Origin of the sequence: Achromobacter sp. Root565 (assembly GCF_001427425.1) — a bacterium.
GTDB lineage: Bacteria > Pseudomonadota > Gammaproteobacteria > Burkholderiales > Burkholderiaceae_B > Achromobacter > Achromobacter spanius_D.
On the sequence record NZ_LMGO01000001.1, the window covers coordinates 566,913 to 623,498 of the forward strand.

At 64.8% G+C, this 56,586-nt stretch carries 51 protein-coding genes, 1 tRNA gene and 2 pseudogenes (2 of these 54 running past the window's edge); 21 read left to right on the plus strand and 33 right to left on the minus strand.

Annotated features, from left to right (window positions below; translation table 11 throughout):
- Positions 1–606: the beginning of a dihydropyrimidinase gene (hydA, locus tag ASD71_RS02500; protein ID WP_056566332.1), read on the minus strand. The gene continues 843 nt to the left of window position 1, outside the view; the window shows 606 of its 1,449 coding nt (coding positions 1–606); its start codon is at positions 604–606; its stop codon lies off the left edge, out of view.
- A gap of 318 nt (positions 607–924) precedes the next feature.
- Here hydA and ASD71_RS02505 point away from each other — a divergent pair, with 318 nt between their 5' ends.
- Complete coding sequence (locus ASD71_RS02505) at positions 925–1,605, plus strand: GntR family transcriptional regulator (RefSeq protein WP_056559472.1); 681 nt, start codon at positions 925–927, stop codon at positions 1,603–1,605.
- A gap of 76 nt (positions 1,606–1,681) precedes the next feature.
- Here the strand turns inward: ASD71_RS02505 and ASD71_RS02510 are convergent, their stop codons facing one another.
- The 3 genes from ASD71_RS02510 to htpG all read right to left on the minus strand — a co-directional run bounded on the left by ASD71_RS02510 (position 1,682) and on the right by htpG (position 5,979).
- Positions 1,682–2,881: an MFS transporter gene (locus ASD71_RS02510; protein ID WP_056559475.1), complete on the minus strand. Its 1,200-nt coding sequence runs from the start codon at positions 2,879–2,881 to the stop codon at positions 1,682–1,684.
- A gap of 192 nt (positions 2,882–3,073) precedes the next feature.
- Entirely contained in the window at positions 3,074–3,787 is a 714-nt protein-coding gene (locus ASD71_RS02515; RefSeq protein WP_235512160.1) for a HipA domain-containing protein, read from the minus strand.
- Positions 3,788–4,080: 293 nt separating this feature from the next.
- The gene (gene htpG, locus ASD71_RS02520; protein WP_056559480.1) at positions 4,081–5,979 is read right to left on the minus strand and encodes a molecular chaperone HtpG; all 1,899 of its coding nucleotides are present in this window, start codon (positions 5,977–5,979) and stop codon (positions 4,081–4,083) included.
- A gap of 206 nt (positions 5,980–6,185) precedes the next feature.
- Between htpG and ASD71_RS02525 the strand changes: the two genes are divergently transcribed.
- The 4 genes from ASD71_RS02525 (at position 6,186) to ASD71_RS02540 (ending at position 11,114) form a co-directional block, all read left to right on the plus strand.
- The gene (locus ASD71_RS02525; protein ID WP_056559483.1) at positions 6,186–7,589 is read left to right on the plus strand and encodes a uracil-xanthine permease family protein; all 1,404 of its coding nucleotides are present in this window, start codon (positions 6,186–6,188) and stop codon (positions 7,587–7,589) included.
- A 154-nt stretch (positions 7,590–7,743) separates the two neighbouring features.
- Positions 7,744–7,828, plus strand: a tRNA-Leu gene (locus tag ASD71_RS02530).
- Positions 7,829–8,091: 263 nt separating this feature from the next.
- The gene (locus ASD71_RS02535) at positions 8,092–8,811 is read left to right on the plus strand and encodes a hypothetical protein (RefSeq protein WP_156395061.1); all 720 of its coding nucleotides are present in this window, start codon (positions 8,092–8,094) and stop codon (positions 8,809–8,811) included.
- A gap of 155 nt (positions 8,812–8,966) precedes the next feature.
- On the plus strand, positions 8,967–11,114 hold the full coding sequence (locus ASD71_RS02540; protein WP_056559489.1) for a LamG-like jellyroll fold domain-containing protein: 2,148 nt from the start codon (positions 8,967–8,969) through the stop codon (positions 11,112–11,114).
- A gap of 48 nt (positions 11,115–11,162) precedes the next feature.
- On the opposite strand, the gene ASD71_RS02545 is transcribed toward ASD71_RS02540, so the two are convergent.
- The 3 genes from ASD71_RS02545 to ASD71_RS02555 form a co-directional block, all read right to left on the minus strand.
- Complete coding sequence (locus ASD71_RS02545; protein WP_082578758.1) at positions 11,163–13,586, minus strand: TonB-dependent receptor; 2,424 nt, start codon at positions 13,584–13,586, stop codon at positions 11,163–11,165.
- Between the two features lie 130 nt (positions 13,587–13,716).
- On the minus strand, positions 13,717–14,958 hold the full coding sequence (locus tag ASD71_RS02550; RefSeq protein ID WP_369818911.1) for a FecR domain-containing protein: 1,242 nt from the start codon (positions 14,956–14,958) through the stop codon (positions 13,717–13,719).
- A complete protein-coding gene (locus tag ASD71_RS02555) occupies positions 14,955–15,452 on the minus strand; it encodes an RNA polymerase sigma factor (RefSeq protein ID WP_056559495.1) in 498 nt (165 codons plus the stop codon). Before ASD71_RS02555 ends, ASD71_RS02550 begins: the two co-directional genes overlap by 4 nt.
- 263 nt (positions 15,453–15,715) lie before the next feature.
- Here ASD71_RS02555 and ASD71_RS02560 point away from each other — a divergent pair, with 263 nt between their 5' ends.
- Positions 15,716–16,345 carry an HAD family hydrolase gene (locus ASD71_RS02560; RefSeq protein WP_056559498.1) on the plus strand — a complete coding sequence of 210 codons (630 nt, stop codon included), beginning with the start codon at positions 15,716–15,718 and terminating at the stop codon, positions 16,343–16,345.
- Positions 16,346–16,376: 31 nt separating this feature from the next.
- Here ASD71_RS02560 and ASD71_RS02565 read toward each other — a convergent pair whose 3' ends face one another.
- The 3 genes from ASD71_RS02565 to ASD71_RS02575 are packed head-to-tail and all read right to left on the minus strand — an operon-like array spanning position 16,377 to position 19,961.
- Complete coding sequence (locus ASD71_RS02565) at positions 16,377–16,589, minus strand: hypothetical protein (protein ID WP_056559501.1); 213 nt, start codon at positions 16,587–16,589, stop codon at positions 16,377–16,379.
- The gene (locus ASD71_RS02570; RefSeq protein WP_056559504.1) at positions 16,586–17,755 is read right to left on the minus strand and encodes a PepSY domain-containing protein; all 1,170 of its coding nucleotides are present in this window, start codon (positions 17,753–17,755) and stop codon (positions 16,586–16,588) included. Before ASD71_RS02570 ends, ASD71_RS02565 begins: the two co-directional genes overlap by 4 nt.
- Before the next feature lie 10 nt (positions 17,756–17,765).
- Complete coding sequence (locus ASD71_RS02575; protein ID WP_056559507.1) at positions 17,766–19,961, minus strand: TonB-dependent siderophore receptor; 2,196 nt, start codon at positions 19,959–19,961, stop codon at positions 17,766–17,768.
- 36 nt (positions 19,962–19,997) lie between these two features.
- On the opposite strand from ASD71_RS02575, the gene ASD71_RS27885 reads away from it, so the two are divergent.
- Complete coding sequence (locus ASD71_RS27885) at positions 19,998–20,210, plus strand: hypothetical protein (RefSeq protein WP_156395062.1); 213 nt, start codon at positions 19,998–20,000, stop codon at positions 20,208–20,210.
- Positions 20,211–20,224: 14 nt separating this feature from the next.
- Here the strand turns inward: ASD71_RS27885 and ASD71_RS02580 are convergent, their stop codons facing one another.
- The 3 genes from ASD71_RS02580 to ASD71_RS02590 form a co-directional block, all read right to left on the minus strand.
- Complete coding sequence (locus ASD71_RS02580; protein ID WP_056559509.1) at positions 20,225–20,914, minus strand: 4-carboxy-4-hydroxy-2-oxoadipate aldolase/oxaloacetate decarboxylase; 690 nt, start codon at positions 20,912–20,914, stop codon at positions 20,225–20,227.
- Positions 20,911–21,630 (minus strand): PIG-L deacetylase family protein, encoded by a 720-nt coding sequence (locus tag ASD71_RS02585; RefSeq protein ID WP_056559512.1) that lies wholly within the window; start codon positions 21,628–21,630, stop codon positions 20,911–20,913. Before ASD71_RS02585 ends, ASD71_RS02580 begins: the two co-directional genes overlap by 4 nt.
- 67 nt (positions 21,631–21,697) lie before the next feature.
- Positions 21,698–22,702 (minus strand): tripartite tricarboxylate transporter substrate binding protein, encoded by a 1,005-nt coding sequence (locus ASD71_RS02590; protein WP_056559514.1) that lies wholly within the window; start codon positions 22,700–22,702, stop codon positions 21,698–21,700.
- Between the two features lie 110 nt (positions 22,703–22,812).
- Here ASD71_RS02590 and ASD71_RS02595 point away from each other — a divergent pair, with 110 nt between their 5' ends.
- Positions 22,813–23,706, plus strand: a complete 894-nt coding sequence (locus ASD71_RS02595) for a LysR family transcriptional regulator (protein ID WP_056559517.1) — start codon at positions 22,813–22,815, stop codon at positions 23,704–23,706.
- Between the two features lie 114 nt (positions 23,707–23,820).
- Complete coding sequence (locus ASD71_RS02600; protein WP_056559519.1) at positions 23,821–24,666, plus strand: DMT family transporter; 846 nt, start codon at positions 23,821–23,823, stop codon at positions 24,664–24,666.
- Positions 24,667–24,748: 82 nt separating this feature from the next.
- On the opposite strand, the gene ASD71_RS02605 is transcribed toward ASD71_RS02600, so the two are convergent.
- The 4 genes from ASD71_RS02605 to ASD71_RS02620 form a co-directional block, all read right to left on the minus strand.
- Entirely contained in the window at positions 24,749–26,089 is a 1,341-nt protein-coding gene (locus ASD71_RS02605; protein ID WP_082578759.1) for an autotransporter outer membrane beta-barrel domain-containing protein, read from the minus strand.
- Between the two features lie 127 nt (positions 26,090–26,216).
- Positions 26,217–26,762: a GAF domain-containing protein gene (locus ASD71_RS02610; RefSeq protein WP_056559526.1), complete on the minus strand. Its 546-nt coding sequence runs from the start codon at positions 26,760–26,762 to the stop codon at positions 26,217–26,219.
- A complete protein-coding gene (locus tag ASD71_RS02615; RefSeq protein WP_056559529.1) occupies positions 26,759–28,114 on the minus strand; it encodes an MFS transporter in 1,356 nt (451 codons plus the stop codon). Before ASD71_RS02615 ends, ASD71_RS02610 begins: the two co-directional genes overlap by 4 nt.
- Positions 28,115–28,150: 36 nt before the next feature.
- Positions 28,151–29,380 carry an amidohydrolase family protein gene (locus ASD71_RS02620; RefSeq protein WP_056559532.1) on the minus strand — a complete coding sequence of 410 codons (1,230 nt, stop codon included), beginning with the start codon at positions 29,378–29,380 and terminating at the stop codon, positions 28,151–28,153.
- 176 nt (positions 29,381–29,556) lie between these two features.
- Between ASD71_RS02620 and ASD71_RS02625 the strand changes: the two genes are divergently transcribed.
- Positions 29,557–30,540 (plus strand): LysR substrate-binding domain-containing protein, encoded by a 984-nt coding sequence (locus tag ASD71_RS02625; RefSeq protein WP_056559537.1) that lies wholly within the window; start codon positions 29,557–29,559, stop codon positions 30,538–30,540.
- A 37-nt stretch (positions 30,541–30,577) separates the two neighbouring features.
- Here the strand turns inward: ASD71_RS02625 and ASD71_RS02630 are convergent, their stop codons facing one another.
- The 3 genes from ASD71_RS02630 to ASD71_RS02640 all read right to left on the minus strand — a co-directional run bounded on the left by ASD71_RS02630 (position 30,578) and on the right by ASD71_RS02640 (position 33,613).
- Positions 30,578–32,128, minus strand: coding sequence for a hypothetical protein (locus ASD71_RS02630; RefSeq protein ID WP_056559540.1), 1,551 nt, complete (start codon positions 32,126–32,128; stop codon positions 30,578–30,580).
- Positions 32,129–32,214: 86 nt separating this feature from the next.
- Positions 32,215–32,436 (minus strand): hypothetical protein, encoded by a 222-nt coding sequence (locus ASD71_RS02635; RefSeq protein ID WP_056559545.1) that lies wholly within the window; start codon positions 32,434–32,436, stop codon positions 32,215–32,217.
- A 52-nt stretch (positions 32,437–32,488) separates the two neighbouring features.
- A complete protein-coding gene (locus ASD71_RS02640) occupies positions 32,489–33,613 on the minus strand; it encodes an FUSC family protein (protein WP_056559548.1) in 1,125 nt (374 codons plus the stop codon).
- 144 nt (positions 33,614–33,757) lie between these two features.
- On the opposite strand from ASD71_RS02640, the gene ASD71_RS02645 reads away from it, so the two are divergent.
- Positions 33,758–34,774, plus strand: coding sequence for an amino acid ABC transporter substrate-binding protein (locus ASD71_RS02645; protein ID WP_056559551.1), 1,017 nt, complete (start codon positions 33,758–33,760; stop codon positions 34,772–34,774).
- A 165-nt stretch (positions 34,775–34,939) separates the two neighbouring features.
- Positions 34,940–35,932, plus strand: coding sequence for a tripartite tricarboxylate transporter substrate binding protein (locus tag ASD71_RS02650; protein ID WP_056559554.1), 993 nt, complete (start codon positions 34,940–34,942; stop codon positions 35,930–35,932).
- Positions 35,933–36,015: 83 nt separating this feature from the next.
- Here the strand turns inward: ASD71_RS02650 and ASD71_RS02655 are convergent, their stop codons facing one another.
- From ASD71_RS02655 to ASD71_RS02690, 8 genes are all read right to left on the minus strand, one after another.
- Positions 36,016–36,993, minus strand: coding sequence for a 2-hydroxyacid dehydrogenase (locus tag ASD71_RS02655; RefSeq protein WP_056559556.1), 978 nt, complete (start codon positions 36,991–36,993; stop codon positions 36,016–36,018).
- Between the two features lie 17 nt (positions 36,994–37,010).
- Positions 37,011–37,220 carry a hypothetical protein gene (locus ASD71_RS02660; protein WP_056559560.1) on the minus strand — a complete coding sequence of 70 codons (210 nt, stop codon included), beginning with the start codon at positions 37,218–37,220 and terminating at the stop codon, positions 37,011–37,013.
- A gap of 31 nt (positions 37,221–37,251) precedes the next feature.
- Positions 37,252–37,578 carry a 2Fe-2S iron-sulfur cluster-binding protein gene (locus tag ASD71_RS02665; RefSeq protein WP_056559563.1) on the minus strand — a complete coding sequence of 109 codons (327 nt, stop codon included), beginning with the start codon at positions 37,576–37,578 and terminating at the stop codon, positions 37,252–37,254.
- Positions 37,579–37,597: 19 nt separating this feature from the next.
- Positions 37,598–38,791 (minus strand): FAD-dependent oxidoreductase, encoded by a 1,194-nt coding sequence (locus tag ASD71_RS02670; RefSeq protein WP_082578761.1) that lies wholly within the window; start codon positions 38,789–38,791, stop codon positions 37,598–37,600.
- 5 nt (positions 38,792–38,796) lie between these two features.
- On the minus strand, positions 38,797–39,789 hold the full coding sequence (locus tag ASD71_RS02675; RefSeq protein ID WP_056559569.1) for a tripartite tricarboxylate transporter substrate binding protein: 993 nt from the start codon (positions 39,787–39,789) through the stop codon (positions 38,797–38,799).
- Positions 39,790–39,894: 105 nt separating this feature from the next.
- Positions 39,895–40,464, minus strand: a complete 570-nt coding sequence (locus tag ASD71_RS02680) for a 3-phenylpropionate/cinnamic acid dioxygenase subunit beta (protein ID WP_056559572.1) — start codon at positions 40,462–40,464, stop codon at positions 39,895–39,897.
- Positions 40,461–41,819: an aromatic ring-hydroxylating dioxygenase subunit alpha gene (locus ASD71_RS02685; protein ID WP_056559575.1), complete on the minus strand. Its 1,359-nt coding sequence runs from the start codon at positions 41,817–41,819 to the stop codon at positions 40,461–40,463. Before ASD71_RS02685 ends, ASD71_RS02680 begins: the two co-directional genes overlap by 4 nt.
- A 36-nt stretch (positions 41,820–41,855) precedes the next feature.
- Positions 41,856–42,593 (minus strand): FadR/GntR family transcriptional regulator, encoded by a 738-nt coding sequence (locus ASD71_RS02690; protein ID WP_235512011.1) that lies wholly within the window; start codon positions 42,591–42,593, stop codon positions 41,856–41,858.
- A gap of 289 nt (positions 42,594–42,882) precedes the next feature.
- On the opposite strand from ASD71_RS02690, the gene ASD71_RS02695 reads away from it, so the two are divergent.
- The 4 genes from ASD71_RS02695 to ASD71_RS02710 all read left to right on the plus strand — a co-directional run bounded on the left by ASD71_RS02695 (position 42,883) and on the right by ASD71_RS02710 (position 46,395).
- Positions 42,883–43,164 carry a peptidylprolyl isomerase gene (locus ASD71_RS02695; protein WP_006385706.1) on the plus strand — a complete coding sequence of 94 codons (282 nt, stop codon included), beginning with the start codon at positions 42,883–42,885 and terminating at the stop codon, positions 43,162–43,164.
- 234 nt (positions 43,165–43,398) lie between these two features.
- Positions 43,399–44,331: a 3-keto-5-aminohexanoate cleavage protein gene (locus ASD71_RS02700; protein ID WP_056559578.1), complete on the plus strand. Its 933-nt coding sequence runs from the start codon at positions 43,399–43,401 to the stop codon at positions 44,329–44,331.
- Positions 44,332–44,363: 32 nt separating this feature from the next.
- Complete coding sequence (locus ASD71_RS02705) at positions 44,364–45,563, plus strand: ABC transporter substrate-binding protein (RefSeq protein WP_056559580.1); 1,200 nt, start codon at positions 44,364–44,366, stop codon at positions 45,561–45,563.
- A 4-nt stretch (positions 45,564–45,567) separates the two neighbouring features.
- Positions 45,568–46,395: an SDR family oxidoreductase gene (locus tag ASD71_RS02710; RefSeq protein ID WP_082578763.1), complete on the plus strand. Its 828-nt coding sequence runs from the start codon at positions 45,568–45,570 to the stop codon at positions 46,393–46,395.
- A 17-nt stretch (positions 46,396–46,412) separates the two neighbouring features.
- Here ASD71_RS02710 and ASD71_RS02715 read toward each other — a convergent pair whose 3' ends face one another.
- The gene (locus ASD71_RS02715; RefSeq protein WP_056559583.1) at positions 46,413–47,342 is read right to left on the minus strand and encodes a LysR family transcriptional regulator; all 930 of its coding nucleotides are present in this window, start codon (positions 47,340–47,342) and stop codon (positions 46,413–46,415) included.
- Positions 47,343–47,351: 9 nt separating this feature from the next.
- On the minus strand, positions 47,352–48,485 hold the full coding sequence (locus ASD71_RS02720) for a DUF1254 domain-containing protein (RefSeq protein ID WP_056559586.1): 1,134 nt from the start codon (positions 48,483–48,485) through the stop codon (positions 47,352–47,354).
- Positions 48,486–48,633: 148 nt separating this feature from the next.
- Here ASD71_RS02720 and ASD71_RS02725 point away from each other — a divergent pair, with 148 nt between their 5' ends.
- The gene (locus ASD71_RS02725) at positions 48,634–49,233 is read left to right on the plus strand and encodes a hypothetical protein (protein WP_056559590.1); all 600 of its coding nucleotides are present in this window, start codon (positions 48,634–48,636) and stop codon (positions 49,231–49,233) included.
- Positions 49,234–49,240: 7 nt separating this feature from the next.
- Here ASD71_RS02725 and ASD71_RS02730 read toward each other — a convergent pair whose 3' ends face one another.
- The gene (locus ASD71_RS02730; RefSeq protein WP_056559593.1) at positions 49,241–49,798 is read right to left on the minus strand and encodes an ureidoglycolate lyase; all 558 of its coding nucleotides are present in this window, start codon (positions 49,796–49,798) and stop codon (positions 49,241–49,243) included.
- Positions 49,795–50,028 carry an Arm DNA-binding domain-containing protein gene (locus ASD71_RS02735; protein WP_056559596.1) on the minus strand — a complete coding sequence of 78 codons (234 nt, stop codon included), beginning with the start codon at positions 50,026–50,028 and terminating at the stop codon, positions 49,795–49,797. The genes ASD71_RS02730 and ASD71_RS02735 overlap by 4 nt, the downstream gene beginning before the upstream one ends.
- A gap of 106 nt (positions 50,029–50,134) precedes the next feature.
- Between ASD71_RS02735 and ASD71_RS02740 the strand changes: the two genes are divergently transcribed.
- On the plus strand, positions 50,135–50,515 hold the full coding sequence (locus ASD71_RS02740; protein ID WP_056559599.1) for a cupin domain-containing protein: 381 nt from the start codon (positions 50,135–50,137) through the stop codon (positions 50,513–50,515).
- 14 nt (positions 50,516–50,529) lie between these two features.
- On the opposite strand, the gene ASD71_RS02745 is transcribed toward ASD71_RS02740, so the two are convergent.
- Positions 50,530–51,771: an MFS transporter gene (locus tag ASD71_RS02745; protein ID WP_056559602.1), complete on the minus strand. Its 1,242-nt coding sequence runs from the start codon at positions 51,769–51,771 to the stop codon at positions 50,530–50,532.
- A 519-nt stretch (positions 51,772–52,290) separates the two neighbouring features.
- Here ASD71_RS02745 and ASD71_RS28575 point away from each other — a divergent pair.
- From ASD71_RS28575 to ASD71_RS02755, 3 genes and pseudogenes are all read left to right on the plus strand, one after another.
- A pseudogene (locus ASD71_RS28575) lies at positions 52,291–54,246 on the plus strand (WG repeat-containing protein); the annotation flags it as partial.
- A gap of 636 nt (positions 54,247–54,882) precedes the next feature.
- A pseudogene (locus ASD71_RS28580) lies at positions 54,883–55,269 on the plus strand (WG repeat-containing protein); the annotation flags it as partial.
- A gap of 2 nt (positions 55,270–55,271) precedes the next feature.
- A protein-coding gene (locus ASD71_RS02755) for a WG repeat-containing protein (protein WP_056566342.1) crosses the window boundary here: on the plus strand, positions 55,272–56,586 show its start. Its footprint extends 1,589 nt past the window's final position; 1,315 of the gene's 2,904 nt are visible here — the first part of the coding sequence; its start codon is at positions 55,272–55,274; its stop codon lies beyond the right edge, outside the window.

Sequence of the window (56,586 nt, forward strand, 5' to 3'; positions counted from 1 at the left end):
TTCCAGTCGGCGCGTCAGCCACGCGATGCAGTCGGAGTTTTCGGCATGGATCATCGCCATGCCGCCATGCGTGCGCGCCACGTCCAGCACGTCCAGAATCTGGCCGTCGGACAGCTTGAGCGCGTCGTACGTCATGTACAGCTTGAATGAGGTGTAGCCGGCCTTGATCAGGCGCGGCAGTTCCTCGTTCAGCACTGCGGGCGCGGGGTCGGTCAGGATCAGATGGAAGGCATAGTCCACGCATGCGCGGCCTTCGGCGCGCTGGTGGTAGTCGTCGATGGCTGCCTGCACCGTGCCGCCCTTGCGCTGCGCCGCAAACGGAATCACGGTGGTCGTGCCGCCGCAGGCGGCTGAGCGCGTGCCCGTGAAAAAGTCGTCGGCCAGCTTCACGGGCGGCGCCATGGGCTGATCCAGGTGACAGTGCGCATCGACACCGCCCGGCGTCACCACGCGACCCGCCACATCGATTTCGCACAGGCCCGGCGCGAGGCCACGGCCGATCTGCACGATGCGGCCGTCGGAAATTGCCAGATCGGCGCGGCAGGTATCGCCGGCAGTCGCCAACACCGCGTCGCGCAGCACCAGATCAAAACCCTGCTTCGTCATATGCGTCAGCCCGTCTGATCCGCCCTTGTCCTGGCAGCGAAAGCGCAACCGGATGGGCATGTTGTGAGCGGATTCTAGGCCGAATACAAAAATGATTACGCTAGTGATTACCCTGAAATATACATTTCAACCTCAGATTGTTAACATTATTTTTTACAGCACCAGCCCGCAGTTCACAACGACGGCGTCCGATCGGGTATCTTCACGTTCACCCGTCAGGTTGCAGACAACGTGACGTCTACAAGCGGCAAAGAACCGCTCACCACCCCTGGCGGCCACCCCGTCCAGGCATCAACCGCGCAAATCAACAACGAGCCCATGGCATCAGACAAACGCGAAACCTCGGTCACCGGCATCTACGAACGCATCTATCGCGCCATCCTGGACAACCGGCTCAAGCCCGGAACCAAGCTGGTCGAAGAGCGCCTGGCCGAAATCTTCGAAGTCAGCCGCCCTCGCATCCGGGAGGTCCTTGCGCGCTTGGCCCACGAACAGATCGTCGAACTGTTCCCCCAACGCGGCGCGTACGTGGCCAAGCCTTCCATCGAGAAGGCGCGCGATGTTTTCGAGGCACGCAGGCTCATCGAACCGGCCGTGGTCCGGCGTCTGACGCAGAACTTGACACCCGACAAGCTGGCGCGCTTGCGCGAACATGTCGTGCTGGAACACGACGCCCGCAAGCGCGACGACAAGCGCGCCATCATCCGGCTGGCTGGCGAGTTTCATATCCTCTTGAGCGAACTGGCCGGTAACGGCGAGTTGGCGCGGACCATGCGCGAACTCTCCACGCTCACGTGCCTGGTCATCTTCCTGTACAACCTGCCCACCGCCACCAGTTGCCGGGACGACGAACATGAACTCATCACCGAGGCCATCGCCGCCCGCGATTCGCAACGCGCCGAGGAACTGACCCTGCATCACCTGGAACACATCGAACAAAGCGTGAAGCTGGAGTCGGTGGAAGAATCGGTGGACCTGGAAGACGTTTTCAAATTCTGAAAGTCACACATGCAAAAAAGCCCCGGTGGATCGATTTCCACCGGGGCTTTTCATTGCGCGGCCCGCAGGCCGGCTCTCAGCAGCCCTGCATCGCCAGCTTGCGCCGCCGCACATTGCCGGCGCGCTGCACCAGCACCAGCGCCAGTCCCGCCGTTGCGATCACCGCGCCGGCAATCGGCACCGCCGCGTAACCCATGCCCGCCGAAATCACCGCGCCCCCGGCCGCTGCGCCCACCGCATTGCCCAGGTTGAATGCGCCCACGTTCATCGACGAGGCCAATCCCGGCGCATCCGTCGCCGCACGCATCACACCCATTTGCAGAGGCGGCACCACCGCGAACGTCGCGATACCGAAGATCAAGAGCGCCACGGCCGCGCCGACCGGCGTGGACGCCAGCCACGGGAACGCCAGCAGATCCACGATGACCAGCACCAGGAAGAAAATCAACGTGCCATCGAGCGAGCGGTCGGCCATGCGCCCGCCCACGCCATTGCCCAGCGTGAAGCCCAGGCCGATCAGCACCAGCATGCCCGTCACGAACGCCGGGGATGCGCCCGTGATCTCGGCCAGCGTCGGCGCGATGTACGTGTACAGCGTGAACATCGCCCCCGCGCCCAGCACCGTGGTCAACAGCGCCAACAGCACCACGGGGCTGCGCAGCACGGCCAATTCATGACGCACATTGGGACGCCGGCCCGCCTCGCCCGCCGGCAGCGCGAACCAGAGCGACAGCATCGCGATCAGCCCCAGCACTGCCGTCGCGGCAAACGACATACGCCAGCCGATCACCTGCCCCAGCCACGTCGCGGCCGGCACGCCGCCCACGTTGGCGATGGTCAGCCCCATGAACATCGTCGCCACCGCGCTGGCCTGCTTGTGACGCGGCACCACGCTGGCGGCCACCAGCGAGCCCAGGCCAAAGAACGCGCCATGGTTCAGACTGGTCACCAGACGGGCCAGCAGCAGCGTCGTGTAGTTGGGCGACAGCGCCGACAGGATATTGCCGATGGTGAAGATCGCCATCAGCAGGATCAGCGCCTTGCGCCGCGACCACCGCGAGAACGCCAGCGTCATCAGCGGCGCGCCGATCATCACGCCAATGGCGTAAGCGCTGATCAGCATGCCCGCGCTGGGGATGGACACGTTCACCCCCTCGGCGATGACGGGCAACAGGCCCATGGGAGAAAACTCGGTCACGCCGATGCCAAACGCACCGACGGCAAGCGCCAACAACGGCGGGCCGGCCTTCACCGGCTGGGTTTCTTGGGGATTCATGCAAGTTCCTTGGGTTCGACGGCGCCGGCAGGACGTTCCTGGGGCGCGCCCGGCCTGAAATGGCCGGCGCATCGGATAGACAGGCGTGCAGTATGACCGCCGGATCCTTGCAGAAAAAGGCGTCTCGCGGGCAAACACTTTTGACTTCAGGTCATTAATCAGCGCATGTTGACCCGGCGCCCGGGCGCGCCGTCAGGTATGCAGTCCCCAGCGCTTTGCGTGCTTACGCGTGTTGGTCGTGATCCATCGCGTCAGCCGCTCCAGAAGCGTCCGTTCTGTTCCCAACCGTGCTTCGTCCCCCAAGCGAGCCTTGACCTGCGACAGCGCGTCCGGCAATGCTCCGACAAGAGATTGCGCCACGGCAGCAACATAGCGCGGGTTAAATCCCAGATCGCTCGCCATGAAATCGAGTTGTTCCTTGCCAATGGCGCCCGGTTTGTCTTCCCCGCCAATGGCAAACGCGAACCGCGCGCTCAACCCCGGGTAAATTGCCGTGCACATCAAGTCGTAGAACGGCGCAAGGACGTATTTCCCGTCGCCGTTCAGAAGCACGGAGAGGTTCTTCGCGTGGCTGTCGTTGTTGCCCACCATCAGGTTGAACAGAATCCATTGCAGGAAACGCTTTACGTCCGGACCACCGACACCCGCTGCCGCCAGCAACTTGCGGCAATCCGGCAGCGTCGGACCGCCATCCGATTCGTACTTCACGTTCGAAGGCTTGCCCGCCAACTGGCACAGATCCAGCTGATGCAGTCGCCGTAAACCGCCCAGTCCGTCCGGCAGGCGGTCGTAACGCTGAATCAGACACGCGCGCGTTTCCGGTTGATAAACGGCTGGCGCAACGCCCAACCCAAGTGCTGCCGCCAGTTGCATGACCAGCGTGGACGGCTTCAGTGGATTGATCACCTTGCACAAGCGGTATCGACGGCGAGATCGGGCGAGCGTCTGGACGTCCGATCCACACGTCGTAATATGCGAAGCGCAGGGGCTGCTCGTCGAACAGGCGCCCGACCTTCTGGCCATCCCGGTAGAGATCGAGCGCGTCTAGATTGCTCATGGCAGCCTCGCGCGCTTGGGTGCGATCTGCACCTCCAGCCCTTTATTGCCCGCCTTGGCCACAAAAATTACCGCTCGGGAGCAAAGCCGTCACAAACAAAAAGGGCGTCCTCCCGGACGCCCCTCCATTCACCCCAACGCGCTTACTTCAGCAGCAGCGCATTCAACCGCTTCACAAACGCCGCCGGGTCCGCAATCTGCGCCCCTTCTGCCAGCAACGCCTGATCCAGCAGCAGACGCGCCCACTGGTCGAACTCGCCATCTTCAGCCGCACGAATGCGGGCGAGCAGCGGATGCTCGGGGTTGATCTCCAGCACCGGCTTCACGTTCGGCGCTTCCTGGCCCGCGGCCTTCAGCATGCGCAGCAGGTGCGGGCTGAGCTCGTTCTGGCCCACAACCACGCACGCCGGCGAATCCACCAGGCGCAGCGTCACGCGCACTTCCTTGACCTGGTCTTCCAGCGTCTTTTGCAGGCGCTCGACCAGCGGCTTGAAGTCCTCAGCCACTTCGGCCTGGTGCTTCTTTTCTTCCTCGTCGGCCAGCTCCGCCAGATCGAGGCCGCCCTTGGCGACCGACACCAGCGACTTGCCGTCGAACTCGCGCAGGTACGACAGCATCCACTCGTCGACGCGATCGGACAGCAGCAGGACCTCGATGCCCTTCTTGCGGAAGATCTCAAGGTGCGGGCTGTTGCTGGCCGCGGCGAACGTGTCCGCCGTGACGTAGTAGATCTTGTCCTGGCCTTCCTTCATGCGCGACACGTAGTCGGCAAACGACACCGTCTGCGCCTGATCGCCCGAGTTCGTCGACGCAAAACGCATCAGCTTGGCGATGCGCTCAAGATTGGCGGAGTCCTCGCCCGCGCCTTCCTTCAGCACCTGGCCGAACTCCGACCAGAACGTCGCGTAGTCTTCCGGCTTGTTTTCGGCCAGGTCTTCCAGCAGCGACAGGATGCGCTTGGCCGAACCCTCGCGGATGGCGCGCACGTCGCGGCTTTCCTGCAGGATCTCGCGCGACACGTTCAGCGGCAGGTCCGCCGAATCGATCACGCCGCGCACGAAGCGCAGGTACGACGGCAGGAGCTGGTCGGCGTCGTCCATGATGAAAACGCGCTTCACGTACAGCTTCACGCCGTGGCGGCCGTCGCGGTCCCACATGTCCATCGGTGCATGCTTGGGCACATACAGCAGCTGCGTGTACTCGCTGCGGCCTTCGACGCGGTTGTGCGTCCACGCCAGCGGATCGTCGTAGTCGTGCGAGACCGTCTTGTAAAACTCGCGGTACTGCTCTTCCGTCACCTCGGACTTGTTGCGGGCCCACAGCGCATTCGCCTGGTTCACCGTTTCCAGTTCGTCGGTCTTGATTTGCTCGCCCTTCTCTTGATCCCACTCTTCCTTGGCCATGCGGATCGGCAGCGAGATGTGGTCCGAATAGCGGCGCAGAATCTCGCGCAGCTTCCAGCCGTTCAGGAGTTCGTCTTCGTCGGCACGCAGGTGCAGCGTCACGTCCGTGCCGCGGCCGGCCTTTTCAGCGGCGGCGATCGTGAACTCGCCTTGGCCGTCGGATTCCCACTGGATCGCGTCCGTGGACCCGGCGCGGCGGCTGACCACCGTCACCTTGTCCGCCACGATGAACGACGAGTAAAACCCCACGCCAAACTGGCCGATGAGCTGGGCATCCTTTTGCTTGTCGCCGGTCAGCTGCGAGAAGAATTCGCGCGTGCCCGAACGGGCGATCGTGCCCAGGTTGGCCACCGCCTCGTCGCGCGACAGGCCGATGCCGTTGTCGGAGATCGTGATGGTCCGGGCGGTCTTGTCGAAGCTGACCGTGATGGCCAGTTCGCCGTTGCCTTCCAGCAATTCCGGCTGGTCGATGGCTTCGAAGCGCAGCTTGTCGCAGGCGTCCGACGCGTTCGACACCAGCTCGCGCAGGAAGATTTCCTTGTTGCTGTACAGCGAATGGATCATCAGATGAAGCAGTTGCTTCACCTCGGCCTGGAACCCCAGGGTTTCGGACGCGGAATTCGTGGCGGTTTGGCTCATGGTTCTACGTAGCTCGGAAAATAAATTAGGGACAAATATCCGGCGGCTGGGGCAATGCCCGCGCGGCCGCCGGGAAACCCTACTGATGTGGGGGCCAAAGGGAACTTTTCAAGACCGGGTGGCGGAGAAGCAACCTGACAGGCGGCTGTCCCCGGTAAAATCCCGCACTTTTCTCACCTACCCCCTCCCCGGCCGGCCCTCCCGCCATGCAACCCGCCTCCCTGACCCAACCCGCACCCAGCAAAGCCAACCCCGGCGCGCCCGACGACGCCGACACCAGCCACGACCTGGTCTACGGCCCCGACGACCGCCCCGCGCCCCCCGTCGCCTTCGTCGCCGCCCTGCAACACCTGCTGGCCATCCTGGTCCCCATCGTCACCCCTGGCCTGCTCATCTGCCAGGCCCTGGGCGTCAGCAGCCGCGACACTACCCTGATCGTCTCCATGTCGCTGGTGATCTCCGGCATCGCCACCTACGTCCAGTGCAAGCGCTTCGGCCCCCTGGGCGCGGGGTTGCTCATCGTGCAGGGCACGAGCTTTAACTTCGTCGGCCCGCTGATCGCCGGCGGCTCGGTCATGGTCAAGCAAGGCACCCCGGTCGAAGCCGTCATGGCCGCGATCTTCGGCGTCGTCATCGCCGGGTCCTTCGTTGAAATGGGCATCAGCCGCATCCTGCCCTTCGTCAAACGCCTGATTACCCCGCTCGTCACCGGCATCGTCGTGCTGCTAATCGGCCTGACCCTCATCAAGGTCGGCCTCATCAGCATGGGCGGCGGCTTTGGCGCGATGGCCAACGGCACCTTCGCCAGCGCCGAGAACCTGACCCTGTCCGGCCTCGTCCTGGGCGCCATCATCCTGCTCAACCGCGTACCGGTCGTGTGGATCCGCAGCACCGCGCTGGTGCTGGCGCTGGCGGTCGGCTACATCGCCGCCGCCTACATGGGCCGCCTGGATTTCACCGGCGCCCGCGAAGCCGCCGTCTTCCAGGTTCCGGTTCCGCTGCACTTTGGCCTCGGTTTCTCGTGGGCCTTGTTCGTGCCGATGCTGATCATCTACCTGGTTACGTCCCTGGAAGCCATCGGCGACGTCACCGCCACCAGCAAGGTGTCCAAGCAGCCCGTCGAGGGCCCGCTGTGGATGCAGCGCATCAAGGGCGGCGTGCTAGTCAACGGCGCGAACTCGCTGCTGGCCGGCGTGTTCAACACGTTCCCCAGCTCGGTGTTTGCGCAGAACAACGGCGTCATTCAGCTGACCGGCATCGCCAGCCGCCATGTGGGCGTGTGGATTGCCGGGATGCTGATCCTGCTGGGCCTGTTCCCGGTTGTGGCGGGTGTCCTGCAAGCCGTTCCCGAGCCAGTTCTGGGCGGCGCAGCGATGGTGATGTTTGGCGCGGTGGCCGCGTCCGGGATCAATATCCTGGCGGGCATTCAGCTGGATCGCCGGGCATTGCTGATCATCGCCGTGTCTTTGGCGCTGGGATTGGGCGTGTCGCAGGTGCCGGAGATTCTGTCGCACCTGCCGCACTCGGTGAAGAGCGTGCTGGAATCGGGTGTCGCGACCGGCGGGATTTGTGCGCTGGTCATGAACTGGTTTCTGCCCGAAAAGAAGTAAGGATCGTCGGGGGTTGTGTCGGGGTTGTGCCGCCCGACCGGCCCCTTGATCAGCGGGCTTGCCCGCCGTCGCCTGACAAGAAGCCAAAGACCGCATATAATCGCGGTCTTCGCATCTCCCGCAGCCGTCACCTGGACGCGCTCGCGACCCCCTAGCCCGGGTGGTGAAATTGGTAGACGCAGGGGACTCAAAATCCCCCGCCGCAAGGCGTGCCGGTTCGATTCCGGCCCCGGGCACCAGCAATCTGTCTGGATTGATCTCAGGTAGTACTTGAAACCCGCGCCAGTTAACGCTCTGCGGGTTTTTTGTCGTCTGGGGTGATCTACGGCCATCCACCGTCAGATGCCGTCCGGAGCGCGAAATTGCGCTTCGGTATACCGGTGTCGACACAATGATCATGACCGTCGAATCCCTGCTCACGACCTTCGCGTGCGGGATTTACCAGCATTTGAATAGCTGAAAACCTATGCCTCTGATGACCTGGATTTACCGTTTGTGGCCCATGCGCTGTAGTTGGCTTGCCGCATTGGCCTTCTGCGTCTACCTGCCCGCTAGTGCTGCGCAAGCCACGCCCTCAGACACCGTCCAGCCGCCGGCCCTCGTGTGGGGCGCCGTTCCCAGCGCGGATCTCTACCTGCTGGTGGCCAGCCCGCGTCTGAGCAAGCCCGAACTGCAACAACTGGTGGCCGGCACGATCGGTCGTGGTATTGGCGACAACCTGACCATCACCCAGGTCTGGAGCAATGTGCCGGAACCCATCCAGCTTTGGCTCTCGATCGAGCCCGCCCGGCTTCAGCAAGCCAAGCTGTCCACGGATCAGGCATTGGAAGCGCTAGCCTACAAACTGGGTATCTTCGCCCAGCCCACCAAAGGAATCCGCACTCCTCACGCGTGGATATATTCCGGCGCCACACGCGAGAAGCTCGAAGCCTGGAGCGATGCGCCTGCACGACTGGCGGATGGCACCATCATCAACCCGTCTGAATGGTCGACATTGATGTACCGGCAAGCGCCGGAATCCTGGGAATCCTGGAACAAGGTCGGGCTAAGCCTTGCGGTGCCCGCAGAGGCAAGCCGCGATTCGTTGGAGACCGTTGTCAGCGAACGCCTGGAAGCACTGGCGTCCAAGCTGCCCGACGACGTGTCGATACTGATCCTGCCGGCGGGCCCCCGATTGAACGAAGCCCACGGCATATTCGTCACGATCGGGCGCGACGAGTAGCGCGTCATCCGGTACGCCCGCCCTCCCGATGAGGCCCCGTCACACGCACGACTGATCACCATCCCACATTACGGTTCCAAATTCTGTAATTCCACATTCATCGTCCCGTCATTCGCCATCCCTAAGCTTCCCGCTTTTTCCAAAGGGCAGCACAGATGGCGAACGACAAGCACGACGGCAAACCTGAAATTGCCAACACACTTCCGGCACTCCCGACGGCCGCCGATCCGCGTCGCCGCAGCCTGCTCAAGGCCGGCTTCGGCGCCACGTTCCTGCCCGTGGGCGGTTCGCTCCTGCTGTCCGCCTGCTCCAGCGACGACGACGATGACACCGCCTCGCCCGAGACGCCCGGTACACAACCGCAGCCCCAGCCCGAACCGCAACCCCAACCCGTCAACATTTCCAGCTTCGCCGTGGCAGTGCTGCCGGATACGCAGTTCTACTCGCGCTATGCAACGGATGACGAGAATCAGCAGTTCATGCGCAAGTACGGCAGCGAGCCGTTCAAGGCGCAGACGCAGTGGGTGGCCGATCACTCCAAGTCGCTTGGCATTCCGTTCCTGATCCACCTCGGCGACGTCGTCGATCAGCAAGGCAAGCCCGATCAATGGAAGGTGGCCGATGCGGCCATGGCGATTCTGGAAGATGCCAAGGTGCCGTACTCGATCCTGGCCGGCAATCACGACGTGATCCTGGATCGCGACTATGTCGACGCCAGCAGCCAGGCCAGCGCCACGGACGCGCAGCGCAATCTGGCCAACGAGCCTTATCTGAAGACCTTCAGCGCCGATCGCGCCAAGAACCAGGCCACGTTTGGCGGCCGCGATCCCAGTGGTTTTCATGAGTATCACGTGTTCGAAGCCGAGGGTCAGAAGATCATGGTCCTGTCGCTGTCGTGGCGCATTTCCGATGACGCGCTGACGTGGGCCAATCAGGTCATTCGCGCGAACCCGACGCTGCCGGTGATTCTGGTCAACCACCAGTTGCTGAACATCGACAAGGATGGCGTCACGCCGCTGGAAGTGCCCTACGGCCTGATGCTGTGGGACAAGCTGATCCGCGACAACGATCAGATCTTCATGACGCTGAACGGCCACTATCACGGCGCCGCGCACCTGACCAAGACCAACGCGTTCGGCAACGCGGTCGAGGAAATGGTGGTGGACTACCAGATGGCTTACCAGGGCGGCAACGGCCTGATGCGTCTGTATGAATTCGACCTGACCAACAACGAGATCCGCGTGCTGTCGTTCTCGCCGTGGGTACCGCAAAAGCCGAAGAACACGCTCAACACGTTCGACCAGGCCATCCTGACCGGCGCGAATGAGCAGTTCACCATCAAGATGGATTTTGCGAAGCGCTTTGGCGGCTTCAACAAGGAATTCAAGGCGGCCACGCCGTCGCACACTGCGCTGATCGACCAGGCGCGCGCGTTGATCCTGGCGAACTACACCGACCCCGTGGCCACCGAGCAGAAGCCTGCCGCCGATGCGGACGACTATCCGCAGGTGTCCGGCACGCTGGCGCACTGGCGCTTCTTTGGCGGTACCAATGGGCAGGCTGTGCCGGTGGGCGAAGTGATCGCCGACCGTACCGGGTTGAACCCGATGCGCCGCGCCGCGTTGAACATTGATGGCGTGGCCGGTGCGCAGCTGGGCGACGTGGTCTGGTCCGACGATCACCATTACCTGTCGGCCGCCCCCGGCTCGGTGCGCTTCCTGAACACCGACAAGAACACGGCTCGCATGAGCTACTTCACCACGGATGCGGCGGCCATCATCAACGGTCAAACCTCGCCCAATGGCTACACCGTGGAAGCGTTCATCAAGATCGACCGCGACTGGGTTGCGTCCAAGCACGCATGGATGAACATCATGACGCGCGACGGCAAGCGCGGCGATCTGGCGGGCTTCTCGGGCGGAGACCCCGAATCCCCGCCGTTGCTGTTCGCCGTGTCGAGCCTGCGCGAGATCCAGTGGGAAGTGGTGCCGGATGACACGGGAACGCGTGGTCCCAAGGCGAATTGGTCGGGCGAAATCATCCCTGACAAGTGGATGCACGTCGCCGTGGTGAACGATGACACGACGCACGAAACCATCCTGTACGTGGAAGGCGCGCCGGTCCTGCGCAACACCTCGGGCGCTCGTGGACTGGCGACGCTGGCGGCCAACATGCCGTGGATCGTCGGCGCCGGATCGTGGGATGGCGCGCGGGCCGATGGCTTCTTCGGCAGCGTCGGTGAAGTCCGTATTGTCGATCACGCCCTTCAGCCGATCGACTGGCTGACCGCGCGCCGGCGTTAATCAGCTCACGCGCCGCCGGCCGGTCCGGCGGCGGCGCGTTTGCGCGTGTCAGAAATCAATACTGGCGGACAATCGGAACGTGCGCGGCGCGCCCAGGTTGACGGCGTTGTCGTTCCAGACGCTTTCCCAGTAGTTCCGGTTGAATACATTGTCCACGCCCGCGCGGAACACCACGCGCTGGCCGCCAAGTCTGGTCGCATAGCGCGCGCCCAGATCCAGTCGTGTCCACGACGGCATCTTCAACGTGTTGTCGCTGTTCACGTACTGTGCGCTGGTATAAATCACGCGACCGTTCAATGCCAGACCGGGCACGCCCGGCACGTCCCAATCCAGCCCCAGGTTGGCCGCCCACGGCGGCGAGCCGGCCGCCCGGTTTCCATTCTGAAGGCCATCCTGCGTCTTGGTCAGCGTGCTCTGCATATAGGTCACCCCGCCCAGCATGCGCAGGCCGCGTGTCAGTTCGCCAAATACCGCCCACTCGACGCCCCGGTTACGCTGCTCGCCGTCCAGGCGCAGCGTGGGCAGCGGCGTGGTGCTGTAGTCGGCCGTCGTGCTGGGCTTGGAGATCTGGAACAAGCTGATGGTGTTGGTGAAGCTGCCCGTCTGTAGCTTGGCGCCCAGTTCGACCTGGTCGGTCTTGTAGGGCGGGAAGACCTCGCCCGCGTTTTGGTAGGTGTCGCCGACCGTCGTGCCCGGCGACAAGCCCTGGATGTAATTGGCATACAGCGACAGATCGTCGGTCGGCTTAACCACCAGCCCGGCCATCGGCGTCCAGGCGCTGGCGTCGTAGCTTGAGGTCTCGGCGCCGGTTGTGTCGTCGAAATTTCTCGACTTCACATTCTGCCGCCGTATGCCCACAGTCAGCAGAACGCGGTCATCCATGAAGCCCAGCGTGTCGGCCAGGGCAACGCCGCTTAGGGTGCTTTCCGAAGCCTTCGGGGGGCTGCCCGGCGCGTCAGGCCAGACAAGACGAGACGGATTGTAGATATTGGACGGCTGGTCGAACGGCATGAATGCCAGCGCACTGCCGTTCTCGCGATTCAGATAGGACGCGCTCAGGGCCACGAAATGGCTGACCGGACCCGTTTGGAACTGGCCGCGCAGGCCCGTTTCGGCGCTTTTTGTCTTGGCAAAGGAAGCGCTCTGGTCGGTGGTCACAGTTGCATCGCCATTGGCTTGAATGTCTGTGAGCCATCCATTGATGGGGCCGTCAAACTCGGAGCGCTGTGCGCCGAACTTGGCGAAGCCGGTCCAGTGGTCGTTGAAGTCGTACTCGCCGCCGAGGATGACGGCTTCCGTGGTTTCTTTGCTCTCGGGCGAGCCTGGGTACATATTGGTGCGGGCGTCGGGGGGAGCAGGCATCGACGTCACCCCGCCGTCGAACCGATAGATGGCAATCGTGCCGCCGCCGCGCTGCTTTTCTTCCATGCGATAGGCGTCCAGCGTCAGGCGCAGGCGCTCGCCACGGTAGTCCAGCGCCAGGGCGCCGAGATTGCCCCCGTTCCTCGCGCCGTCGACATACTTGTCGCCATCCTTGTAGCGGCCGTTGAAACGCAGGCCCCATTCATTGTTGGCGCCAAAGCGGCGGCCCGTGTCCACCTGGGCCCGCCACAGACTCTTCCCTTCCACGCCCAGCGTCAGGCGTGTCAAGGGTTCGTCGCCCGCCCGCTTTGGAACGAGATTGACGGAACCGCCCACCGCGCCGCTGGGCGACATGCCGTAAAGCAGAGCGGCCGGTCCCTTGATGACCTCTACCCGTTCAGCAAACTCCACGGAGAGGTTTCCCGTGTCCGGCGCCATGCCGTGCAACCCGTCGAAGGTTACCGAGCCGGGAGTCAGGCTGAAGCCGCGAATCTTGAAGGACGCTTCGGCCGGATTTCCTGCTGGCGCAGTTTGCCGAATCGAGGGCTCGTTCCTCAAGACATCCAGCACCGTCTCCGCCTGCTGATCCTCGATCAATTGAGCCGTGTAGTTGGTGATGTTGAAGGGCGTATCCATCACGTCCTTGTTGCCGAGCATGCCCAGCCGCCCGCCGCGCGCGACCTGCCCGCCTGCATAGGCTTCGGGCAAGCCATTGCCGCGCTCAGACTGGGCTACCACCGTCACGGTGTCCAGGGTGGTTACACCCCCGGTCGACTCGGCGGCCTTGATGATGATGCCGCCTGCTTCCTGCACTGCTACAAGTCCGCTGCCGGCAAGCATTTGACCTACCGCCTGCAACGCAGTGAGATTGCCGTTGACCGCGGGCGCCGTCCTGCCCGCGACAAGTGCCGGCGAAAATCCGATGGGTGCGCCTGTGGCCGCCGAAAGTTCGTTCAGCGCCGCGCCGAGCGGCTGGGCAGCAATGGAGAGCGTGACAGGTTTGAAGCCGCCGGGAGCGGCCTGCGCCAGCGTGATCCCCGGCGCAGCGAGCGCCATGGCGATGGCCAAGACAAAGGGAGCGGGATGAAAGCGAGCGTGTACCAACCGCATGGAAACGTCCTTTACGAATCGGGTAATGAATAAAAATAAAACTCACTACCCTTAAAGACGCACCAGCCTGCCGAAATCTACACCTCGCCGCCCTAACTTTTTTAAGACGCCACTGTGGGCCTTGCCAGACTTACGGCGCGCGGGCGATCTCTATCTTGCCGCCAGCGCCCTTTACCAGCTTGAGGGGATGGATCTGCACGACCATCTGGGCAAACGCCTCGGGGCGTCCAATCTGGAAACTGCCGCCGATGGGCATCGCGGCCACGACGGGATCGCTGATCGTCAGCCCGGTGGCGCCGTAGCGCTCCAGTTCCAGCAAGGCGTCGCTCAACGACGTGTTTTCGAAATGCACCAGGCCCTTGCGCCACGGCGCGATGCTGCCTGGCGCCACCTTGGAGACCTTTCCGATGGCGCCATCCGCCGACACGGTAAGTCCCTGCCCGGCCACCAGATCGACTTCGGCCGTTGAACCATCAGGCTGCCGGCTGTGCGCGTCCGCCACCCGTACATGGCCTTTTTCCACTGCCACGTTGACGGTATTCGTATCCATTCCGTCAAGGCGATACCGTACCGAGAACCGCGTGCCCACCACGGTAACGCGTGCGGGCCCCGCCAACACCTGAAATGGCTTCGTGCTGTCCGCCGCGACGGAAAACATGATCTGCCCCTCTGTGATGCGCACTTCGCGGCGGTCGTGATACAGGGCGACTTGCGCCTGCGTTTCAGCGTCAAACGCCAATTCGGTGCCATCAGGCAATGTCACGGTCTGGCGCTGTCCACGCTCGATCACATAGCTGTGGGAGAAAGTGCGCTGGTCCCATTGATGCCAGACTATGCCTGCCGTCAGAACGGCCACGCAACAGAACGCCAGCCAGGCCCGACGCGGCCGAGGCGCGATGAACGAGGACCAGATGCTGGCCCACCCTTTCGCAAGCTCGGGTCTGGCGCCCGTTTTCAGGATCGGATCTGGCCGCACCATCCCGTCGGTGGAGGTTGCCGAACGGCCTGCGCGGACCCGCGCGACTTCTTCTGCCGAGATGGCGCGCAGCGCCCCCACGCCGTGATCCAGCCCTTGATAGGCGGCGGCATGGCTGGGGCTGGCGGCCAGCCAGTGCCGGAATTCTTCCTGCTCGTCAGCGGTCAAGCCCTGTTCCGAACGGGAGTGCCAATTCACGGCAGCCACATTCACGGGGTCTTGCTGGCGAAAGAACTCGTCAAGCTCGCGCATCTCCGCAGCCTCGTCCAACGAGGCTGAAACAGTGCGGGAGGATGTTGGAGAAAAACGGCTCATCTTATTGGTACAGACGCACGAGAAGGGGCAAACCCACACCTCGGCAAAAAAAGGGATGCCCCGAATATTGCCCGTTTTCATTCCCCATTGCGAAGCGCCTCCCGGCGGGCCATGCAGGCGAGTTTGCCGCGCTTGATGTATCGGTCCACCAGGCTCAGGGATACACCCATGCGTTCGGCGATTTCCTTGTAGGGCAATTCGTCGAAAAGGTACATGGAATACGCCTCGCGGCATCGCGGGGGTAACGCCTCAATGGTGTCGAGGTATGCCTGAACGGTCTGAGACAAGACGTACGCCTCTTCAGGTTGGAGGCACTGGGGAGCCACGGGGTGGTCCGCATCGCTCAGGGCCTGGATGTCCTCGTGCTGGCGAATGGCGGCACGGCGGTCCAGGTCGATCTTGGCGTTCAGTGCCACCTGCCGGAGCAAGGCCGAAGGTTCCCGGATGACTCGCCCGGCCTGCTGCATGGACAACACGCGCGCATAACTTTCCTGCGCCAGGTCAGCTGCCATGTCGCGGTCTCGCACCTTCCGCATGCAGAAGTTCCGCAAGTCTCCGTAGTAACGGGCTAACACGGTTCAGTCATAGGCTTGAATAAACGACGTTACGCGTCGTGCGCATTTCAGCAAACTTCTGCGTCTGAATCGGTAGCGCGATAGGGAGCGGACGAACGGACAATCGAGAATTATATCGAACAAATGATAATAATTCTCATGTAAAACTAACAAACGCGCCCGCGAAATTCGGCAAGATTTACCCGCTAGAATCCCAGCGCAACGAGGGCGGTCCGGATCACCGGCCGCACCGTGGATGGCTTCTTTGGCAAGCAGGAGGATCAATGGCAATCAAGGCCGTGGCATTCGACGTATTCGGAACCTTGGTCAACATAGAACGGCCGACCCGACCGTTTCGCAAGCTGGTCAGGCTGCTGCACGAGGCGGGCCGCCCGCGCCAGCGCGACGACGGCATCCGTGCGATGAGCAACGCGATCGACCTGAGGCAAACCGCCAATCTGTTTGGCGGGGCGGTCAGCGACGCAGACTTGAACGCACTTGAAGCCGAGCTGCGCGCAGAGATCCAGTCGATCACGCTTTTCGCTGACGCCACGCCGACGCTGCTTGCATTGAAGGAGCGCGGCATCAAGGTCGCGCTTTGCTCGAACCTGGCGGCGCCGTATGGGCCGCCAGTGCTGGACTTGCTGCCCTTCCAACCGGAGTTCTGCGCGTGGTCGTATGAGGCCGGGGCCGTCAAGCCGCAGGCCGAGATCTACCAATATCTTTGCGATGGCATTGCGTGCCAGCCGGACGAAGTCCTGATGATCGGCGACACCATCGAGGCCGACATGATCGGACCTCGGCGATTCGGCATGCATGGCTATCACCTGGACCGGCACGCAGCGACGGCAAATTCCGCGGAGTCCGTGCGTTCGCTGAGCGATGTGCTTACCTTGATGGCCGCGCGCCATTGAGTATGAGACGACGGTGAGCAAGGCGGCGGCCCTACCCGCCCCGCCGCCGCCACGCCCACCAGACCGCCGCAATCGGCGCAAATATTGCCAGCCACGACACCCCGTCCCAAACGCCGTCGCCCAGCAGCGCCGACACCAATCCAACCACCGACGCCACGCCTAGCCAGATCGGCACGCGGAACACGACGCCCGCTGATTGCAGATTCTCGGTTCGCGCGCCGCGCGCTTCGCTCGTCTTGTTCATTGCGCGGCCCCTTGCCGATCACCCTGACGCAGGGCATTTGCGGTCTCGACGCCATCGTCCGCCTGCGGCTTCGCCGCCGTCGCGGCCCTGGGCTTGCGCAGCCACAAGTACAAGCCGCTGCCCAGCACCACAATCGCGAACAGATCCAGTACCGCCCACAGAATCTTCAACGGCAAACCGCCGTAATCCCCAAAATGCAGCGGCTGCGACAGGAACAGGGTCTTCACGTACCACGGCATATCGCGCGTGTCGGTCAGCTCGCCGTTGGTAGCGTCCACCAGCGCCGGCTTGAGGAGCCGCGAGGTCACGGGCGTGTTGCCCTTCATGAAGAACGTGTAATGGTGCGGGCTGGAGAACATCGTCCCGGGAAACGCCACCAGGCTTACCGCCATGTCCGGGACGGCGGCGCGTGCCGTGCGAATGGAGTCTTCCAGATGCGCGGGCTGCGTGACGGGCGGCAGGCCGCGGAACGGCGCGGTCATTTCCGCCATCTGGTCCATCTGCCACAGGCTCAGCACGACGCGGTTCAAGGTGTTGATGCTGCCCGTAATGCCCACGACCAGCAGCCAGACGACGGTGACAATGCCCAGCAGGTTGTGCCAGTCCAGCCATTTGACGCGGGTGCTGCGCTGGGTGCGCAGCGCGCCGAATTTCAGGCGCCGCATAAAGGGGTAGTACAGCACCACGCCGGACACGATGGCGACCACCATCAACAGGCCCATCGCGCCCAGGAACAGCATGCCCGGCAGACCGGCAAACATATCCGTATGCAGCTTGAGCATGACGTACATGAAGCCTTCGTCGGTGGCCGGCTCGTCCAGGACCTTGGCCGTGCGCGAGTCGATGACGACGGCGTTGTTTTCCTCGGGCGGCGCGTCGACCGCGCTGGCCATCGACACATAGGTGATGTCGGGATGCTCGTCCTGGTCCCAGAACATGTAGCGGATGACTTCGCCCGGGCGGCGTTCCAGCGCAGTCTGGGCGATCTGGTCCATGCTGGCATTGGGCGTGCCGGCGGGCATGGGCGGCGCTTCGACCACGCCTGACAGGTGCTCGATCTCTTCGTGGAAGATCAGGGGCAATCCGGTCAGGCACAGCAGCAGCATGAAAACCGTGCAGACCAGACTGCTCCACTTGTGTATCCAGGACCAGGTTTGCGTGGACATCGTGGCCTCCTTAGAAGGCGATGCTGGTCGAGAGCGTGTAGGTGCGCGGCGAGCCTACGAACAGGTAGCCTGCCGTGGCGGTGCCCCAGTAGTTCCGGTTGAACAGGTTCTCGACGTTGAAGCGGAAGGTGACGGGGGTGCCGCTGATCTTGGTCTCGTAGCGGGCGCCGGCGTCGACGCGGGTCCAGCTGGGCACCGACAGCGAGTTGTCGGCGTTGGCATACGTCCTGTCGGTGTAGATGACGCGGCCCAGCAGCGTCAAGCCGGGAACGAAGGGTGTGTCCCACTCGGCGCCCAGATTGAATTGCCAGTCGGGCACGCCAATCGCCTTGTTGCCCTGCAGGTCGGGCGTGGTGGCCTTGTTGATGACCGCGTCGATGTAGCTGATGCCGCCCAACAGGCGCACGCCCTTGGTGACTTCGCCGGCGAAGCTGGCTTCGACGCCGCGGTTGCGCTGTTCGCCGAATTCTCCGAAGGTGTTGCCCGAGATGCCGGAGCTGGGCCGCGTCAGCTCAAACAGCGCGACGGTGGCCAGCATGTCGTCGTTGAGGTTGTACTTGACGCCGATTTCCTTCTGCTTGGACTTGAACGGCGACAGGGTCTCGCCCGGGTTGGTGATGGCCGCGCTGGTGGGCGCGGTGTCGCCTTGGGACAGGCCTTCGACGTAACTGGCGTACACAGACACGTCCGGGCGGATCTTGAAGACCACGCCGGCCAGCGGCGTGGTGGCGCTCTTGTCGTAGCGCGGTCCGCTGGGTTCGCCGTTCGCGAAGTTGTAGTTCTGGCCCTGCACGTTCTGGCGGCGCGCGCCCAGCGTCAGTTGCAGCCGGTCATCCATGAAACCCAGGGTGTCGGCCAGCGCATAGCTGGTCAGTTTGACGCTCTGATAACGGTTCAGCGGATTGCTGACACCAGAAATGGACGGCGTGTCGAAGGTGTTGCCCGCGTAAATGTTGGAATTGCCGGGCGGGAAACCGGTGTTAAAGCCCAGGTCGGACTTCTGGTCCAGCAGCGTGTAGCTGAAGGCGACCTTGTGGCTCACGGGGCCGGTCTTGAAGTTGCTGCGCAGGCCGGCTTCGGTGGACTTGCTGTCCACCGTCATCCGCTGCCAGCCGCCAAAAAAGGAGTAATCACCCTGCGAATTCTGCAGCACGGGGTTTGCGGCAAAGGCATCCCAATCCAGCTTGCGCTGTCCGTAGCCCGCGTAGGCAGTCAAGTAGTCCGTGATGTCGTATTCGATCTTGAAGACGCCGGCGGTATTGCGACCGTCGCTCCAACCGAGGCCGGGATACGGATTCTTGTTGGCGGGCGCCTCGGGAATCGAGGTCAGGTCCGAGCCAAGCTGGAACTGGCGCACGACGTTGTCGATGCGCTCCTTCTGCCAGATCAGGTCCAGGGACGAACGCAGTTTCTGACCGCGATAGTCCAGCGCAACCGAGCCCAGCGCTTCGCGCGTGGACTGGTCCTTGATCGGCGTGTCGCCGTCACGCAGCATTCCATTCACGCGGATGCCGAAGGCGTTGCCCTCGCCGAAGCGGCGGCCGACGTCGGCATGCACGCCAAAGACGGAATCCGACATTACCGAGCCGGTGAGGCGGGTGATGGGTTCGTCGGTGGCGCGCTTGGGCACCAGATTGACGACGCCGCCCACGCTGCCGCCCGGCGTCATGCCAAACAATGCGGCCGACGGTCCCTTGATGATCTCCACGCGTTCCAGGGTTTCGACCGGGGCGCGCCAGTATGGCGTCAGGCCGAACATGCCGTTGAACGCGAAGTCCGCGGTTGGCACATTGAAACCGCGGATGGTGAGGTCTTCGTTGATATTTGAACGCGCGCTGCTCATCCGCACGGACGGATCCATGGTGGCGACGTCGGCCACGGATCGCGCTTGCTCGTTTTCGATGGTCTGGGCGGTATAGCTGGTGACGCTGAAGGGCGTGTCCATGACGGAGGTATTGCCCAGGATGCCCATGCGGGCGCCGCCGCCGATCAGGCCGCCGGCGATGGGCGCGGGCGCCTCGCCGAGGGCGACGGGCGCGCTGGTCACGGTGACGGTCGGCAGGACGGTGATCGCGGCGGGAGCCGGGGCCTGCGTCTGCGCCGCGACTGAGGCGGCGTATAAGGTGGCGCTTCCCGCCAATGCCTGTTTCACGGCCAGGGCGACGCCCTTCAGCCTGCCTTGACGACCTTTCGATGCTTTGCCCAAAGCCCCACCCCATGCGTTCTTTTATATAAAACGCGCATGATAAGCATTCTTATTCGACATTGCTACGGGGTTTGTCTGGATGTGGCGCGGGCACGTCAGTTGCGCCACCTGCGCCAATACACGAAGGCCGCGCAGCAGCAGGCGCAGCGCGACCAGAACATGATGCTCATGATGCCGTATATGAACCCGCGGCCCACCACCACGGACTGCTACCGGTATGGCAATGCGGTGCGCTGCACGACGCGGTAAGCGGCGTCCGCGTTTCAGGCCCCCGGGGCGCGGTCCACGTACACCAGCCCTGCGGCGGCCAGCTTCTCCCGCATGCCGTAGATGTCCAGCCCCAGTTCCCCGGCGGCCAACCGCTTGCGCTTGGCCATCTCGTTGACCAACCGCGCATCGCAGGCGTCCGCAACCTGCGCCGCACGCTCGCGCGGCACGACGCACACGCCGTCATCGTCGGCAATGACGACATCTCCGGGCTGCACGAGCGCTCCCGCGCACACGACAGGCACGTTCACCGCCCCGGGCGTCGCCTTGACCGTGCCTTTGGCGGAGATGCACTTGGACCACACGGGAAACTGCATGCCCTTCAGCGCCGCGATATCGCGGCAGCCTGCGTCGATCACCAGCCCCTGCACGCCGCGTGCGCGCATCGACGTGGCGAGCAGTTCCCCGAACATGCCGTCCTCGTTCGACGACGCGCAGGCCACGACGACGATATCCCCCGGACGGCAGAGTTCGATCGCAACGTGCAGCATCCAGTTGTCGCCCGGCTGCGCCAACACTGTGACGGCGCTGCCTGCGATGGATGCGCCAGCGTATACCGGCCGCAGGTAGGGTTGCAGCAGGCCGGAGCGCTGCTGCGCTTCGTGTGCGGTGGCGACGCCTGCCGACGCCAGGCGTGCGATGACCGCGCTGTCGGCGCGGTCGATGTTCCTGACGGCGATGCTCATGCCAGCTCTCCAGTGACTTGCGGGAACACGCGCTGGTAGCCTTCTGCGTACTTGATCTTCAGGTTCGAGTTGCGCGATGCCTGCACGCCGCGCTGCAAGGCGACGCGGGTGTAGTACTCCCACAGGTGTTCCTGCGCGGCCATGGTTTCGAAGGCGCGGCGCTTCTGGTCCCAGACCTCGGAGATATCCAGCAGCACTTCGGGCTTCCACTCGCACTGCTCGGGCTGGTGCGGCTCGAACAGAAATACGGGCGGCGCGCCCAGCACCGCCTGCTCGGGATGGTGACCGTGCGCCTGCGCGATCACGCGGGCTTCCTGTGCGACGTGCGTGGCAAGCGGATGGTCGAAGTTGTAGGGGTCCTTCTGCGAATGCGTCAGCACGAATTCCGGCTGCAGTTCGCGGTACACATCCACCAGTTCAAAAAGCGCCTCGTCCGAGACGCGCAGCGGATAGTCGCCGCAGTCCATGAACCGGATGTCCGCGCCCATAATGCCAGCCGCCAAGCGCGCTTCGTCGCGGCGGTCGGCCTTGACCCGCTCCAGCGTCATGCCCGGCTGCTTCCACAGCTTGGCGGATTCGCCGCGTTCGCCGAACGACAGGCAGACCACGGTCATTTTCCAGCCGCGTTTGGCGTACAGGGCAATGGCGCCGCCTGCGCGCCAGACGAAGTCCGCGGAGTGGGCGCTGACCACCAGCCCGTTCTTTTGCCGTTCCATTTCAATTCCTCTATGCATGATTGCCGGCCGGACCCGCCCGTGGGGCCCGGAGCCGGCGCGAACGCGCTCAATCAGCCTTGATGCCCGCGTCCTTGATGACCTTGGTCCACTTGGTGGTTTCCGCCGCGACGAATTGTGCGAACTGCTTGTCCGTACCGGGCGTGACGACCGCGCCCATCTCGGCGAATCGCTGCTTCACGGCAGGGTCCTTCAATGCGGCCTGCAGCGCGGCATTCAGCTTTTCCGTGACCTCGGGCGGCAAATCCTTGGGGCCGATCAACCCCCACCACACCGTGGCCATCGCGCCCGGCAGGCCTTGCGACACCACCGTGGGCACCTCGGGCAGCATGCTTGCCGGCTCGTCGTCCAGCACGGCCAATGCGCGCAGTTTGCCCGCCTTCACGTGCGAGACGACTTCCAGCGGGTTGATGGACATGAAGGAGATCCGCTGCCCCAATAGGTCCGTCACCGCAGGCGAGCCGCCCTTGTACGGCACATGCAGCGCCTTCATGCCGCTTTCGCGCTTGAGCAGTTCGCTGGCCAGGTGGCCGGAGCTGCCGTTGCCGGCCGACGCGTAGGTCAGCTTGTCCGGATGCGCGCGGCCATAGTCCGTCAGGTCCTTCAAGGTCTTGAATGACGACTCGACCGGCACCACCACGGCCAGCGGCGCGTATCCGATGGCGCCCACCGGGGTGAAGTCGTGCGCGGGATCGAAGGTCAGCTTGGAGAACAGCGCACCATTCGCCGCCAGCGTGTTCGACGCGGTCAGCAGCGTGTAGCCGTCCGCCGGGGCGCGCGCCACGGTGTCCATGCCGATATTGGTGGCCGCACCGGGCCGGTTTTCGACGATGATCGTCTGCTTCAGCGCGTCTCCCATTTTCTGGCTGACGAGGCGGGTGACAATGTCCACGCCACCGCCGGCGGCATACGGCACCACGATGCGGATCGGCTTGTCGGGGTAGTTGGCCTGCGCGGCGGCCGGCAGCGGCGCCAGCATGGCGGCGATCAGTGCGCCCACGCCTGCGGCGGCGGCAAACGTGCGGCGGGACCGGGAGGGCTTGGAAGCCTTCATGGTTGTCTCCTATGTCGTTATACGTGTTGGTATGGCGGCATGATGCGCGGCGTACACTCATATCGTCCAATACCGTTTTTCAAGACCATCTATTTGCTTTTCAAATCAATATGGATTTCCGTCAACTGCGTTACTTCGTCGCCGTCGCCGAGGAACTGAGCTTCAGCCAGGCCGCGCGCCGGCTGCATGTCAGCCAGCCGCCGCTCAGCCTGCAAATCAAGGCGCTGGAAGAGGAGCTGGGGTCGCCGCTCTTGACGCGCACGAGCCGCAGCGTGGAACTGACGCAGGCGGGCGCGTTGTTCCTGGACCAGGCGCGCCGCGCGCTGGCGCATCTGGAACGCGCGGGCGAAGTCGTGCGGCAGTCCGCGCTGGGTGAAACCGGCGAGATCCGCGTGGCATTTACGGCGTCCGTGCCGATGTTCGACGCGTTCCCCCGCATCGTGCATGCCTTTCGCACCGATTTTCCCGGCGTGGGTGTGGACTTGAGCCACCAGTCGACCGGGCAACAACTGCGTGCACTGGCCTCCAAGGACATCGACGTGGGCTTTCTGCGTCCATCCATCCTGTTCGTTCCGCCGCCCAATATCACGACGCTGCCGCTGTGGACCGACCGGCTCATGGCCGCCCTGCCCCAATCGCATCCGCTGGCGCGCCGCAACGCGCCGTTGTCGATGACCGACCTGTCGGACGAGTCCTTCATCCTGTTCCCGCGCGGGCTGGGCTGCGGCTTGTTCGACCACGTGGGCGTGCTGGCCAGCCGGGCGGGTTTTGCCCCGCAAGTGGGCCAGGAGGCGCGCGAAGGTGCGACGATCATCGGCCTGGTGGCGGCCGGGATGGGCATCTCCATCCTGCCCGACACTTACATGAAGACCGGCATTCCCGGCGTGGCCTACCGCGAACTGGACACGCCGGATGCGCAAAGCCAGGTCTTGCTGGCGTATCGCTCGGAAGATGGGTCCGCGCTGGTGCAGCGCTTTCGCGAGACCGCCCGGGCCGCGCAGTGACGGACGCGGCAACGGCATGCGGCAGCACAAATGAAACCGGGCCCTGGTCGGGCGTACGATAGCTGAACCGATCCGACTGAAGACCGCACCCCAAGGCTTGCCGCGTCTCCCGCCATGACCTTCCGCCTCTTCGCGCTCACCCTATTGGCCATGCTGGCCTTTGCCGGCAATTCCCTGCTTTGCCGGGTTGCGCTCAAGCAGACGACCATTGACCCTACCACTTTCTTCGCCATCCGCATCGTGTCGGGTGCGCTGATGCTGTGCCTGGTGCTGGCGCTTCGCCGGCAGTCCGGCCGGGTGGAAGGCACATGGGCGGGCGCGCTGGCGCTGGTGGGGTACGCCCTTGCGTTCTCCTATGCCTATACGCACGTGCCCGCGGGCACGGGCGCGCTGCTGCTTTTCGGGGCCATCCAGATCAGCATGATTCTGTATGGCTTGGCGGTTGGGGAACGGTTGGCGGCGATGCAGTGGGCAGGCACCGCGCTGGCGGTCGCCGGACTCGTGGCGTTGATGTGGCCCAGCGCCAATGCGCCGCCGGTGTTCTACGGATTGCTGATGATTCTGTCCGGGGTGGCATGGAGCATCTATTCGCTACTGGGCCGGGGCGCGAAGAATCCGGCCGCCGCGACGGCGGGAAATTTCATCCGGGCGGCGCCGGTCGCGGTGGCGCTGCTGCTTGTCCAGTTCGCCGCCACCCACGTTCGGTTCGATACCGCCGGCGCAGCCTATGCGGTGGTCTCTGGCGCGGTGACCTCGGGCCTGGGCTACATCCTTTGGTACGCCGCGCTCAAGCAATTGACGGTGACGCGCGCCGCCACCGTGCAGCTCAGCGTGCCTGTGCTTGCGGCGCTGGGCGGGACAATGTTCCTGGACGAGCCGCTGACCGCGTTGCTGATCGCGGCGTCGGCCCTGGTGTTGACCGGCGTGTCGCTCGTGATCTTCAACAAGCGCGCGGCGTGATTCGCCGGATCCATCCCGCTGGAGAGCAGACCGCCACGGGTATCAATAGCCGCCGGTATGACCTGCCCTCCGCGGCGCATCACTACCAGCGATACCCGACGTTCAGCATGCCGCCGTAGCCCCGCTGACCGCCGTTTCCAGCCTGGCCAAACAGCTCGCCGCTAACCTGCCACGAATCGCGGACATTGCCTGCCACGCCGATTCGCAGTTCAGCGGCGTCGCGCATGGGCGTTGCCTGGAAGGTCGACGTGCCCACGTTGGCTTTCGCGCTGCCCGAGTTGTGCAGCCAATTGGCTTCGACGTAAGGCCGCACCGGGGACGTGGTGGCGTCGTTGCCAAGCGGGTACGCGCGGACACCCACGCGCGAAGTGACTGAACTGGCGGGCGAGTTTTTCAGCGTCATGCTGGGCAGCACAGCGTCCTGGGCGTCGTAGCGCGTGTAGGCCAGTTGCGCTTGCGGCACGACGACCATCGCACCCAACGCGGAATCGCCGGCGAAGGGCTTGAACGCATATCCCGCTTCCACCGACGCGGTCCAGGCGTTCGAACGGTATCGGGCCGAGCCCAATTCGCTATTGATCTCGTTGGAGTAGCGGCCGAACTGCAACCACGAATCGGCATACGCGCCCAAGCGGGTGGCATCGTCGGCGTAAGCGGTGGCATACATGCCCACCGAATACCCGGTGACCTTGCCTCGGGCATCCGCACGCATCGCCATGCCGGTTCCCGGGTGGATGAGTTGGGAAGTGGCGTTCGTGCGCGCCTCGCCCGCGCCGGCCATGACCCCTGCCTTGAGGACGCCTTGCTGACCCAGTCGCGTGCTCACCAGGTCGGCGCCCATCTGCAGCATGGCGGTGTCGGTGTCTATGCTGACCTGACCTTCGTCAAGTTTCATGCCGGTGTGCCGCGCGCCCTCGGTACGTGCCCACACCTGCCGGGACGCGCTGCCGGGCGCAGATTGACCTGCCGACGTTTGCGCCACGGTCCGATCCGCCAGGCGATGTACGAACATCCGGGTCGCCGCGACCTGATTGCCGATGTGCGCGCCGTTTTCCGGTGAGACGTTCTGCATCTTGCCCGGCGCAGAACCGGGCGTGCCAGCGCCACTGCCGGGAGGCGTTGTCACACCACTGCCGGGAGGCGTTTCAGTACCGCTGCCCGGCGGCGTCTCAGTGCCGTTACCCGGAGGCGTTTCAATGCCGCTGCCAGGAGGCGTCTCAACGCCACTTCCGGGCGGCGGCGTCTGACCGCCCGGGTCCGTGGCGCCGCCTTCTTCCGGCGGCGTCGTTGACGTCAGATACCAATCGGACGCCACGCCGCCCGTGCCGCCCTGAACCAGGAAATAGTCGTAGCCATTCAGACCCAGGCTAATGGTCGAGGGCCGGTAGCCAGTCGAGTCCGCGTCCAGATAACACGCAACAATTCAGACCAGTTCCCGAAACAATGTGCAAAACCGGGGCCGTCCCGGTGTCCGGACGAAAAAAGGGCCGCTTCGAAAAGCGGCCCGCAAACCCAGTCCCGCACCGGGACGGATACTCAAATAACGTGTCTCACACGCTGTCCAGCACGGAGCGGTCCACATTGGCCGCCGCAGACGCCGCGTCCTGCATCGCTTCGATGAACACGGGCGCGCACAACCCAGCCACCACCGCCGCCAGATCCGGATCGATATCGTCATAAGCGTGACGCGCGGCCAGCATGTTCAGCGAGCCGATCACCCGCCCCGCGTGCCGCACCGGAATGTTGAAGGCTGACTGCAGCCCGCGCTCGATCAGCATCGGGGCCTCGGAGAAAACGGTACGCACGTCGTCTTCGTTGCTGGCGACATACAGGCGCCCTTCTTCCAGCACCAGTCGGGACCACGGACCGTTGCCAGTGGCCTTGAAGCCGCCCAGCGGGCTGATGCTCTCGTCCGACGTATGCAGGCGCTTCATCAGCCGGTGATCCTGAAGGTACAGCAGCGCGGTGAACAGCTTGTGGCCAAAGCAGGCTTGCAGCATGTCTGAGATCACGCCCCACTGCGCCGGCCGGTCCGCCGCCAGCGCCAGAGCGCGCGCGTGCCCGGCCAGCGGCCGGAATGCGGAGGCCTTCGTCATGCGTTGATCTCCTCGAGCACGACGCCACGCGTGTTCTTGCCGTAGAACAGGATGCCCAGGCCGCCGACCAGCAGGATGGCGGTCATCATGGCAAACACGCCGGCAAAGCCCAGGACCGGGTACGCCACGCCGACGATGGTCGGCGATGCGATGGAGCCGATGCGGGCGAAGGCTGAGGCCGCGCCCATGCCGGTCGCACGGATCGACGTGGGATAGATTTCGGCGGTGTACGTGTACTGGCCGGCGATCACGCCATTCATACCGAAGGACAGCAGCATGCTCAACATGATGATCTGTTGCTCGCCGCTGGCCAGCGCCAGGCCCAGCGCGGACAGGCACGACAGCAGCATGTAGGCCAGGATGGTGTATTTGCGGCCGATCTTGTCGTTGAAGTACGCGGCCGAGAAATAGCCGGGAATCTGCGACAGGTAGATCAGGATGGTGTACGAGAAGCTCTTGGTGATGGTGAAGCCGCGCTCGACCAGCAGGCTGGGGATCCACACCAGGAAGGCGTAGTAGCAGAACAGCACGGTGATCCAGAACACCCACACCAGCATGGTCGTGCCCAGGTATTCCTGCGAGAACAGCGACGCCAGCTTGGCCATCGCGGTCTGCTGCGGCGCGGCGGTGGCCGTGGCCTTGCGCGTGGCAACGGGCGTGGGTAGCGGGCGGCCGGTGCTCTTCAGGACTTCGGCTTCGATAGCCTCGCAGATGCGGTTGGCTTCAGCGGTCTGGCCGGTGTGTTCAAGCCAGCGCGGCGATTCGAACAGCGACTTGCGCCACCACAGCAGGAACACGACAGGAACAGAAGCGATGATCATGATCCAGCGCCAGCCGTCGTCGCTCATCGGCACGATGAAGTAGCCCAGCAGCGCCGACATCACGAAGCCGAACGAGAAGAAGCCCGCCAGCGCGCCGGTGAAACGGCCGCGATACTTGCTGCTGACGAATTCGGCCAGGTACGGCGCGATGATGGCGCCTTCAGCGCCCATGCCGATGCCGGCGATCATGCGCAGGATGTAGAACTCGTGATAGTTGCGCGCAAACGCGTTGAAGAACGTGGCGACGCAGAACAGCAGCAGCGCCCACATCATGATCTTCTTGCGGCCGTAGCGGTCGCCCAGGATGCCGGAGAACAGCGCACCCACCAGGAAGCCGACATAGGTGCTGCTGGCGATCCAGCCGATCTGGCCGGTGGTCAGGCCCCACTGCGTGCGCAGGGAGGGGATGATGAAGGCGATGATGCCGGCGTCCAGCGCTTCGAAGGCGAGCCCGAGGCCGCCGATCATCAGCAGCCGGAAATGAAAGCTGCTGAAGGGCAACCGCTCCAGGCGGTCGGATACGGAAAACATGGTGGGGAAATTCCGGAGTAAAGATGAAGGGGAACGTCAGCAGGCGTTCTTGTGCAGCAGGCCGCGGTTCATGATCAGCTTGATCGAGTCGGGCTTGGTGAGCAGTTCGATATCGTCCAGCGGATTGCCGTCGATCAGCAGCAGGTCGGCGTAGGCGCCTTCGCACACTTCACCGAGCAGGCCTTCCTGATTCAGGATCTCGGCGCCGATCAGCGTGGCCTGCTGGATGACCTTGGCATTGCCCAGCACGCGGCTGCGCAGCACCAGTTCGTCGGACTGCATGTAGTGGGTCTCGCCCAGCAGGTCGCTGCCGTAGCCCATCTTCACGCCGACTTCGTCCAGGATCTCCAGCGCGGTCAGGCCCTGCGTGCGCACGGTGGCGATCTTCTTGACCGAGTCCAGCGGCAGGCCGTAGCGCTCGCCGTCGTTGGCCAGGCCTTCATACGTGATCAGCGTGGGCACCATGTAGGCGCCGTGTTCCTTCATGACCCGCGCGGCTTCGTGGTCGACGAGGTTGCCGTGCTCGATGGTGCGCACGCCGCAGCGCACGGCGCGCGTGATGGCGCGCGGCGTGTAAGCGTGGGCCATCACGTAGGTGTTGGCGTTGCTGGCCTCTTCCACGATGGCGATCAGCTCGGCTTCGGAGAAGCCCAGATTCTGGATGGGATCGTTGGGCGATGCCACGCCGCCGGACGCCATGACCTTGATCTGCGTGGCGCCCTTGAGGATTTCCTCGCGCACGGCCAGACGGCAGTTGTCGACGCCGTCGACCACGCGGCCGATGTTGCCGATCTTGACCGAGCACGGGCAGGGATCGAGTTCATCGTTGCGCTGGCGGAAGTCGCCGTGGCCGCCGGTCTGCGACAGGGCCTTGCCCGAGCAGAAGAGACGCGGGCCGTCGATGGTGCCGTCCAGCACGGACTGCGCCAGCGCCCAGTCGGCGCCGCCGGCGTCACGCACCGAGGTGAAGCCGCGGTCCAGCATGCCCTGCATGATGGGCAGCGCGCGCAGCAGCGCCAGCGCGTTAGGCAGGGCCGCGACGCGGCCCAGGTTGAACGACGACGCCACCACGTGCACGTGGCAGTCGATCATGCCGGGCATCAAGGTCATGCCCTTGGCGTCCACCACCTGCGCATCCGCCGGCGCCGTTGCGTCGGCGCCGATGCGGGTGATGACCCCGTCCTCGACCAGCACGGTCGAAGCGGCTTCGAGGGCCAAGGTTCGGGTATTGAGGATCCTGCAATTCTTGATGACAACCGGATTCATAAATCGACCACGTAAACAGTTCAAAACGCCGGGAAATCACGGCATGCCGAACTCTACCGGTACAATTCGGGGGTCCGATACCGGGTCTCCCCCTATGCGTTCGACACAAATTTGAAGAGCCTTATGAGCTTTACTCATACCCCCCTATGAGACGTCGCTGCCCCACCCTTTCCGAGTTGAACGCGTTTTCCGCGGCCGCCCGGCATCTGTCTTTCTCGAAGGCGGGCAAGGAACTGTTCGTCACGCAAAGCGCCATCAGCCGGCATATCGCCACGCTGGAAAGTTATCTGGGGCACGCGCTATTCATCCGGGGCACCAACGGGTTGCAGCTCACCCGCATGGGCGCCACCTACCTCAGCCTGATCAGGCCGGCCCTGCATACGCTGGAAAGCGCCACGTCGCAGGTCATGGCGACGCAACAGTCGGCGAAATCCCTGAATGTCTCGGCCGCGCCCACTTTTGCGGCGCAATGGCTGTTTCCGCGCCTGAAGACATTCCGCGAGGTCAATCCGGATATATCGATCAACTTCGTGCGCTACAGCGTCGCGGACTACAAGAGCACCGAACTCGATTTCGATGCGTCGATCCAGTATGGCTACGGCGACTGGCACGACGGCGCGGCCAAATACCTGACGGGCCGCGAAACCCGTCTGGTGTGTTCGCGGGAATATCTGGACCAGCATCCCATCAGCAGCCTGGAAGACATCAAGCAATGCACGCTGCTGCAGCACATCGAGATTCCGCTGTCCTGGGAATACTGGTTTTCGACGTATCTGGGCGATTATGACCGCGCCCGTTTCGGCCCGGGCTTCAATCTGTTTTCGATGATTATCCAGGCTGCGTCGTCCGGCTTTGGCGTGGCGTTGATGCCGCACTGCCTGATCGAAAAGGAATTGGCCACGGGACAACTGGTGGATATTTTCGATCGCACCTTTGAAAGCCCGCTTGGCTATTATCTTTGCGCGCCAAACTGGCGCAGCAATATGGAAAGCTACGAGCGTCTGAGCCAGTGGCTGGCGCACGAGTGCTTTCACGGCGGCGAAGGCGGTGCGGCGCAAGTTGGGGAGCCGAGCCGCGGACGGACGCCGCACGGGCAGCCTGGCTCCGCACAGCAGAACCTCACGGACTGTCCGTATTGCGAATCGACCGGCGGTGTCTGACGGACGGGCGCCGGTCATTGCCGGCGCCCGATCCCGCTTACCAGTCCCGCACCTCATCCACCGCGCGATCCAGCGCGTCGCGGTCCAGCGTGGCCGCCCCGTCACCTGCGGCCTCAGTGACCTTGGCCTGCGCCGCGTCCAGGATGCCCATCAGCGCCACATAGATCTGATCGCGCTCCACAGTCTCGATGAAGCCCGTGCGCCGGTCGAGCGCGTTGAAGCCCTCCGTATACGCCCGCACGATATCCGACATGGCCGACCTCAGCCCCTGCGCATCGGCGGCGTGGGCCGCCGCGGCCTTCATCGCGTCGCCGCGGGTCTTGCGGTACAGCGCGGCGGCTTTCTTGGCCTGGGCGGCGGTGATGTGCTCGCTGCCGTCCCATTCGCGAAACGGATTATCCAGGTTCGCGGCCAGCCACTCGGGCTTGCGGGGCTTGCTGACCTCCAGGTCCAGACCCGCCGCCGCAGCTTTCTTGTAGTCCTTCTTGGCCTGCGCGAGGATCTCTGCCGGCATGCTCGTGAGCCAGAGCGATTGCAGCGCCGGCCAGGCGCCGGGCCCGGGCAGCCGGCTCTCGGCAGGCGGAAACACGTCGTTGATCAGGATCTTCGCCAGCTCGCGCAAGGCCGCCAGATGCTCGATGCCGGTAGCCACGCCGGGGGCACCCCATACATACAGCGAGTGCAGGTGCGGAAAGACACGCGCCACCTCGGCGCAGTCCAGCGTTTTCATGCCACGCAGCGAGATCGCGCCGAGCCGCGCCAACCCGGCGCCGGACCAGATCGCGTTTTCGCGTTCCAGCCGCAACCACACGCCGTCGGCCTCAGCGTGCACCACCAGATCTGGATGTACGTCACCGCGCAGCGACAACGTGTTCAGTCCGTCATTCAAATACAGTTCACGCACCCCGGTCACGTCGATGGCGACTCGCCCGAACGAGGTGCCGCGCAGGTCGACGACTGGCTCGCCGAAGCTGGCGTACTCCAATTCGCTAAGAATTGGCCTTGTGCGGGCCCATTCGATCAGCCCGGGCACGGGCGCATCCACCTGCAGCTTGATCAGCAAGGGCATGTCGTCGAACGTGGCGAACGATGGCGCGGCAAGCAACGCCTCGCTGTCCAGGCCGCGCATGGCGCGCGTGATGGTGCGCCCCGGCAGCTCCAGCACGACCGTGGTATCGGGCGTGTCCGCATGCGCGGCCGCCTTGAAACGCGCACGGACGCTGGCGTCGATCGCGTTCCAGCGGCGCTGGTTGTAGACCATGTCGCCACTGGACCAACCGCCTGAGTACGAGCGCGACTCCTCGGTCACGAGCGGATCGCGCCAGCCCACGTGCTTGGCGTGCGCGGGTACCGGCCCGCTGATCCACATATGATCCACGCGGTCGCGCCAGAAGTAGAAATCGAAGTGCGCCGGGCGCATCGCCGCGATGTCGGCGTCCCCGGGCATCTCGCTACCCACCCAATCCAGGCTCAGCACGGCGATCTCGGCGCCCGCACCGTCGCCCTTTACATGCGTGATCTGCGAAGCGGTATAGGCCTGCAGGCGGCGGTTGAACGTGACGTAGATATCGCCGGGCGTGTATGGCATGCGGGGGGTTTCCGGGAGGCTTCGAAGATCGCGCAGTATACGGTTGTAATCCGCGGGCCTCGCGTTTGCCGCCGGCAACAACCGGATCAGGTGCCGGCGCCCGGATCCTGCTCGCGCCGCTCGGCGTCCTCCTGGGCGGCCACGTCTTCCAGTTTGACCTGGCTGGTGCTGCCGTGGGCGGCGGCGCACTGCGCGGGATTCTGGCTGCTCTTGACGCATTCGGCAAATGCCAGCGCGGCGTCCACGGTCGCGAAGTGATACGACTGGCCGTCGGCGAACGCGACCTTACCTTCAACAGAACAATCCATGAGTGCCTCCAGGGTATCGGAAGGTCCATGCTGCCGCGTTGGCGTCGCGGCGTCAATTCACCCGACGCGGCAGCACCGCCCGCATCCAGCGCGACAGCACCGGGCGGATGCGCTGGTTGTGCAGCAGCACCGCGCCCAGCACCCCGATGAAGGCGCCCAGCACCGTGTCCACGAAACGCGCCTCGATGACGTCGATGGGGTAGCCCTGACCCAGATGCGGCGCCTCGGCCAGAAAAATGGTCAGCGGCGTGATCAGCACGACCGCGCTGGCGTAATGCCGCACCACCAGCGTCTCGATGCCGAAGGACAACGCCATCATCACCAGGCTCAGCGTCCAGACGTTGAGCGGCAGGCTGAGCAGCGCCCACGCCACGCACAGTCCTACCGCGGTGCCCAGGATGCGGTGCATCTGCCGGCTCCATGCCGCGCGCAGGCTGGCGCCCTGGATGATCGCCAGGCAGCTCACCGGCACCCAGTACGGCCGCTGCAGTTGCAGCAGTTCCGCCACCAGCAACGAGATGCCCACGAACAGGCCGATGATGACGGAGTCGTAGACCACGAAATCGAAAGTGGGCTTGGGCAGCTCGATGGGCGCGGGCGGCGGCGCGACGCGCGTCATGTGCAGCGAATACGCAAAGGCCACCAGGCACGCGACCAGGCAGCCCAGCGCCACCATGCCCACGCGCAGGGGCACGTCTTGGACGGTGCCGGGCGTGTACGCGGCAATGGCCGTGGCCATGATGAAAAACAGGCTGCCCGGCGGTCCCAGGCGATAGCAGCGGCACACCATGTTCACTACCATGGCGATCAGCGTCAGCGCCGCGATGGTGGCGGTGGGCCAGAACTGCGTCAGCGCGCCCAGCGCATAGCAGGCGACCATGCCGAACGACGCGGCCAGCAGCATCATCATGCGGATCTGCAGCGAGGCGTTGGGCAGGCTCAGGAACACCATGCCGCCCAGGCTGGACATCAGCCCGTAGTCCATGCGCCCGAAATATGCGCCCACCATCAGCGGCAGGCCCGACGACAGCGCGGCGGCCAGAGGCATTTCCCACGGGCGGTCACTGGCGTGGACGCGGGTCAGCTCGGTCCAGGTGCCGAGCAACTGGTCCTTGACGAAGGCGAAGGGGCGCCTCGGCTGATCGTCCGGCCCTGCGGGGTCGTCATGTCGTGTCATAGGCCGATTCTATTCCCCATCAAATTCCGCCACTCGGATTTAAGGGGAATTCCCCGATTCTCCCTCCCGGACCCACTGGTACTATGCGCCGCACTTCAGCCTTCGGCTGAGCGATAAACATGCGCAACGCTGCGCGGAGACACCATGAAAGTACTCAAACTGGCTGCGGCAGGAACCGCCTTGTTCATTTCGTCCTGGACCGCCCATGCCGGCGCGACCTTCGACGCGGTCAAGAGCAAAGGCTTTGTCCATTGCGGCGTATCCACGGGCGTCGCGGGCTTTTCCGTAAACGACAGCAAGGGCGGCTGGATCGGCCTGGACGTGGACCTGTGCCGCGCGCTGGCCATCGCCCTGTTCGGCGACGCGTCCAAGGCCAAGATCCAGGCGATCAGCGCGGTCCAGCGCTTCACCGCCCTGCAATCCGGCGAGGTCGACGTGCTGACCCGCAACACCACCCTGACGCTGACGCGCGACACGACGCTGGGCCTGATCGGCGTGGGCGTCAACTACTACGACAGCCAGGGCATCATGGTGAACAAGTCCCTGGGCGTGAAGAGCGCCAAGGAACTGGAAGGCGCCACGGTCTGCGTGCAGCCCGGCACCACCACTGAACTGAACCTGGCCGACTGGTTCCGTTCGCAGAACGTCAACTTCAAGCCGGTCGTCGTCGAGCGCCTGGACGAGATCATCCGCGCCTTCGCCGTGGGCCGTTGCGACGCGTTCACCGGCGACAAGTCGCAGCTCGCCGCCGCGCGCAGCAACCTCGAGAACCCGGAAAAGTACGACATCCTGCCGGAAAACTTCTCCAAGGAGCCGCTCGGCCCCATGGTCCGCCAGGGCGACGAGCAATGGTTCAACCTGGTCCGCTGGACGATGAACGCCATGCTGGAAGCCGAGGAATACGGCGTGACGTCCAAGAACGTGGACGAGATGCTGAAAAGCACCAACCCGAACGTCCAGCGCCTGCTGGGCGTGACGCCGGGCATGGGCAAGAACCTGGGTGTCGATGACAAGTGGGCCTACAACATCATCAAGACCGTCGGTAATTACGGCGAGAGCTTCGAGAAGAACCTGGGCCCCAACAGCCCGCTGAAACTGGAACGCGGGCTTAACGCCTCGTACCGCAACGGCGGCCTGATGTACGGCTGGCCGGTGCGCTAAAAACCGGGCCGCAAGGCCCGCGACGACTTCCCTAGGGTTAGCCGCAATTTGCGTGCTCTCGCGTGACCCGTACCGTACGAGAAATATGTTTATCGTACAAAGTTCGGAACACATTTTTGGAGCAGCACGTGAAGCAGTAGGTCTATAACCCAAGGGGAAGTCGTCATGAAACGTCGCAGTGCGTTGAAGCTGATGGGGGCCGCCGCCGGCCTGCACCTGACCGGCGCAAGCTGGGCACAGAACGGGGCGTATCCGTCCCGAGTCATCAAGATCATCGTCTCATCCACCCCAGGCAGCGCCACCGATCTTGCGGGACGGTTGGTCGGCGACCTGCTCTATGCCAAGTACGGCCAAAGCGTGGTCATCGAGAACCGCGCCGGCGCCGGTGGCGTCATCGGCATGCAGGCCGCGGCCGCCTCCAAACCTGACGGCTACACCCTCACCACCGGTGGGCTTGGCCACAACGTACTGCCGCCCGCCACGCTGCGCGGGTTGCCCATCGACATCCCCACTGCCTTACTACCGATTGCCCAGGTGGCCGAGTTCGTCAACGCACTCGTCGTGCGCGTGGACCACCCGGCCAACACCGTGCCTGAGCTGATCGAATATCTGCGCGCCACGAAGCGCAAGCCGCTGTACGGCAGCAACGGCGTCGGCAGTTCGTCGCAGATGACGGCCGAGCTCTTTGCCATGCGCACGGGCCTGAAGTTCGATCATGTGCCGTACAAGGGCGCCAGCGAAGCGCTGGTCGGCACAGCCAACGGCGACCTGGACCTCTGTTTCATGAACCTGCCACCCACGCTGCCGATGGTGGACGGCAAGCGCCTGAAGGCGTTGGCGGTGACTAGCGCCTACCGCGCGCGGCAGTTGCCCAAGGTGCCGACCATGCAGGAACAGGGCATGAAGGACTTCGACGTCACGAGCTGGCTGGGGATGTATGCGCCCGCCCAGGTGGACCCGGCGATCATCGCCCAACTGTCCAACACCATCGTCACCGGGCTGGCCGCGCCGGAATACCAGAACCGCATCATCAACGCCGGCTTTGAACCCAAGTTGCGCGACGCCGCGCAGTTCCAGGCGTTTTCCAAGGCAGAGTTCAAGCGCTGGAGCGAGGTCGCGCAGCAGGCGGGGATCGTGGTGGATTACGGCGGGAAATAGGCGAAAGGCGGGACCGGCCACATGCGCCGGTCCCGCCCCGTCAGCCCCACCTTGGCGGGGCCGCGCCTAACGGCGCGCTGCCGTCAGGCGCGCGCCTGCCAGACTTCGGCGTTGACCATCGCCTGCGGTTTCTGGCCGCCCAGCGCGTCCATCAGGTTGGCCACCGCCAGGTCGATCATCGCGCGCCGCGTTTCGTGCGTGGCGCTGCCCACGTGGGCCTGCAGCACGACGTTCGGCAAGGCGCACAGCGGGCTGTCGGCCGGCAGCGGTTCCTGCTCCATCACGTCCAGCCCCGCGCCCGCAATGGTGCCGGCGCGCAGCGCTTCCACCAATGCGGCCTCGTCGATGACGGGTCCGCGCGCGGTGTTGATCAGGTACGCCGTGGGCTTCATCAGTTCCAGCTCGCGCTTGCCGATGGAATGACGCGTTTCCGCCGACAGCGGGATGTGCACGCTCAGCACGTCCGACGACTTGAAGAGTTCATCGCGATCCACATAGGTGGCCAGGCCTTCGGCCTGCGGATCCGCGCGGCGGTTGTGATAGATCACCTTCATGTCGAAGGCCTGCGCCGCGCGCGCCACGACACGTCCGATGCGGCCCATGCCCAAGAGGCCCAACGTCTTGCCGCGAATGTCGCGCGTCAGCGGAAACGCGCCCTTGGTCCACGAGCCGCTGCGCACAAAGGCATCGCCCGCCACCAGGTTGCGAGACAGGCACAGCATCAGGCCGATGGTCACATCAGCCACCGCGCCGTCCAGCACGCCCGGCGTATTGCAGATCAGCACCTTGCGCCGGGTGGCGGCCGCCAGGTCAACGTTGTCGAATCCCACGGCGAAGTTCGAACTGACCTTCAACGCGGGCAAGGCATCCAGCAACGCCTGATCGACCTTGGTGCGTACCGTGCACACCATGCCTTCGATCTGCGCGCGCTCGTCTTCACCCAGCACGTCAGCGGGATTCTGCCCGGTGGGCACTTCTAGGATTTCGCAGCGCTCGGCGAGGCGTTCGCGCAGGTCCGGCGGCACGGGCGCGGAGACGATGACTTTGGGCTTTTGATTCATTGGGGGCTCCAGAGGGGTCAGGGTTCGATTGCTTCGACGTCGGTGGCAAACACCTGCTGCTCACCAGCGTCGACCAGCGCGGGTTCGGCGGGATGGTCCAGGTAACGGACAATCAGCCAGAAGCCGTCTTGCGGGTTCTCGACGATCTCGGCCAAAGCGCCATCCGCCATGCGCACGCGCACGCCGGGTTGCAGATCGACGAGGTTGATGGATTTGTTGTCGGCCATGCGGTGGCTCCTTGTGGTTCCGCCGGCGCGGCTACAGTTCAAGCTGCGATGACGGCACGCGCACGCGGATGCCGTCCAGCTCGGGCGTCATGATGACCTGACAGGACAGGCGGCTGGTTGGGCAGCGCTCGGGCACGACTTCCAGCAAAGCCTCCTCGGCCATGCCGGGCGGCTCCAGCCGCGCGTGCCATTCGGCGTTCACCTGCACGTGACAGGTGCCGCAGATGGCGCCGCCGCCGCATTCGGCCACGATGCCTTCCAGGCCGTCGCGCCGCGCGGCCTCCATCAGCGACCAGTCATCGGGCACGTCCAGCACCTGTTCGGCGCCATCGGGCAATTCAAATATCGCAACGGGCATGTTGTCTCCAAGGCTTCGTTTACACAGCGGCCGCAACCGCTTCGGGCGCGCCGATGCGCGGCACACCTTTGATGAATTCCACGGGACTGTCGACCGCTTCGATCGCGGCCAGGCGGCCGTGCTGATAGCGCTCGACCAGCCAGCCCTTGGCAGTGGGCAGCAGAACATCCCGGCAGGGCGCGGCCGGGTCGACGAGACCAGCCATCTGCAGGCGCCGGCCCTGCTGCTCGGACCAGAACGTGGGCGGACGCGCCGCAGGCGGCGCCTTGCCGGCAATGGCGGCCGCCGCCGTGCGTGCCTGCGCCAGCGCGTTCTGCACGCTTTCGATGCGGGCGTAGCGCTGCAGCTCGCCCCGAAAAGCGCTCGCACAATCGCCAATGGCGTAGACGTCGGGCGCCGAAGTCCGGCAGCATTCGTCGACGACCACGCCGTCCAGGCAGATCAGTCCCGCAGCCTCGGCTAGCGCCGTCTCGGCAACCGCGCCAATCGATACCAGCACGAGTTCGGCGTCGATCGGATCGCCACTGGCCAGGTGCGCGCGCCAACCCGTCGCAGTACGTTCCCAGCGCCGCACCGCCGCGCCGTGGCGGATCTCGATGCCGGCCTCGCGGTGCAGGTCGCCGATGCGCGTCGCCGTGGACTCGGACACCTTGCCCGCCATCACGTTGCCGCCCTGCTCCAGCACCAGCACTTCCGCGCCAAGCTTGCGCGCCGAGCAGGCCGCCTCCAGCCCCAGATACCCCGCGCCCACGACAAGCAGCCGGATGCCCGGCCGCAACGCCTCGCGCAGCCGGTGGGCGTCGTCCAGGCCTCGCACGGAGAACACCTGATCGCCCGCCACCTCGGCAATGCCGCGCGCGCTGGCGCCGGTGGCAAGCACGCAATGTTCGAAAGCCACCTCGCGGCCCGACGCCGTGCGCAGCGTGTGCGCCGCCGTGTCGATGGCGGCCACCGGATCGCCCGCCACCACGATCACGCGCGATTTCTCATACGCGCTGCCTGCTCGTAACGCGATGCGTTCGGCGCTGGTCGAGCCGGTCAGCAGCGCCTTGGACAGCGGCGGCCGTTCGTAGGGCGCATGCGCTTCGGCGCCAAAGAGCGCGACGTCGCCGTCGACGCCCGCCGCGCGCAAGGCCCACGCACACTCCACGCCCGCATGCCCCGCGCCGATGATGGCCGTGTGAACACGCTGCGGGACTGATGAGGTTTCCATGATGCTCAGGCTCCGAATTTCAGGGAAATGCTGGCTTTGGTGGCCACCTGCTTCCAGCGCGCCAGCTCGGCCCGGTTCAGCTCCGCAAAGGCGTCGGCCCCTCGCGGCTTGGGCTCAAAACCCGCGGCGGTCAAGGTTTCCACCGATTGCGGCTGCGCCATGCCTTCCTGCAAGGCCGCGCTGATCTTCTGCACGATGTCCGGCGCCATGCCAGCGGGGCCGTACACGCCCAGCCAGCTCGTCACGTCGAAGTCCGCCACGCCTTGCTCGGACATCGTCGGCACGTCCGGCAACTGCTTGCTGCGATAGCTGCTGGTCACCGCAATCGGACGAATCGATCCCTTGCGGATCAGTCCCATCACCGGCGGAAGGTTGCTGAAGCTGAAGTCCAGGTTGCCGTTCACCACATCCACCAGCATTTCGCCGCTGCCCTTATACGGCACGTGCAGCAGGTTGGTGCCCGTGTGCTGCGCGAAGAACGCCGTGGTCAGATGCACCGACGAACCGATGCCGTTGGACCCGTAGTTCAGGCCATCCTTGCTGCGCTTGCGCGCCGTGGCGATCAGGTCGTCAACGCTGCGTATCGGCGAGTCCGCCTGCACGATCAGCACGTTGATAAATTCGGCCATCTGCGCAATCGGCGTGAAGGCGCGCGCCGTGTCCAGCGGCAGCCCGGTCACCGTGGCCATCGGCAGCACCATGCCGCCCAGGCCATTGAGCAGCAACGTATAGCCGTCCGGCGGCGCGGACGCCACCTGCTGGCTGCCGATCATGCCGTTCGCCCCCGGCCGGTTCTCCACCACCACGGGCTGGCCAAACTTGCGGCTGAGGATGTCTCCGGCCAGACGCCCCGCCACGTCCGTGACGCCGCCCGGCGGGTACGGCACGATCAGGCGGATCGGCTTGCTGGGATACGCGGCGTCGGCGCCCCACGAGATTCCCGTCGCCGTCATCGCGGCCGCGCCGGCAATGGCCTTCAGTACAGTACGTCTTTGCATGCTGCAACTCCAGGTATGGGCGAGCGCGTCCTGTCGGCGGTCTGGCCCCGAGTGGAAGGAAAACCATCGAATCCCGGCAGACGGGCCGGGTCCGGCATAGTCGCGCTAGAAGAAGATCGTCAGCGCCTTCGATAAGAGAACGTTCTGGTCCAGGTGGATCTCGCGCGACAGAATCGTGAAGCGCCCGTCCCGCCTGCGCAGCACGTCCTCACGCTTGCCCACGAACAGATTCACTTCGGACTGCAAACGGTTCTGATAGATCAGAAAGCGAGACCGCACCCGCACCAGGTCGCCGCCGCCCTCGTCAGGCGTCACGTCCAGCACGCGGATGTTGGTCACCAGATGGGACACGCGCGAGGCCGGCTCTTCGGCCCAGTGAATGCCCGTCTTGATCTGCGCCACGCGCTGGCGCAGCGTGTCGATGCCTTCGTCGAACCAGGCGGCATCCTGCTTGCCGGAGTATTCCTGCGCCATCGCGTCGCGGCGAACGTTGCGCGTCAGCGGCATGCGATACGTGATGGCTTCGTCCAGGAGGCTGAGCCACTTGTCGAACTCGCGATGGTCCAGCAGATCGGCCTCGTAGTGCAGGAAGCGGTGCGCTTCCCACCACAACAGCATGTCGTCCACGCTGTCGTCCTGCGCCACGGGCAGCGCGTTCTCGATGGTTGCATTCATGCCGCTTCCTCCAGGCGCACCGCGCCCGCCATCAGTTGGTCCCAGGACAGGCCGTTCATGAATTGCGCCCAGCGCCGGTAGTAGATCCGCGCGTTCTCCTCGGTGTATTCCCCGTTGACCGCGCAGCCCGGAATCTCGGGCACGTCCTGCCGGTGGCCCACGCCCATCTGGTAGTTGAAGAAGAGCTCGCGCGACATGGCGCCCATGCTGGCCTCTGTGGCGCCGGTCCAGTTCTCCATGTCGTCGGATTCGGTCATGCCGCCCGGCCCGGAATACCGCAAGAAGTAATGCCGAGCCGCGTCCTTAACTGCTTCCGGCGCATCCTTGTCCACCAGGTACATGCGCCACATTTCCATCTCGGTCGAGCTGATCGGATGAAACACCGCCAGCGTGCGCGGCTGGCGGCCGTGGAACGACATGTTCGGGAAGATCGTGCCTACGCTGGTCTGCACCCGCATCGCCGAACCCAGCGTGCGTTCGCGCTGCTCGTGAATTTCGCGGTAGTAGGCTTCCACCTCCGGATAGCGGCCGTACTGCGGCGCGTAGGGGCCTTCTTCGTAGAACGGCAACCGGCCCAGCAGACCGTGGCCCAGTTCCGGAAAACAGATCGCCGAACGCGTGGCCGACGCATCGCGGCGCCCCTTTCCGCCGCCGGGGCCGATGCCCACGATGTCCACCGAGCGGTGGCTGATGTCGTGGTAAAGATCGCCAATGAAGTTCTCGGGCGCGAACTTCCAGTTGCACTTCACGCGCCACTTCTGCACGCCGCCGATCACCTCCGAGCCGCCCGGACTGCCGTTGCGATGATCGAGCGCCGCGTCCAGATACAGCCGCATGTTGCCGATGTAGTCCAGGAACGGCGGCGCATTGGGGTCCCAGGTCGCCCAGATGGCGCCCTTGTAGTTCACCACCTGCGCCACCGTCTTCAGACCCCACTGCTTCTTGTCCAGTTCGCCCTTGTAGTGCGTCGCGTGGCCCGGCACGCCGACCAGCTCGCCGGGCCGTTCCACCAGCTTGCCGTCGGTGGAAAAGCTCCAGCCATGGTACGGACAGGTGAAAGTCCGGTTATTACCGTGGTCATAGCGGCACAGCTTCATGCCGCGATGCGCACAGCTATTGAGCATGACCTGGATCTGCCCCTGCCGGTCGCGCGTCAGGATCACGGATTCCGTGCCCATGCGCGAGACAAAGTAATCGTCCGGCTTGGGCACCAGGCTTTCGTGCCCCACAAACAGCCACGCGCGCGAGAAGATCTGCTTCAGTTCCTGCTGAAAGATCTCTTCGTCCACGAAGATGGACCGGCTGACCAGTCCCTCCTCGGCGCGCACCAACTCGTCGATCGTCTTCTGACCCATCACCACTTCCCCTTGGAGGATGCCCTTAATGGGCGCCTACGACTTCTCAGCCGTGGCCGCCGCTGTACGCAGACGTGCTTCCGTGTTGTCGACGTGCGTGCGCGCATGCTGCCGCGCCAACTCCACGTCGCCCTTCTCGATGGCGGCAAACAGCGCCTCATGCTCTTTCTGCGCCTGCGCCCCGCGGCCCGCGATCTTGGCCGACCGCGAACGCGACACGCGCAGGTTCTTCTTGAGCAACACCGCCAGGAAATCGAAGAAATTCAGATAGTGTTCGTTGCGCGTGGCCCGCGCCACACAGCGGTGGAACTCCATGTCGGCATCCACGCCAACCGCCACGTCGCCGGACGCAATCGCGTCGGCCATCTTGCGCAGCGCCAGCCGCATCGCGGCCAGATCGTCCTCATCACGCCGAGCCGCCGCCAGCGGTGCCGCCTCGATCTCGAAGCCCCGGCGCAATTCCACGATGCGCAGCACCTGATCCGCATCGCCAATGTCCGCCGCCTGCATGCGCAACACCGACGGCCGCGCCGTCTGCATGACGGTCAGCCCGCGGCCCTGCTTGCTTTGCACGATGCCATCGCCCTTCAGGCGGGAAACCGCTTCGCGCAGCACGGTGCGCGAAACGCCAAGCCGGGTTGCGATGGTCTGCTCAGGCGGCAGCACCTCGCCAACCTGGTAGTCGCCACTGGTAATCTCGTCCAGCAGCATCTCGGTGACGCGGTCCGTCAGATTGGGCTCTGACGAGAACGGCGGGACCGACTCTCGTTTCAACAGTACTCGGGAAGCTGAATCAGGCATAGGAAGTCTCGTCCGAAAACGTGCATCTCATTGCCAGCCCGCGTTGCCTCGGCTGTGGACGCGCCCCGGGAGGGGTGCGTTGAAAATACGATAATCGTATAAGGAGGGGGGGAGGTATTAGGGGAAGTGCGGATGCTGGTCACATGCGCACACTAGACCTGATCCGGGGACGGATCGATCGCCGATTATGATTGCCAACGTAGCGAGTTCACGCGAATGCGTTACTCTCCCCTCCCCAAATCAGTCTGCAAGGAGTTTCCACATGGCACAAGCCTCCGCCCGTCACATCCTCGTTTCCACCGAAGCGAAGGCCAACGAACTCAAGACCGCCATCGAGAACGGCGCTGACTTCGCCCAGCTCGCCAAGGAAAACTCGAGCTGCCCGTCGAGCCGCGACGGTGGCAACCTGGGCACCTTCGGCCCGGGCCAGATGGTCAAGGAATTCGACACCGTCGTGTTCAGTGCCCCGGTCGGCGAAGTGCAAGGCCCGGTGAAGACCCAGTTCGGCTACCACCTGGTCGAAGTGACCAGCCGCAAGGACTAAGGTCCCGCAGCCAATTGGCTCAGAAAGCCGCCGCCAGGAGCGATCCTGGCGGCGGCTTTTTTTCGCCCAGCGTCAGCCACCCTGCACGTTGCACCGCAGCACCGGATTCCCTATCAATTGATAATTTCTGTTCAGGTGACAGGACCCGAAGGCCTGCGACAGAATGGCCCACACCCGGAGGAGACAGCCGGGGCCACAAGAATCCACAGCGCAATCACACGGCGCCAGAGGCCCATGAAAAAGTCCAGGAAGGTCATCATCACCTGCGCCATCACCGGTTCGGTCCACACCCCGTCGATGTCGCCCCACTTGCCCGTCACTCCCGATCAGATCGCGCAGTCCGCGCTGGACGCCGCCGAAGCGGGCGCGGCCATCGTGCATTTGCACGCGCGTCAACCGGACACCGGCCAGCCTACGCAGGATCCGGCGCTGTATGCGCGATTTTTGCCACGCATCAAGGAGGCGTCTGACGTCGTGGTCAACATCACGACGGGCGGTTCGCCGGTGCTGCCCATTGCCGAGCGCATGGCCCCGGCCTTGCAGTTCAAGCCCGAGGTGGCGTCGCTGAACATGGGGTCGATGAACTTCGGAATGTATGAACTGCTGGAGCGGTTCAAGGAATTCAAGCACGCCTGGGAACGGCCGTATCTTGAGGGCAGCAACGACCTGATCTTTCGCAACACGTTCAAGGACATCGAGCACATCCTCGCGTCTTGCGGCGACAACGGCACGCGCTTTGAGATCGAGTGTTACGACATCGGGCACCTGTACACGGCCGCGCATTTCGTGGACCGCAAGCTGCTCAAGCCGCCGTTCCTGATCCAGTCGGTATTCGGTATCCGCGGCGGCATCGGCACGCATCCCGAGGACGTGATGATGATGAAGCGCACCGCGGACCGGCTGTTTGGCGACGACTACATCTGGTCGGTGCTGGCTGCGGGGCGCAAGCAGACGCCGCTGGCGACGATGGCGGCCACGATGGGCGGGAACGTGCGCGTGGGCCTGGAAGATTCGTTGTGGGACGGCCCCGGCGAGTTGGCGCTGTCGAACGCGGACCAGGTGCGCCGCATCCGGCGCATTCTGGAAGACCTGTCCTTGCAGGTCGCCACACCCGACGACGCACGCGAGACACTGCAACTGAAGGGACGCGGCAACGTCGCGTTCTGAAAACACACATCCATCCAGTGGGGAGACGAGACATGAAAAAAACATTGCGCGCGACGGCTTTGGCCGCGCTGTTGGGCATGGCGGCGGCGGCTCAGGCCGATGACGGGGTCATCCGAATCGGATTCATCACAGATATGTCGGGTCTGTCGGCCGACGCCGATGGTCCGGGTGGCGCCGAGGCGATCAAGATGGCCATTGCAGACCTGGGCGGCACGGTGGCAGGAAAGAAGGTGGAGGTGCTGGTCGCGGACCATCAGAATCGGGCGGATATCGCGTCGTCACGTGCCCGCGAATGGCTGGATCAGCGCGGCGTGAACATGCTGATCGCGGGGGCAAACTCGGCGGCGGCGCTGGCGATGGCGAAGGTGGCCGAGGAAAAGAAGACGCCGTTCTTCGTGGTGAGCGCGGGTGCGTCCGAGCTGACGAACTCGCAGTGCACGCCTTACACGGTGCATTACGTGTACGACACGGTGTCGCTGGCGCGCGGCACGGCGCGCGCGATGATGAAGGAAGGCAACAAGGACTGGTTCTTTCTGACGGTGGACCACGCGTTCGGCCATGCGCTGGAGCGGGACGCGTCGAAGGTGGTTCAGGCCGATGGCGGCAACGCCAAGGGCCGGGTGCGGCATCCGCTGAACACGGCCGATTTCTCGTCGTTCATCCTGCAGGCGCAGGCCTCGGGCGCGCAAGTGCTGGGGCTGGCCAATTCCGCCAGCGACACCAGTAATGCGGTCAAGGCAGCCAACGAGTTCGGTCTGACGCCCAAGATGAAGATCGCGGGCCTGCTGGTGCTGATTACCGATGTGCATGCGCTGGGCCTGCAAGCGGCGCAGAACATGTACCTGACCACCGCGTGGTATTGGGACCAGGACGACGCGTCGCGTAAATGGGCGTCGCGCTTCGAGGCCGTGATGAAGAAGAAGCCCTCCATGCTGCAGGCTGGCGATTATTCCGCTGCGACGACCTATCTGAAGGCGGTGGAAGCGACCAAGAGCACCGACGGCGACACCATCATGAAGTGGCTCAAGGCCAATCCCGTGAACGACTTCTTTGTGAAGGACGGCAAGATTCGCGCGGACGGGCTGATGGTGCATGACATGTTCCTGATGCAGGTGAAGACGCCGGCGGAATCGAAGGCCCCGTGGGACTACTACAAGCTGGTGGCGCGCGTGCCGGGCGACCAGGTGTACACGTCGCCCGCGGAATCGACCTGCCGCTTGATGAAGCCCTGACGCCATGACCCAATCCAACACCCCTCTCAATTCGCCCACGACGGTCTCCGCCCTGCCCGTTGATCTGACCGGAACGCGGGTCATCGTCACGGCTGGCGCGTCCGGCATCGGCGCCGCGCTGGCCGACGCCTTCGCGGAACGTGGCGCGCGCGTGCATCTGTGCGATGTCGATGACCAGGCCCTGGCCGCCAGCCGCCACGCCTGGGCGCGCGCGGACGTTGGCAGCCGCGACGAGATCGACCGCTACATGCAGACGGCGCTGTCGCATCTCGGCGGGCTGGACGTATTGGTGAACAACGCCGGCATCGCGGGCCCCACGGCGGGGATCGCCGACATCACCGCGCAGGAGCTGGACGCGACGCTGGACATCAACCTGGCCTCGCAATTCCACACCGTGCGGCATGCGCTGCCCGCGCTGCGCGAGTCGGGCGGCGGCAGCATCATCAACATCAGCTCGGTGGCGGGCCGGATGGGCTTGCCCATGCGCACGCCGTATGCCGCCACCAAATGGGGCGTCGTTGGGCTGACCCGCTCGCTGGCAATCGAGCTGGGGCCGCTGAACATCCGGGTCAATGCGCTGCTGCCGGGGCTGGTGGCCGGGCCACGCATCGAACGGGTCATCGCGGCCCGTGCGAAGAACATGGGGTTGTCGGTGGAGGAACAGACTCGGCTGGAGCTGTCCGGCGTCAGCCTGCGGCAGTTCGTGCGCGCCGCGGACATTGCCAACATGGCGCTGTTCCTGGCCAGCCCTTTCGGAGCGATGGTCAGCGGGCAGGCAATCAGCATCGACGGCGATCTGCAATCGCTGCCTTGGCAGCCGCCGGCGCAATGACCGGGTAGCGGTCGCCGCTAGGGCAGCAGCGCGATCGTCTCTGCGTAGACGCCCTGCCGCCGCGTCTGGGCGGTGGCACGCAGGGCATCCAGCAGGCGCGCGGTCAGTTCGTTATTGCGGGACTCGGCGCGGGTGATCAGCATGAAATCGAACCATTGCCGCGAGGCTAACGGCACCGCGACCAGGTCCGGAAACGACGCAACGATGTCGGACGCGGACAGCGCATTGACCAGGCTGATGCCCTTGACCGCGCGTACCGTGCCCGGCAACAGCGACATGTGCGCCTGCATGCCGGACCGCAGCAGCAGCGAGTCGGCGATATCGCCCTGCGCCACGACGTAGTCGGACCACAGCGGCTTGACGTAGGTGTCCGGCGGAATGTCCAGCACTGCGATGGCATCGCGTCCGGCCAGCGGGTGATCGCGGTGGGCAATCGCCATGACGTCCGCGCGCAGGAACGGCGTGAAGGTCAGCCGCGTGCTGTCGCGACCGACGGCGCCCAGGCCGAAGTCGGCGCGCATTGTCTCCACCGCGCTGATGACCTGCATCGACGACTCCACGTCGATGGAAAATGGCCGCGTGCCATTGAGGTCCAGATAGCGGCGCACGGCATCGGGCGCGTAGCCCAGCGCCAGCGCAGGCGACGATGCGATGCGCAGTCCGCGCCCGCCGAATTGTTCAATGCTGTGCAGGGCTTCGTCGATGCGCACCAGTTCGTCCAGCACGAACTTGGCCTCGCTGTAGAGGTACTGCCCCGCCTCGGTGGGACGCAGGGTCTTGTGCGACCGGTCGAACAGCTGGACGCCCGTCGCGCTTTCCAGGCGTGAGATCGCGTGGCTGATCGCCGGCTGCGTCAGGTGCATGGCGAGCGCCGCCTGCCGCGTCGAGCCCGTCATGACCACCGCGTAGAAGATCCGCAGGTCGTGGATGTTGAAGTTGCGCTTCATGCAGCGCGCCTACCGTTGCTTGGGTGGCTGCGTGGGTGGCTGCGTGGGTGGCTGCTTGGGCGACGCTTTCGGCGCGCTCATGCCACCAAAAGCAAACAACCCCATCTGCGCACCCGTCGCGCGCGAGAGGTAATCATTCTTCAGCGCTTCCCGATCGCCGAACAGCGCGCCGGCATCGTTGCCCTTCGCCGCACGGTTCTTGTCGATATCGTTCTGGGCATCGTGCATGCCCTCTTGCAGCGCGCGGCGCAAGGCAGGGTTCAACGATGCGGTGTCGTAGGTCTCGTCGGGCCGCAAACCCAGGCTGTCCATGCGCTCGCGCAGCATCGTCTCGGACTTGGGTACGGGTGCGAACCGCAGCAGGAAGGCCAGTTCATCATAGAACTCGAGCGAAGAATACATCTGCGCGCGCGGAACCGGCGCCATCCAGTCCACCCGCGCGGGTGCGGCGGGTGCAGCCCGGTTTCGGAACGCGGACAAGGTCTGCACCTTGAAGCGCGACTGGATGCGCTTGGCGTTGTCATGGTCGGCGGGATTGAAGCGCTGCGTGCGGGCCACCAGCGTGGCAAGTTCAGTCTCGGAACGAATCACCTTCGTGATGCCGGGTGGCACCTTGCCCTTCCAGGACGGTCCTGCAACCAGAAAAACGCCGCCGCCGACACCACGTGATCCCAGGTCGCCGATGTGGTGCATGTACAGATCCATCACCTGCAACGAGGCGTCGCGCCGCTTTTCAACGCGGGGCACGGTGACGACGACGGGTTCGGCGCGCAGGTCCAGCGCGGCGTACGAATACAGATAGCCGGGATCCAGCCCAGCCGCCGCGGCGGCTGCCGTGCCCATCGGATTGATAGAGTTCAGCGGACCTTTGTACTGCGCGCCGCTCTTGTCGATGCTGTAGGCATACATGGCCTGATAGCTGGCGACCATGGGCGCGCCGTACAGGTACGATTCGCGGGCGATGCTGCGTGCCTGTTGCGCCGTGACGCCTTCGATGCCGACCCACTGCGAGCCGGAAGCGGCGTCGGGCGACCTGAAGGTGCAGCCGGACAAGGCGCCCGCCAATGCGAGGGCGGCAACGAAGCCGATGAACGGACGGCAGGTGGCGCGGCGTAATGCGGTGCTAATCTGGCGGTGGCGCATTCAGGGCTCCGGCATGACGGGATGGCGCAGGCGCCCGATGGCGGCGGCGTAATGCGCCAGGCTCGAATTCCGGGGGATTCTGGCATATTTCCCCCGCATATCAAAGAATCGGTGCACCGTGCCGACGCAACAGGAAAGGCACAGCAGCATGACAGCAGAAGACCCCACCAGCATGACCGGTCCGGACGGAGAGGCTTACAACATTCGCGCGGCATCGTACTTCGTGCTGCAAGCCGAGCACCGCTGCACCGCCTGCGCCAAGGTATCTCGCGTGGCGGCGCTGGCCGTGCCGCCTGGCCACGAAAGTACAGAGGGTGAGTTGGAGCTGGATGAAGACGACGCGGACAGCCCCGGCCTGGATCCGCAGGCGTTTCGTGACTGGCTGTTCAGTCCGGCGCAATGGCAAACGATGCCCGGTCCGGCGATGATCTCGTCGACCCGGGCGCTCGCGCCCGAAGTGGCCCAGACGCTGCGTACGCTTGCGCCGTTCTTCCGGCAGAACCCGGCGCAGTCCGGCGAATGGTCCAATTTTTGCGAGCATTGCGAGCGGCCGATCTGGGACGGCGCGCTTTATCCGACGCCGGGCCAGGCTTTCTGCCCGAACGATGCCGCGGCCGCAGCGCACGTGTCAACGCAGCGGATCGACGCGCCCTTCGCCGCCTTCTTCGGCATGTGCTGGACAGACAGCTACCGCAACAAGTGGCCCCTTTTTTCGCGCCTGGGATACGCATGCAGCGAAGCGGAATGACACTGCCTCAGGCGTTTTGCAGCAGATCCTGAGGCACTTCCAGTTGGCGCGCCGGAATGGCGGCGATGGCGCTTTCCGTGGCGCTGGCATCGGTGGTCAGGTGCTGGATCAGGTCGACGGTGGTCGAACTGCGGGTCAGCATCATGCAGGTCACCTCGTCGCCCGCGACGCGGGTGGCGTGCCAGCAGCCCGGCCGCATGCACACGCCCTGCCCCTGCGCCACATGAAAGGCCGCGAGCGTGGACAGGTCCGGCGTACCATCGGCGGCGCTGCGCGCCACGATCTGGATGATGCTGCCCGTCAGCGGAACGATCGCCTGCTGCGTCAGCAGGTGTTTTTCCAGGCTGGCAACCTCTGGAGATTGGCTGCGGTAATTGACCCACAGCAGTTGGGCGTCGCCGCCCGCGCCGGTGTTGAACTGGTGTTCGTGCCAGAAGTCGGTGGCCGGGTGCGTGTATAGCGGGACGCCGTTGCCGTCCGGCATGGGCTTGCCCAGCATCCACCCGTAGGCGTTGAAGGCATCAGGCGACAGATCGTGGATTTCAAGCTGCGTGTTGCTCGTCATGCGGGACCCTGTGATGGCTTAGCGCCGCGTTTGGGAAATTCGGCGTCGTAGTCGAAGTCGCCGCGCGCGATGGCCTCCAGGATGGCAACGCGCCGGTCGGCAGCGCGCTTGAGGTTGGCGGCGGTGGGCTTGACCCGGATACGCTCGACACAATGCCGGCCGTCAAAGAAGAAACCGATCTCGATGGACGATTCGGACGCGGGGCGCACCCCTTCGAATCCCTTGTTCATCTCGTGATCTCCCTGTTGCCGATGGCAGACATGATAAACGCAACGATATGACAGCCCGCGCGCTGGCATACACTGCCCTGATCCCCCCCTCCCGAGGACGCGCAACATGGCTATCGACCTGACGTCGCACTATGTGTACCTGGACGCCTCCGGCGCCGCCGCCACGATGACAGGCGGCGACGAGTTCTGGTCCCAATCCCCGGTGGACCTTGAAAATTACGGGCGCGGCTGGCTGGTGTCCGAATACGAGTTCGCAGCGGACTGGCCGCAATGGGAGATGCACCCGGGCGCCGACGAGATTGTGCGCCTCATGGCCGGCGCGGCCGAGCTGCACCTTGAATGGCCCACCGGCATTCAGGTCGTGAAGATGCTGGCCGGCGACGCCTACGTCATTCCCAAGGGCGCCTGGCACACGGTCAAGGTCATGGAGCCCTGCCGCATGCTGCACATCACCATGGGCGCGGGCACCCAGCACCGGCTGGCATAGCCGCGCCCTGCTGGCTATCCGGCAGCGCCCGCAGGCCGTGCGCGCTGGATCTCGCGGTCGTCGATCGGCCAGTGCAAGGCGGCCGACAGCACGCCCAGCGCCATCGCGCCCAGCCAGATCAGGTCGTAGGAACGGGTGGCCTCGAACACCACGCCGCCCAGCCACACGCCCAGGAATGAACCGACCTGATGGCCGAAGAACACGAAGCCGAAGAGCGTCGTGATGTAGCGCACGCCGAACACCTGCGAGATGAGGCCGTTGGTGAGCGGCACCGTGCCCAGCCACACAAACCCCATGACCGCCGCAAACGCATAGACCGACCACGTGGATAGCGGCACGAGCACGAAGAGCGCGATGGCCGCCGTCCGCACCAGGTAGATGCCCGCCAGCAGGTACTTGCGCCGATGATGCGCGCCCAGGATGCCGCAGACATAAGTGCCCATGACGTTGGTGAGCGCAATGATGGCCAGCGCCGCCACCGCGTCCGACGCGCGCAGGCCCTTGTCCATCAGGTACGCGGGCAAGTGCGTGCCGATGAACGCGAGCTGGAAACCGCACGCCAGAAATCCCAGATTCAGCAGCCAGAAGCCGGGGCGCGTGAAGGCCTCGCGAATGGCGTCCGTCATCGACAGGTTCGCGTCGGGCGCGGCCGCATCGCACACGCGGTTCGCGGGCTCGCGCAGCGGAAATGCGAGGGGCAGCACGACCATCAACACCACCGCGAACGCCAGCAACGCCGCGACCCAGCCCCAGCCGCCGATCAACCATTGCGCTGCGGGCACCATCGTGAACTGTCCCAGTCCGCCGACCGCCCCGGCGACGCCCAGCGCCCAGCTCCGGCGCTCCGGCGGCACCAGGCGGCTGAGCGCACCGTAAATGGCCGCGAAAGCGGTGCCGGACAGCGCGATCCCGATGCACACGCCCGCGGTCCACATGAAGGCGGCGGGCGTCGTCGCATGCGCCATGCCAGCAAGGCCCAGCGCATAAAACACCAGTCCGCCGGCGATCACTTTGGCCGAGCCATAGCGGTCGGCAATCATGCCGGTGAAAGGCTGCACGATGCCCCACGTCAGGTTCTGCACGGCCAGGGCGATGGCGAAAGTCTCGCGGCTCCAGCCCCGATCCATCGTGACGGGTAAGAGAAAGAGGCCTTGCACATGGCGCACCCCCAGGGCAAGTCCCATGACGACGCCGCCGGCGAGGACCAGCAGCCAGAGTTGAGATGCGTCCAGGGAAGATTTTTGGGGGGAGGACATGGCGAACCTCTTGCAGGGAACGTCGCCCCCGTTCGGGCGGGCAGTGGGTGTATTACAGAACCGGCGCGCGGGGGATTCAACCGATTAATTTTTGTCCGCTGCATGCGTGAGGGGAATGTGTCGCGTCACCGCGCCATGTCAGCATGTAGGACCGCGATCCGCGACACTTGAGCGCCATTGAGCGAAATTGACCACCATTACGCTCAACACCGAGTGGACATTAACGCTTCGTTTTTAATAGTTACATCTGCCGATCCGTCCCCGGGTGCCCCTGGTTACAGTGCTGCCTTCCCCCAATCAACTCGGCAGGCATCGGCTCATGTGGCACGCCCGATCTGGCTTTTTCATTTCCGCGGTTTGCAGCCGCGCCCGCAAGCAATGACGGCGGCGCCTTTCTTCAAGCCGTTGGCGGTCGTGGCGGCGCTGACGGGGATGGTGCTGATGGCGCCGCACAATGCGCACGCGCGTCCCAACTGGGCGCAGCAATGCGCCTACAGCACCTATGGCGAAGGTGCGGCCATGTCGTGCCACCAGCCTTATCAGGAAGGCCTGGCCGCGGTGCTCGTGGGCACCGCCGATGGCGAATCCGCCGCGTGGGGCTATATCGACAAGCAAGGCGTCATGGCCATTACGCCTGCGTACTCGGACGCCAGATCCTTCCAGAATGGCCTGGCCGCCGTCAGCCAGGAGGATCGCTGGGGTTATATCGACAAGCGCGGACGCTGGGTCATCGAGCCGCGTTTTGCGGAAGCCACCGGGTTCAATGCCGAGGGCACCGCGCTGGCCGAAGAAGACGGCCGGGACGTGCTTATCAACCGCCAGGGCAAGGTCGTGAAGACCTTTCCGCTGGGTACGCGCACCAGCGGGTTCCAGCCCGGTCAAACGCTGGCGGCGATGGAGGTTCCTACCCCGCCGCGCCTCTTCAACACCGCCACCGGCAAGCCGGCCACGCTGCCCGACGGCGTGATGGCGCTGGCCGAGCCGACCGGCAACTATCTGCCGGCGCAGTCGCGAGACTCGCGCTACGGCGGCTGGTGGGGACTGCTGGACGAAAGCGGCGCATGGGCGATCAGCCCGCAGGTGCTGCGCTCGCTCGCCCCGCCGATGCGCGATGGCGACGTGCTGGCCGTGAACCGGGATCGCGCCTGGGAGTTCGTGGACGCGCGCGGCGAGCCGCTGTCTGACCAACGCTACGAACGCGTCGAACTGGTCGCGCCCGGCGTGTGGCTGGCGCGGCACGCGAAGGGCGGCTCGGTGCTGCTGGACGCCAAGCTTGAGCCCCTGCACGCGTTCAAGAGCGACTATCTGGGCGTGCAGCGCCGCGACGGCTGGGGCTTTGCCGTCGAACCTGGCATGACGCTGCTGATCGATCCCGGCGGCAGCGTGCAGCTACTCGCCCTGCGCATCGGCGACGTCAAGATTCATCAGGGACGCGCGTGGGTGTATGGCGTGCCTGTTTCTGCCGCAGACACATCGGCCGCCGGCATGGACGCGGCCCGTGACGACATGAGCGCGGAAGACGAGGCCGCAGCGGCTGCCGCGGGCGTAGCCGTGCAAGCCGCGTCGCAAGCCGAGACCGCAGCCGCATTCCAGGATCCGCCGGTCGCGGCTGACGCCGCGGACGCCGCGCAGGAAGCGACCCATGCGGATGCAGCCCCTACCCCCGCAACGCCGTCGGAAGCGACCGCCGAAGCGGCAATGGACGCCGCAATGGACGCCGCCAGCGACACCGCCGCTGCCGCAGCCGACGCCGTGCAAAGCAGCGTCAACGCCGCCGCAGACGACGAGACGCTGCACCAGATCTACAACCCCGACGGCCTGGGCATCCTTGACGAAACCACCGTCGCCAAGCTGCGCGGCTACGACGTCAGCGAGTTCCACTACGCGCGCACGTCCGCCGTCGATGCCGCTGCGCCGCTGGCCCTCCTGCGTCCCAGCGAATATGACCAGCCGCTCGGCATCCTCACGGCGGCGGGCGATATCGTCACGAACCCGGACTGGGCAAACATCGACACCTACGACGTCACGCTGCCCATCGTGGCGCGCTCAAAGACCGGTCGAGCCGGCGCGGTCGGCGCGATTGGCGCGGACGGCACATGGGCCATCGAGCCTCAGTACAGCGAAATGCGGCCCTTCAAGGGCCCCTATACCTGGGCCCGCACGAAAGACATGCCGCGCGGCGATGCGCTGCTCATCGACACCCGTGGCCAGACAGTGGGCGTTCCCGCCAACGTGCTGGAAGACGCATCGCGCCTCGATGGCGAACTGCTGCAATACCGCGCGGTGAACGAAAACCGCCAGCGCCGCACGGGCTTGTGGAACGTAAGCAAGGGCGCGCCCGTGCTCAAGCCGGCCTATGAGGAAATCCAGGAATTCGAGGACGACTGGGCCAAGGTCCGGGACAAGAACCGCTGGGGCGTGATCAACCGCGACGGCCAGTGGGTGCTGCCAGCCCGCTACGACGGCGCCTACGACCTCGAATACTTGGGCAACGGCATGATGCTGGCCGAAGCGCCGGAGAGTAAGCGCAATCGCGGTGGCTACACCGAGCGCGCCTATCGGGTCATCAACCTGCGCACCGGCAACGCAAGCGAGCCGGTGATGGGCAAGCCGCAGAAGCTGAAGGACGGACGCTTTCTGGGCGAGCTGGCCGACGCGAGCGCCGTGTTGTTCGATGCGCAAGGCGGCGCCGTCCGCGTGTCCGACGGCCGCCCCGAAGACAAGCAGCAATATGGCGACTGGCTCTACATCAACTTCGACGAGCGCGAAGGCGCCATCGACGCGCGCGGCAACATGAAGGTGCCGGCGCGCTATGGGGAGTTCAATCCATTCTTCACCCAGCCGACAGGTCTGGCGCGCGCCAACAGCGGCGCGGGCTATCGCGTGATCGATCAGACCGGCAAGACCGTGCTGGAAAAATGGGGCGACGGCATGCCGCTGGCTTCGATGCAGCGCGTCGTCTTCAACGACGACGAGGGCTCATCGAGCATTCTGGTGGACCTGCAGGGCCGCGAGATCGCACGCCTGCCGGGCCGGTACGCCGTCGACTATGACAAAGCCAGCGAGGGTGTGGTGCCCTACAGCGATGGCGACAACAAATACGGCTTCATCGACGCGAGCGGCAAACGTGTCGTGGGTGCGCACTTCAACCAGCTTGGTCCTATGAAAGACGGCCTGGCGCGGGCCCGCCGCCTGGAACGCACGGGCAAGCTGTATGGCTACGTCGACCTGACCGGACGCTATGCGGTTGCGCCGGCGTTCACGTGGGCGGACGACTTTCACGAAGGGCGCGCGCTAGTGCGCCGCAATCGGCTGGTCGAGTACATCGACACCAAGGGCAACACGACCGCGCTGTTTGGTGTGCTGTGCGACACGGTCGTGATCGTGGACGCGCAGGACCGCCAAAGCTGGCCGCCCCAGAAACTTACTTGCCCCGAGGCCGCCGGCATAGAGCCGCCGGTCGCCGAGACCGCCAACGCCAACGCCAACGCAGAATGATCATGACGTCACGCGTGCTACGAACCACCCGCATCGCTTGCGCCCTCGCCGCGCTGGGCGTGTCCCTGTCCGCGCAGGCGCAAACCGGCTATACGCAGTCGATGCACCTGTATTGCATGAGCGAGCCCGAGTACCAGGCCTATCCAGCCGCCGACGATATCTCGTCGCGCAATCCGTTCGGCAATGGCTGCATTCGGGATCTGCACGACGGCCGCGCCGCGGTGCTGCTGCCTTCCGCCATCGAGAACATCGACCGCGTGCCGCGCGACAGCTCGCTGCGCCGCCACGCATGGGGTTTTCTGGACCGGAACGGCCGCGTCGCGATCGAGCCGATCTTCGAGGCGGTGCGCGACTTCCGCCACGGTCTGGCCGCCGTCAAGTGGCAGGGCAAGTGGGGATTCATCGACCAGAACGGCCGCATGGCCGTCCCGCCCCGCTTCGACGCGGTGCAGGACTTCGTCGAGATCGGTTTGGCGGTAGTCACGCTGGACGGCAAGCCGTTGCTGATCGACCGGCAGGGCAATCCTGCGGGCGAGCCCTTCGAGGACGTGGTGCGCGCCGTGCGCCTGTCCGATGGCGTGCCCGCGCGGGCCACGGTCCAGTACAAGGAGGAATATCGCTCGGCCACCGGCGAGCGCCGCTACGGCGGAACCGGCGTCGTGATCACGCGCCCCCTGGGCGACAAGGGCTTGTACATCGCCACCAACGGCGAGTCCAAGTACGGCGTGGTCGACAAGGACTGGAACTGGGTCGTTGAGCCGGTGCTGGACGACATCTACACGCAGGACAGCGGCGACCTGGCCACCGGCTACGGCGCTGACGGCGCGGTGATGGTGACGGCGGACGGCAAGCTGATCGGCGCGGACCAACAGTACGAAAGCATGACGCCTGTCGGCAAGACCTTCTACAGCGCGGCGCTGCCGCGGCGCGCGGGCTTTGCGGTGCTGGACCGCAACGGCGCGGTGGTCGCGACGCTGACGGATGAAGAAGGCCAGGCGTCGCAACGTTTTGCCGACACCATCGTGTATCCGTCCGGAGAGCACCTGATGGCGCTGGTGCCGGGACAACCCGCCCCCGTGACGCTGGGCAAGGGCCTGCGGGCTGGCGACGAACTCGAAGGCTACGTGCTTTTCATGGACGACTCGAGCCGCGCCGCTGGACTGCTGACGCCCACGGGCGCGTGGCTGCACGGTGACACCGCGCCGGCGTGGCTGGCAGACGCCAACCGCATGGCGACGCGCGATGGCAAGGTGTGGCTGTCCGACGCGCAAGGCGCGCTGCTCAATGTGGTGGACAAGGACGGCAGGGCGCTTCTCA

Bases quoted from the DNA above. Each gene is read 5' to 3' on its own strand.
- ASD71_RS02730 (WP_056559593.1), bottom strand. From the start codon at position 49,798: ATGACGAGCAACACGCAGCTTGAAATCCACGATCTGTCGCCTGATGCC.
- ASD71_RS27885 (WP_156395062.1), top strand. From the start codon at position 19,998: ATGATAAGCATTCTTATTCGACATTGCTACGGGGTTTGTCTGGATGTG.
- ASD71_RS02655 (WP_056559556.1), bottom strand. From the start codon at position 36,993: ATGAATCAAAAGCCCAAAGTCATCGTCTCCGCGCCCGTGCCGCCGGAC.
- ASD71_RS02570 (WP_056559504.1), bottom strand. From the start codon at position 17,755: ATGTCCACGCAAACCTGGTCCTGGATACACAAGTGGAGCAGTCTGGTC.
- ASD71_RS02600 (WP_056559519.1), top strand. From the start codon at position 23,821: ATGACCTTCCGCCTCTTCGCGCTCACCCTATTGGCCATGCTGGCCTTT.
- ASD71_RS02650 (WP_056559554.1), top strand. From the start codon at position 34,940: ATGAAACGTCGCAGTGCGTTGAAGCTGATGGGGGCCGCCGCCGGCCTG.
- ASD71_RS02685 (WP_056559575.1), bottom strand. From the start codon at position 41,819: ATGGGTCAGAAGACGATCGACGAGTTGGTGCGCGCCGAGGAGGGACTG.
- ASD71_RS02590 (WP_056559514.1), bottom strand. From the start codon at position 22,702: ATGAAGGCTTCCAAGCCCTCCCGGTCCCGCCGCACGTTTGCCGCCGCC.
- ASD71_RS02525 (WP_056559483.1), top strand. From the start codon at position 6,186: ATGCAACCCGCCTCCCTGACCCAACCCGCACCCAGCAAAGCCAACCCC.
- ASD71_RS02720 (WP_056559586.1), bottom strand. From the start codon at position 48,485: ATGCGCCACCGCCAGATTAGCACCGCATTACGCCGCGCCACCTGCCGT.
- ASD71_RS02585 (WP_056559512.1), bottom strand. From the start codon at position 21,630: ATGGAACGGCAAAAGAACGGGCTGGTGGTCAGCGCCCACTCCGCGGAC.
- ASD71_RS02675 (WP_056559569.1), bottom strand. From the start codon at position 39,789: ATGCAAAGACGTACTGTACTGAAGGCCATTGCCGGCGCGGCCGCGATG.
- ASD71_RS02550 (WP_369818911.1), bottom strand. From the start codon at position 14,958: ATGAAAACGGGCAATATTCGGGGCATCCCTTTTTTTGCCGAGGTGTGG.
- ASD71_RS02645 (WP_056559551.1), top strand. From the start codon at position 33,758: ATGAAAGTACTCAAACTGGCTGCGGCAGGAACCGCCTTGTTCATTTCG.
- ASD71_RS02710 (WP_082578763.1), top strand. From the start codon at position 45,568: ATGACCCAATCCAACACCCCTCTCAATTCGCCCACGACGGTCTCCGCC.
- ASD71_RS02620 (WP_056559532.1), bottom strand. From the start codon at position 29,380: ATGAATCCGGTTGTCATCAAGAATTGCAGGATCCTCAATACCCGAACC.
- ASD71_RS02505 (WP_056559472.1), top strand. From the start codon at position 925: ATGGCATCAGACAAACGCGAAACCTCGGTCACCGGCATCTACGAACGC.
- ASD71_RS02630 (WP_056559540.1), bottom strand. From the start codon at position 32,128: ATGCCATACACGCCCGGCGATATCTACGTCACGTTCAACCGCCGCCTG.
- ASD71_RS02540 (WP_056559489.1), top strand. From the start codon at position 8,967: ATGGCGAACGACAAGCACGACGGCAAACCTGAAATTGCCAACACACTT.
- ASD71_RS02565 (WP_056559501.1), bottom strand. From the start codon at position 16,589: ATGAACAAGACGAGCGAAGCGCGCGGCGCGCGAACCGAGAATCTGCAA.
- ASD71_RS02640 (WP_056559548.1), bottom strand. From the start codon at position 33,613: ATGACACGACATGACGACCCCGCAGGGCCGGACGATCAGCCGAGGCGC.
- ASD71_RS02680 (WP_056559572.1), bottom strand. From the start codon at position 40,464: ATGAATGCAACCATCGAGAACGCGCTGCCCGTGGCGCAGGACGACAGC.
- ASD71_RS02700 (WP_056559578.1), top strand. From the start codon at position 43,399: ATGAAAAAGTCCAGGAAGGTCATCATCACCTGCGCCATCACCGGTTCG.
- ASD71_RS02595 (WP_056559517.1), top strand. From the start codon at position 22,813: ATGGATTTCCGTCAACTGCGTTACTTCGTCGCCGTCGCCGAGGAACTG.
- ASD71_RS02510 (WP_056559475.1), bottom strand. From the start codon at position 2,881: ATGAATCCCCAAGAAACCCAGCCGGTGAAGGCCGGCCCGCCGTTGTTG.
- ASD71_RS02740 (WP_056559599.1), top strand. From the start codon at position 50,135: ATGGCTATCGACCTGACGTCGCACTATGTGTACCTGGACGCCTCCGGC.
- ASD71_RS02660 (WP_056559560.1), bottom strand. From the start codon at position 37,220: ATGGCCGACAACAAATCCATCAACCTCGTCGATCTGCAACCCGGCGTG.
- ASD71_RS02665 (WP_056559563.1), bottom strand. From the start codon at position 37,578: ATGCCCGTTGCGATATTTGAATTGCCCGATGGCGCCGAACAGGTGCTG.
- ASD71_RS02635 (WP_056559545.1), bottom strand. From the start codon at position 32,436: ATGGATTGTTCTGTTGAAGGTAAGGTCGCGTTCGCCGACGGCCAGTCG.
- ASD71_RS02580 (WP_056559509.1), bottom strand. From the start codon at position 20,914: ATGAGCATCGCCGTCAGGAACATCGACCGCGCCGACAGCGCGGTCATC.
- ASD71_RS02715 (WP_056559583.1), bottom strand. From the start codon at position 47,342: ATGAAGCGCAACTTCAACATCCACGACCTGCGGATCTTCTACGCGGTG.
- ASD71_RS02725 (WP_056559590.1), top strand. From the start codon at position 48,634: ATGACAGCAGAAGACCCCACCAGCATGACCGGTCCGGACGGAGAGGCT.
- htpG (WP_056559480.1), bottom strand. From the start codon at position 5,979: ATGAGCCAAACCGCCACGAATTCCGCGTCCGAAACCCTGGGGTTCCAG.
- ASD71_RS02695 (WP_006385706.1), top strand. From the start codon at position 42,883: ATGGCACAAGCCTCCGCCCGTCACATCCTCGTTTCCACCGAAGCGAAG.
- ASD71_RS02535 (WP_156395061.1), top strand. From the start codon at position 8,092: ATGCGCTGTAGTTGGCTTGCCGCATTGGCCTTCTGCGTCTACCTGCCC.
- ASD71_RS02545 (WP_082578758.1), bottom strand. From the start codon at position 13,586: ATGCGGTTGGTACACGCTCGCTTTCATCCCGCTCCCTTTGTCTTGGCC.
- ASD71_RS02670 (WP_082578761.1), bottom strand. From the start codon at position 38,791: ATGGAAACCTCATCAGTCCCGCAGCGTGTTCACACGGCCATCATCGGC.
- ASD71_RS02705 (WP_056559580.1), top strand. From the start codon at position 44,364: ATGAAAAAAACATTGCGCGCGACGGCTTTGGCCGCGCTGTTGGGCATG.
- ASD71_RS02735 (WP_056559596.1), bottom strand. From the start codon at position 50,028: ATGAACAAGGGATTCGAAGGGGTGCGCCCCGCGTCCGAATCGTCCATC.
- ASD71_RS02610 (WP_056559526.1), bottom strand. From the start codon at position 26,762: ATGACGAAGGCCTCCGCATTCCGGCCGCTGGCCGGGCACGCGCGCGCT.
- ASD71_RS02560 (WP_056559498.1), top strand. From the start codon at position 15,716: ATGGCAATCAAGGCCGTGGCATTCGACGTATTCGGAACCTTGGTCAAC.
- ASD71_RS02745 (WP_056559602.1), bottom strand. From the start codon at position 51,771: ATGTCCTCCCCCCAAAAATCTTCCCTGGACGCATCTCAACTCTGGCTG.
- ASD71_RS02615 (WP_056559529.1), bottom strand. From the start codon at position 28,114: ATGTTTTCCGTATCCGACCGCCTGGAGCGGTTGCCCTTCAGCAGCTTT.